The organism is Bradyrhizobium sp. 187 (assembly GCF_023101005.1).
Classification (GTDB): domain Bacteria; phylum Pseudomonadota; class Alphaproteobacteria; order Rhizobiales; family Xanthobacteraceae; genus Bradyrhizobium; species Bradyrhizobium canariense_D.
Window position 1 is genome coordinate 3,253,972 of sequence record NZ_CP064693.1, and the last position, 53,105, is coordinate 3,307,076.

At 63.9% G+C, this 53,105-nt stretch carries 63 protein-coding genes and 5 pseudogenes (2 of these 68 only partly in view); 42 read left to right on the forward strand and 26 right to left on the reverse strand.

Translation table 11 applies throughout. From position 1 onward, the window contains the following. Positions 1-63, forward strand: partial view of an NADPH-dependent curcumin/dihydrocurcumin reductase gene (curA, locus tag IVB19_RS15320; protein ID WP_085395926.1) — the final stretch only. Its footprint begins 960 nt before the window's first position; the window shows 63 of its 1,023 coding nt (coding positions 961-1,023); the start codon falls outside the window, past its left edge; the stop codon is at positions 61-63. Positions 64-213: 150 nt separating this feature from the next. Next, positions 214-504: a hypothetical protein gene (locus tag IVB19_RS15325; RefSeq protein WP_026233756.1), complete on the forward strand. Its 291-nt coding sequence runs from the start codon at positions 214-216 to the stop codon at positions 502-504. A 55-nt stretch (positions 505-559) separates the two neighbouring features. Here the strand turns inward: IVB19_RS15325 and IVB19_RS15330 are convergent, their stop codons facing one another. Further along, a complete protein-coding gene (locus IVB19_RS15330; protein WP_018459197.1) occupies positions 560-1,219 on the reverse strand; it encodes a hypothetical protein in 660 nt (219 codons plus the stop codon). A gap of 168 nt (positions 1,220-1,387) precedes the next feature. Here IVB19_RS15330 and IVB19_RS15335 point away from each other — a divergent pair, with 168 nt between their 5' ends. Together IVB19_RS15335 and IVB19_RS15340 are read left to right on the forward strand one after the other, a co-directional pair. Beyond that, positions 1,388-1,810 carry an MAPEG family protein gene (locus tag IVB19_RS15335; RefSeq protein WP_026233755.1) on the forward strand — a complete coding sequence of 141 codons (423 nt, stop codon included), beginning with the start codon at positions 1,388-1,390 and terminating at the stop codon, positions 1,808-1,810. A gap of 34 nt (positions 1,811-1,844) precedes the next feature. Next, complete coding sequence (locus IVB19_RS15340) at positions 1,845-3,143, forward strand: RsmB/NOP family class I SAM-dependent RNA methyltransferase (RefSeq protein ID WP_247821566.1); 1,299 nt, start codon at positions 1,845-1,847, stop codon at positions 3,141-3,143. 133 nt (positions 3,144-3,276) lie between these two features. On the opposite strand, the gene IVB19_RS15345 is transcribed toward IVB19_RS15340, so the two are convergent. From IVB19_RS15345 to IVB19_RS15355, 3 genes are all read right to left on the reverse strand, one after another. Beyond that, positions 3,277-3,486 (reverse strand): cold-shock protein, encoded by a 210-nt coding sequence (locus tag IVB19_RS15345; protein ID WP_007592195.1) that lies wholly within the window; start codon positions 3,484-3,486, stop codon positions 3,277-3,279. 259 nt (positions 3,487-3,745) lie between these two features. Then, positions 3,746-4,078, reverse strand: coding sequence for a DHCW motif cupin fold protein (locus IVB19_RS15350; RefSeq protein WP_018459194.1), 333 nt, complete (start codon positions 4,076-4,078; stop codon positions 3,746-3,748). Positions 4,079-4,170: 92 nt separating this feature from the next. Further along, positions 4,171-5,442, reverse strand: coding sequence for an MFS transporter (locus IVB19_RS15355; RefSeq protein ID WP_018459193.1), 1,272 nt, complete (start codon positions 5,440-5,442; stop codon positions 4,171-4,173). 95 nt (positions 5,443-5,537) lie between these two features. Here IVB19_RS15355 and IVB19_RS15360 point away from each other — a divergent pair, with 95 nt between their 5' ends. Continuing rightward, positions 5,538-5,990 (forward strand): winged helix-turn-helix transcriptional regulator, encoded by a 453-nt coding sequence (locus IVB19_RS15360; RefSeq protein WP_018459192.1) that lies wholly within the window; start codon positions 5,538-5,540, stop codon positions 5,988-5,990. Between the two features lie 41 nt (positions 5,991-6,031). Here the strand turns inward: IVB19_RS15360 and IVB19_RS15365 are convergent, their stop codons facing one another. Next, the gene (locus tag IVB19_RS15365) at positions 6,032-6,403 is read right to left on the reverse strand and encodes a nuclear transport factor 2 family protein (protein ID WP_018459191.1); all 372 of its coding nucleotides are present in this window, start codon (positions 6,401-6,403) and stop codon (positions 6,032-6,034) included. Between the two features lie 131 nt (positions 6,404-6,534). Here IVB19_RS15365 and guaA point away from each other — a divergent pair, with 131 nt between their 5' ends. Together guaA and IVB19_RS15375 are read left to right on the forward strand one after the other, a co-directional pair. Continuing rightward, complete coding sequence (gene guaA / locus IVB19_RS15370) at positions 6,535-8,133, forward strand: glutamine-hydrolyzing GMP synthase (protein WP_018459190.1); 1,599 nt, start codon at positions 6,535-6,537, stop codon at positions 8,131-8,133. A gap of 17 nt (positions 8,134-8,150) precedes the next feature. Further along, positions 8,151-8,540: a hypothetical protein gene (locus tag IVB19_RS15375; protein WP_018459189.1), complete on the forward strand. Its 390-nt coding sequence runs from the start codon at positions 8,151-8,153 to the stop codon at positions 8,538-8,540. Positions 8,541-8,680: 140 nt separating this feature from the next. On the opposite strand, the gene IVB19_RS15380 is transcribed toward IVB19_RS15375, so the two are convergent. The 5 genes and pseudogenes from IVB19_RS15380 to IVB19_RS15400 form a co-directional block, all read right to left on the reverse strand. Beyond that, entirely contained in the window at positions 8,681-9,313 is a 633-nt protein-coding gene (locus IVB19_RS15380; RefSeq protein ID WP_018459188.1) for a class I SAM-dependent methyltransferase, read from the reverse strand. A gap of 11 nt (positions 9,314-9,324) precedes the next feature. Next, positions 9,325-9,735: a nuclear transport factor 2 family protein gene (locus IVB19_RS15385; RefSeq protein WP_018459187.1), complete on the reverse strand. Its 411-nt coding sequence runs from the start codon at positions 9,733-9,735 to the stop codon at positions 9,325-9,327. Positions 9,736-9,805: 70 nt separating this feature from the next. Beyond that, positions 9,806-10,406: pseudogene (locus IVB19_RS15390) on the reverse strand (NADPH-dependent F420 reductase). Between the two features lie 32 nt (positions 10,407-10,438). Then, complete coding sequence (locus IVB19_RS15395) at positions 10,439-11,191, reverse strand: SDR family NAD(P)-dependent oxidoreductase (protein ID WP_018459186.1); 753 nt, start codon at positions 11,189-11,191, stop codon at positions 10,439-10,441. Between the two features lie 49 nt (positions 11,192-11,240). Further along, on the reverse strand, positions 11,241-11,975 hold the full coding sequence (locus IVB19_RS15400) for an SDR family NAD(P)-dependent oxidoreductase (protein ID WP_018459185.1): 735 nt from the start codon (positions 11,973-11,975) through the stop codon (positions 11,241-11,243). Positions 11,976-12,240: 265 nt separating this feature from the next. Between IVB19_RS15400 and IVB19_RS15405 the strand changes: the two genes are divergently transcribed. Both IVB19_RS15405 and IVB19_RS15410 read left to right on the forward strand, forming a co-directional pair. Further along, positions 12,241-13,137, forward strand: coding sequence for a LysR family transcriptional regulator (locus tag IVB19_RS15405; RefSeq protein ID WP_018459184.1), 897 nt, complete (start codon positions 12,241-12,243; stop codon positions 13,135-13,137). A gap of 149 nt (positions 13,138-13,286) precedes the next feature. After that, positions 13,287-14,181 (forward strand): annotated as a pseudogene (locus IVB19_RS15410) (HNH endonuclease). A 15-nt stretch (positions 14,182-14,196) separates the two neighbouring features. Here IVB19_RS15410 and IVB19_RS15415 read toward each other — a convergent pair. Beyond that, positions 14,197-15,096 carry a LysR family transcriptional regulator gene (locus IVB19_RS15415; protein ID WP_018459181.1) on the reverse strand — a complete coding sequence of 300 codons (900 nt, stop codon included), beginning with the start codon at positions 15,094-15,096 and terminating at the stop codon, positions 14,197-14,199. 110 nt (positions 15,097-15,206) lie between these two features. On the opposite strand from IVB19_RS15415, the gene IVB19_RS15420 reads away from it, so the two are divergent. From IVB19_RS15420 to IVB19_RS15440, 5 genes are all read left to right on the forward strand, one after another. Continuing rightward, positions 15,207-15,851, forward strand: a complete 645-nt coding sequence (locus IVB19_RS15420) for a DsbA family protein (RefSeq protein WP_039800702.1) — start codon at positions 15,207-15,209, stop codon at positions 15,849-15,851. Between the two features lie 70 nt (positions 15,852-15,921). Continuing rightward, positions 15,922-16,818 carry an MBL fold metallo-hydrolase gene (locus IVB19_RS15425; protein ID WP_026233752.1) on the forward strand — a complete coding sequence of 299 codons (897 nt, stop codon included), beginning with the start codon at positions 15,922-15,924 and terminating at the stop codon, positions 16,816-16,818. Position 16,819: 1 nt separating this feature from the next. After that, on the forward strand, positions 16,820-17,224 hold the full coding sequence (locus tag IVB19_RS15430; protein ID WP_085352867.1) for a nuclear transport factor 2 family protein: 405 nt from the start codon (positions 16,820-16,822) through the stop codon (positions 17,222-17,224). A 511-nt stretch (positions 17,225-17,735) separates the two neighbouring features. Then, a complete protein-coding gene (locus IVB19_RS15435) occupies positions 17,736-18,398 on the forward strand; it encodes an SRPBCC family protein (RefSeq protein WP_018459177.1) in 663 nt (220 codons plus the stop codon). After that, complete coding sequence (locus IVB19_RS15440; protein ID WP_018459176.1) at positions 18,398-18,760, forward strand: ArsR/SmtB family transcription factor; 363 nt, start codon at positions 18,398-18,400, stop codon at positions 18,758-18,760. Before IVB19_RS15435 ends, IVB19_RS15440 begins: the two co-directional genes overlap by 1 nt. Before the next feature lie 340 nt (positions 18,761-19,100). On the opposite strand, the pseudogene IVB19_RS15445 reads toward IVB19_RS15440, so the two are convergent. Together IVB19_RS15445 and IVB19_RS15450 are read right to left on the reverse strand one after the other, a co-directional pair. Next, positions 19,101-19,382, reverse strand: a pseudogene (locus IVB19_RS15445) (GFA family protein); the annotation flags it as partial. Positions 19,383-19,441: 59 nt separating this feature from the next. Continuing rightward, a complete protein-coding gene (locus IVB19_RS15450) occupies positions 19,442-19,939 on the reverse strand; it encodes a peptide deformylase (protein WP_018459174.1) in 498 nt (165 codons plus the stop codon). Between the two features lie 76 nt (positions 19,940-20,015). Here IVB19_RS15450 and IVB19_RS15455 point away from each other — a divergent pair, with 76 nt between their 5' ends. After that, positions 20,016-20,600: a TetR/AcrR family transcriptional regulator gene (locus tag IVB19_RS15455; RefSeq protein ID WP_085352877.1), complete on the forward strand. Its 585-nt coding sequence runs from the start codon at positions 20,016-20,018 to the stop codon at positions 20,598-20,600. A 103-nt stretch (positions 20,601-20,703) separates the two neighbouring features. Further along, the gene (locus tag IVB19_RS15460; RefSeq protein ID WP_247821567.1) at positions 20,704-21,282 is read left to right on the forward strand and encodes a DUF308 domain-containing protein; all 579 of its coding nucleotides are present in this window, start codon (positions 20,704-20,706) and stop codon (positions 21,280-21,282) included. 31 nt (positions 21,283-21,313) lie between these two features. Here IVB19_RS15460 and IVB19_RS15465 read toward each other — a convergent pair whose 3' ends face one another. Then, on the reverse strand, positions 21,314-21,775 hold the full coding sequence (locus tag IVB19_RS15465; RefSeq protein WP_018459171.1) for a cupin domain-containing protein: 462 nt from the start codon (positions 21,773-21,775) through the stop codon (positions 21,314-21,316). Between the two features lie 420 nt (positions 21,776-22,195). Here IVB19_RS15465 and IVB19_RS15470 point away from each other — a divergent pair, with 420 nt between their 5' ends. Beyond that, positions 22,196-23,416, forward strand: coding sequence for an MFS transporter (locus IVB19_RS15470; RefSeq protein ID WP_018459170.1), 1,221 nt, complete (start codon positions 22,196-22,198; stop codon positions 23,414-23,416). 22 nt (positions 23,417-23,438) lie between these two features. On the opposite strand, the gene IVB19_RS15475 is transcribed toward IVB19_RS15470, so the two are convergent. From IVB19_RS15475 to IVB19_RS15485, 3 genes are all read right to left on the reverse strand, one after another. Beyond that, positions 23,439-23,825 carry an ester cyclase gene (locus IVB19_RS15475; RefSeq protein WP_026233750.1) on the reverse strand — a complete coding sequence of 129 codons (387 nt, stop codon included), beginning with the start codon at positions 23,823-23,825 and terminating at the stop codon, positions 23,439-23,441. A gap of 56 nt (positions 23,826-23,881) precedes the next feature. After that, positions 23,882-24,754, reverse strand: a complete 873-nt coding sequence (locus IVB19_RS15480; protein WP_018459168.1) for a bifunctional helix-turn-helix transcriptional regulator/GNAT family N-acetyltransferase — start codon at positions 24,752-24,754, stop codon at positions 23,882-23,884. A gap of 75 nt (positions 24,755-24,829) precedes the next feature. Further along, positions 24,830-25,183, reverse strand: coding sequence for an MmcQ/YjbR family DNA-binding protein (locus tag IVB19_RS15485; RefSeq protein ID WP_018459167.1), 354 nt, complete (start codon positions 25,181-25,183; stop codon positions 24,830-24,832). Positions 25,184-25,344: 161 nt separating this feature from the next. Between IVB19_RS15485 and IVB19_RS15490 the strand changes: the two genes are divergently transcribed. From IVB19_RS15490 to IVB19_RS15535, 9 genes and pseudogenes are all read left to right on the forward strand, one after another. Next, positions 25,345-25,692 carry a Lin0512 family protein gene (locus IVB19_RS15490; protein ID WP_026233749.1) on the forward strand — a complete coding sequence of 116 codons (348 nt, stop codon included), beginning with the start codon at positions 25,345-25,347 and terminating at the stop codon, positions 25,690-25,692. A 4-nt stretch (positions 25,693-25,696) separates the two neighbouring features. Further along, positions 25,697-26,389, forward strand: a complete 693-nt coding sequence (locus IVB19_RS15495) for a GNAT family N-acetyltransferase (RefSeq protein WP_018459165.1) — start codon at positions 25,697-25,699, stop codon at positions 26,387-26,389. A gap of 74 nt (positions 26,390-26,463) precedes the next feature. Further along, positions 26,464-27,648, forward strand: a complete 1,185-nt coding sequence (locus IVB19_RS15500) for a serine hydrolase domain-containing protein (RefSeq protein ID WP_026233748.1) — start codon at positions 26,464-26,466, stop codon at positions 27,646-27,648. A gap of 98 nt (positions 27,649-27,746) precedes the next feature. Then, the gene (locus IVB19_RS15505; protein ID WP_026233747.1) at positions 27,747-27,956 is read left to right on the forward strand and encodes a YgaP family membrane protein; all 210 of its coding nucleotides are present in this window, start codon (positions 27,747-27,749) and stop codon (positions 27,954-27,956) included. Then, positions 27,953-28,474, forward strand: a pseudogene (locus tag IVB19_RS40425) (RNA polymerase sigma factor). Before IVB19_RS15505 ends, IVB19_RS40425 begins: the two are co-directional and overlap by 4 nt. Positions 28,475-28,477: 3 nt before the next feature. Further along, complete coding sequence (locus IVB19_RS15520; protein WP_018459162.1) at positions 28,478-28,822, forward strand: alkylhydroperoxidase AhpD-related protein; 345 nt, start codon at positions 28,478-28,480, stop codon at positions 28,820-28,822. Positions 28,823-28,856: 34 nt separating this feature from the next. Next, positions 28,857-29,522: a DUF429 domain-containing protein gene (locus tag IVB19_RS15525; RefSeq protein ID WP_018459161.1), complete on the forward strand. Its 666-nt coding sequence runs from the start codon at positions 28,857-28,859 to the stop codon at positions 29,520-29,522. 114 nt (positions 29,523-29,636) lie between these two features. Further along, a complete protein-coding gene (locus tag IVB19_RS15530; protein WP_162847292.1) occupies positions 29,637-29,780 on the forward strand; it encodes a hypothetical protein in 144 nt (47 codons plus the stop codon). Between the two features lie 93 nt (positions 29,781-29,873). Then, positions 29,874-30,578, forward strand: a complete 705-nt coding sequence (locus IVB19_RS15535; RefSeq protein WP_026233746.1) for a glutathione S-transferase family protein — start codon at positions 29,874-29,876, stop codon at positions 30,576-30,578. 2 nt (positions 30,579-30,580) lie between these two features. On the opposite strand, the pseudogene IVB19_RS15540 reads toward IVB19_RS15535, so the two are convergent. From IVB19_RS15540 to IVB19_RS15550, 3 genes and pseudogenes are all read right to left on the reverse strand, one after another. Then, a pseudogene (locus IVB19_RS15540) lies at positions 30,581-31,361 on the reverse strand (sulfite exporter TauE/SafE family protein). Positions 31,362-31,364: 3 nt separating this feature from the next. Next, a complete protein-coding gene (locus tag IVB19_RS15545) occupies positions 31,365-31,997 on the reverse strand; it encodes a TetR/AcrR family transcriptional regulator (RefSeq protein ID WP_018459157.1) in 633 nt (210 codons plus the stop codon). Between the two features lie 212 nt (positions 31,998-32,209). After that, positions 32,210-32,581, reverse strand: a complete 372-nt coding sequence (locus IVB19_RS15550) for a tRNA-binding protein (protein WP_018459156.1) — start codon at positions 32,579-32,581, stop codon at positions 32,210-32,212. Between the two features lie 107 nt (positions 32,582-32,688). On the opposite strand from IVB19_RS15550, the gene IVB19_RS15555 reads away from it, so the two are divergent. Further along, a complete protein-coding gene (locus tag IVB19_RS15555; protein WP_018459155.1) occupies positions 32,689-33,063 on the forward strand; it encodes an ArsC family reductase in 375 nt (124 codons plus the stop codon). Between the two features lie 3 nt (positions 33,064-33,066). On the opposite strand, the gene IVB19_RS15560 is transcribed toward IVB19_RS15555, so the two are convergent. Beyond that, on the reverse strand, positions 33,067-33,750 hold the full coding sequence (locus IVB19_RS15560) for a PAS domain-containing protein (protein WP_018459154.1): 684 nt from the start codon (positions 33,748-33,750) through the stop codon (positions 33,067-33,069). 336 nt (positions 33,751-34,086) lie between these two features. Between IVB19_RS15560 and IVB19_RS15565 the strand changes: the two genes are divergently transcribed. The 7 genes from IVB19_RS15565 to IVB19_RS15595 all read left to right on the forward strand — a co-directional run bounded on the left by IVB19_RS15565 (position 34,087) and on the right by IVB19_RS15595 (position 40,570). Further along, entirely contained in the window at positions 34,087-34,842 is a 756-nt protein-coding gene (locus IVB19_RS15565) for an ABC transporter ATP-binding protein (RefSeq protein WP_018459153.1), read from the forward strand. Further along, positions 34,835-35,581: an ABC transporter ATP-binding protein gene (locus tag IVB19_RS15570; RefSeq protein WP_007609233.1), complete on the forward strand. Its 747-nt coding sequence runs from the start codon at positions 34,835-34,837 to the stop codon at positions 35,579-35,581. The genes IVB19_RS15565 and IVB19_RS15570 overlap by 8 nt, the downstream gene beginning before the upstream one ends. Before the next feature lie 33 nt (positions 35,582-35,614). Continuing rightward, entirely contained in the window at positions 35,615-36,838 is a 1,224-nt protein-coding gene (locus IVB19_RS15575; protein ID WP_018459152.1) for an ABC transporter substrate-binding protein, read from the forward strand. Positions 36,839-36,910: 72 nt separating this feature from the next. Further along, positions 36,911-37,774, forward strand: coding sequence for a branched-chain amino acid ABC transporter permease (locus IVB19_RS15580; protein ID WP_018459151.1), 864 nt, complete (start codon positions 36,911-36,913; stop codon positions 37,772-37,774). 1 nt (position 37,775) lies between these two features. Then, a complete protein-coding gene (locus IVB19_RS15585) occupies positions 37,776-38,744 on the forward strand; it encodes a branched-chain amino acid ABC transporter permease (protein ID WP_007592084.1) in 969 nt (322 codons plus the stop codon). 158 nt (positions 38,745-38,902) lie between these two features. Beyond that, the gene (locus tag IVB19_RS15590) at positions 38,903-39,547 is read left to right on the forward strand and encodes a DUF47 domain-containing protein (RefSeq protein WP_018459150.1); all 645 of its coding nucleotides are present in this window, start codon (positions 38,903-38,905) and stop codon (positions 39,545-39,547) included. A gap of 15 nt (positions 39,548-39,562) precedes the next feature. Next, positions 39,563-40,570: an inorganic phosphate transporter gene (locus IVB19_RS15595; protein ID WP_085395960.1), complete on the forward strand. Its 1,008-nt coding sequence runs from the start codon at positions 39,563-39,565 to the stop codon at positions 40,568-40,570. Here IVB19_RS15595 and sugE read toward each other — a convergent pair. Beyond that, a complete protein-coding gene (gene sugE / locus IVB19_RS15600) occupies positions 40,563-40,877 on the reverse strand; it encodes a quaternary ammonium compound efflux SMR transporter SugE (RefSeq protein WP_085395961.1) in 315 nt (104 codons plus the stop codon). The two genes, IVB19_RS15595 and sugE, sit on opposite strands and share 8 nt — an antisense overlap. 163 nt (positions 40,878-41,040) lie before the next feature. On the opposite strand from sugE, the gene IVB19_RS15605 reads away from it, so the two are divergent. After that, positions 41,041-42,660, forward strand: a complete 1,620-nt coding sequence (locus tag IVB19_RS15605; protein WP_247409759.1) for a peptide chain release factor 3 — start codon at positions 41,041-41,043, stop codon at positions 42,658-42,660. A gap of 20 nt (positions 42,661-42,680) precedes the next feature. On the opposite strand, the gene IVB19_RS15610 is transcribed toward IVB19_RS15605, so the two are convergent. Then, a complete protein-coding gene (locus IVB19_RS15610) occupies positions 42,681-42,902 on the reverse strand; it encodes a hypothetical protein (RefSeq protein ID WP_157643098.1) in 222 nt (73 codons plus the stop codon). Between IVB19_RS15610 and IVB19_RS15615 the strand changes: the two genes are divergently transcribed. From IVB19_RS15615 to IVB19_RS15645, 7 genes are all read left to right on the forward strand, one after another. Continuing rightward, the gene (locus tag IVB19_RS15615) at positions 42,889-43,467 is read left to right on the forward strand and encodes a UCP034077 family protein (protein WP_026233744.1); all 579 of its coding nucleotides are present in this window, start codon (positions 42,889-42,891) and stop codon (positions 43,465-43,467) included. The genes IVB19_RS15610 and IVB19_RS15615 overlap by 14 nt on opposite strands. A gap of 71 nt (positions 43,468-43,538) precedes the next feature. After that, positions 43,539-44,123 carry an NnrU family protein gene (locus IVB19_RS15620; protein ID WP_026233743.1) on the forward strand — a complete coding sequence of 195 codons (585 nt, stop codon included), beginning with the start codon at positions 43,539-43,541 and terminating at the stop codon, positions 44,121-44,123. 72 nt (positions 44,124-44,195) lie between these two features. Continuing rightward, entirely contained in the window at positions 44,196-45,788 is a 1,593-nt protein-coding gene (locus tag IVB19_RS15625) for a class I adenylate-forming enzyme family protein (protein WP_247297483.1), read from the forward strand. A 167-nt stretch (positions 45,789-45,955) separates the two neighbouring features. Next, entirely contained in the window at positions 45,956-46,609 is a 654-nt protein-coding gene (locus IVB19_RS15630; protein WP_018459142.1) for a tetratricopeptide repeat protein, read from the forward strand. A 26-nt stretch (positions 46,610-46,635) separates the two neighbouring features. Then, complete coding sequence (locus IVB19_RS15635) at positions 46,636-47,184, forward strand: hypothetical protein (protein ID WP_026233742.1); 549 nt, start codon at positions 46,636-46,638, stop codon at positions 47,182-47,184. Between the two features lie 49 nt (positions 47,185-47,233). Then, the gene (gene der / locus IVB19_RS15640) at positions 47,234-48,616 is read left to right on the forward strand and encodes a ribosome biogenesis GTPase Der (RefSeq protein WP_018459140.1); all 1,383 of its coding nucleotides are present in this window, start codon (positions 47,234-47,236) and stop codon (positions 48,614-48,616) included. Continuing rightward, positions 48,613-49,866, forward strand: coding sequence for a TCR/Tet family MFS transporter (locus IVB19_RS15645; RefSeq protein WP_018459139.1), 1,254 nt, complete (start codon positions 48,613-48,615; stop codon positions 49,864-49,866). The genes der and IVB19_RS15645 overlap by 4 nt, the downstream gene beginning before the upstream one ends. Positions 49,867-49,987: 121 nt before the next feature. Here the strand turns inward: IVB19_RS15645 and IVB19_RS15650 are convergent, their stop codons facing one another. The 3 genes from IVB19_RS15650 to IVB19_RS15660 all read right to left on the reverse strand — a co-directional run. Then, positions 49,988-51,214: an ABC transporter substrate-binding protein gene (locus tag IVB19_RS15650; RefSeq protein ID WP_018459138.1), complete on the reverse strand. Its 1,227-nt coding sequence runs from the start codon at positions 51,212-51,214 to the stop codon at positions 49,988-49,990. Between the two features lie 169 nt (positions 51,215-51,383). Next, positions 51,384-52,532, reverse strand: coding sequence for an NHL repeat-containing protein (locus tag IVB19_RS15655; RefSeq protein ID WP_247297480.1), 1,149 nt, complete (start codon positions 52,530-52,532; stop codon positions 51,384-51,386). Positions 52,533-52,610: 78 nt separating this feature from the next. After that, positions 52,611-53,105 carry the 3' portion of an SDR family NAD(P)-dependent oxidoreductase gene (locus IVB19_RS15660; RefSeq protein ID WP_018459136.1) on the reverse strand. 246 nt of this gene lie beyond the right edge of the window, so the window shows 495 of its 741 coding nt (coding positions 247-741); its start codon lies beyond the right edge, outside the window; its stop codon occupies positions 52,611-52,613.

Genomic DNA, 53,105 nt, shown 5'->3' on the forward strand with positions numbered 1-53,105 from the left:
GGGCTTCTCAAGGGGGCCAATTTCGGCAAGCAGCTGGTGCGGGTCGGGCCGGACAAAGCTTGATCGGCCGCTCTCGCCCCCTCGGGGGCCGGGTATGGTTAACAAAGAGTGACTGATCGGCCACACCCGCCCGTAAAAGCCGCAGGTGTGACCGTCGGTTCATTGACGGGCTCGCGAAGGCATTGAATCATTGCGCATATTTCAGGTGCGATGATGTTAGAGCTTGTTGTTTTCTGCGTAATCCTGCTGGCTGCCGGTTATTGGGCGACCATGTTTGTCATGGGCCGTCGCGACGACGTCATCCATGGCAAGTTCGTCCATACCGAGGACGTGTTCGCGCAATCCGCGATGCCCACACCCACGCCGCCATTCCCCAAGCGCCCGGTCAATGCCGCGCGGCCTGCCAATGTTCTGCCCGCCAATACCGGGGCCAAACCGGTGAACAGCGACGCGCTGCAGTCCTTGCTTGCCGCGATCCAGCAGGATCTCAAAAGCGTCGCTTGAGCAGCGATGGGCAGCGCTCATGCTCGCCGCCCATCTTGGGGCGATCGAACAAAGTTTAAAGCACGCGATAGCGGATTGTGTAGGCGTCTTGCGGGGCGACCGGGCTTGCCAGCGGCGAGGCGATGCGGTCGGCGAGGTGCCAAGGGCCGAACTGAGGGCCGAACTGAGCGCCGGACTGTTCGGAGCGATGCGGCTCGGCCGGCAGGCGGAGGCGGAATTCGAAGGTGCCCTTGCCGGGCAGGTTCACGACCAGCACGCGGTCCGCAGTGCGGTGGTTGAGCGGTACCGCGCCACGCAGCACGGAGCGGCCATCACCGAGCTCCCGCACGCCCTCGACCAGTGCCAGCGTCTGGTTGCGGTCGGTATGCAGCTCGATCTGGGTGTCGGACGCCGCCGCCAAGGTCTCCTTGGGCATGCGGATCTCGAACTCGACCGCGGGTTTCGAGGGATTGAGGCCGAGATAGGCCAGCGCGGCATGGCGCATGTCGTAGGCGGCAAACGCAAACAGAGCGAGGGCGGCGAGCGCAGCGAGGCCATGCCTGAGGACATCGCGCCAGGTCCGATAGCTCATTCGGAAGTAGACCGTCATTGCCAGCGCCACCGCGAGCGCCGTCGCGATGCCTGCCAGCGCCGACATCAGGATGCCGAACTGGCCGTCGGCGGACTCGGTCAAAGCGCCGGTCAGGCTGCCGAACTGGCTGAAGAGGGTGTTCATGGCGGTCTCTCGCCTTGCGCGCCCCAAAGGGGGAAATCGCTTTAACTGTCGACAGTGGGTCGCCTCATCGGGAACGCCGGTTCAACTCGTTGATTGTCAGGACCAGCGGTGACCGCTAATGGACGCTAGCTGTGGTCTCCGCCGGATGGGAAATCCCGGGAAATTCCGATGTCCATTCAAATGGTTTTGCTGCCGGTCTTCGTGCAGGTCGGTCTCACCTTCGCGCTCCTGATCGCCATGGCGCTGGGACGCCGGCGCGCGCTCGTCTCCGGCGAGACCAAGAGCCGTGACATTGCGCTCGGCGAGCCCAACTGGCCCAAGGGCGCCACACAAATCGCCAATTGCTACCGCAACCAGTTCGAATTGCCGGTGCTGTTCTACGCCCTGATCGCGCTGGCGCTCCCGTTGCGCCATGCCGATCTCTTCATCGTGCTGATGTCCTGGGTGTTCGTGGTGACGCGCTTCGTCCATGCCGGAATCTTCGTCTCCTCCAACAATCTCGGGCGCCGCTCCACGATCTGGCTCGCCGGCGTGCTCGTGCTGCTCGCGATGTGGATCTACTTCGCACTGAAGATGCTCTTGTTGATCTGACGGTTAGCCGTCGGATTTGATCTGAAAGATTCAAATGACTCCCGCTGCCCGGCTGTCCGCAGCCATCGAACTGATCGACACCATCGAGAAGGACCGCGTGCCCGCGGCCAAGGCGCTGAAGGAGTGGGGCACCGCGCACCGCTTCGCCGGATCCGGCGACCGCGCCGCCATTGCCGGCCTCGTCTGGGACGTGCTGCGCCGCTATGCCTCGAGCGCCTACCTGATGGATTCGGATACCGCGCGTGCGCGGCTGATCGGCATGCTTCGCCTCGAGCGCAACATGGATACGGCGACGATGGCCGCGCTGTTCGACGGCAGCCGCTTTGCCCCCGCGCCGTTGACCGAGCCCGAGCAGGCCGCGCTCGCCTCGCGGTCGCTTGAAGGTGCCCCGGCCGCGATCGCCGGTGACTATCCGGAATGGCTGGATCCGTATTTGGCAAAAGCGTTCGGCGACGAACGCGTCGCGGAGGCGGCCGCGATGGCGGGCCGGGCGCCGCTCGACCTGCGCGTCAACACGTTAAAATCCAATCGCGACAAGACGCTGGGGGCGCTTGCTCACCTTCATGCGAAACCGACGCGTTGGTCCGCAACCGGCCTGCGCATCGAGCTTTCGGCCGATGCGCGCAACCCCGGTATCCAGGCCGAAGAGGATTTTATCAAGGGTGCCATTGAAGTGCAGGATGAGGGGTCACAGCTTGCGGCTGCCTTGACCGCGGCAAAACCCGGCGAGCAGGTGATCGATCTCTGTGCGGGGGCCGGCGGCAAGACGCTGGCGCTCGCCGCGATGATGCAGGGCAAGGGCCGGCTGATCGCGACCGACAGCGACAAGCGGCAACTTGCGCCCATTCACGAACGCCTGTCGCGCGCCGGCGTCCACAATGCCGATGTGCGCACGCCCAAGGGCGAGGCCGATCCGCTGGCGGAGATCAGCGCGACCGCCGACCTCGTCGTGATCGACGCGCCCTGCACGGGAACCGGAACCTGGCGCCGCAATCCCGATGCCAAATGGCGCATGCGTCCGGGCGCGCTGGAGATCCGCTTGCGGGACCAGACCGCGGTGCTCGATCGCGCGGTTCCGCTGCTCAAGGCCGGCGGCCGCATTGCCTACATCACCTGCTCGGTGCTCTCAGAGGAGAACGGCGACCAGGTGAGGGCGTTCACCGCCCGCCATCCCGAGTTCGCTGTGGTGCCGCCCGAGCAGACCGCGAGCGTGCTCTGGGACAAGGCCGAGGAGTTTGCGCAAGCCGCGCTGCAATCGCCGGAAGGCTGGCTGATGACACCGCGGCGGACGGGAACGGACGGGTTCTTCGTCTCGGTCTTGAAGAAGGCATAGCCCACCCCACGACATCGCGGATGACGCGACGCCTGTCTCACCAAACAAGAACCCCGCGAACCGGAACCCGGTCGCGGGGTTTTCTAACTCGACGTTCTGCCGGTACGTCCGTGGTCAGAACGGTGCGCGGGCTTTAGCCGACGCGGAGATTGTCAGCCGAGGACTTGCCGCTGCGACGATCGGCGACGATGTCGAACGAGACCTTCTGACCTTCGTTGAGGGTCGAGAGGCCAGCGCGCTCGACGGCGCTGATGTGCACGAACACGTCCTTGTCGCCGTCATCCGGCTGAATGAAACCAAAGCCCTTTTGATTGTTGAACCACTTCACGGTGCCCATAGCCATGGGAATTTCCTTTGCTTAAGAAGTTAACACGCGGACCGGTACGCACTATTGCGCCCATAGTCCTGATCAGTCGATGTTGGAGAAATCATCTGAAGCGTGCGCGCCCGTCAGCAACGAAGCGAAGCGGCCCAGTCGTTCGGCCAAGTATCGATGATCACAATATAGCGAGATTTTGGGGCCACTTCAAGGCACCACCCGCCGCTCGGGATGTCGCCGAATTTTGCTATTTTGCGGTGCAAATTAACCCTTCCGGGGCGCCTCAATCGACGATAAACAGCGTCGCCCCCGTCGCCGTCGAGGACCGGTGCGCTGCATCGCCGAAATCCGAGACCTGGTAGCTCATCCCCGCCGTGAGCTTGAACTTGCGGCCGTCGCGCAGCTCGCTGTCGAGCTCGCCCTGCAGCACGTACAGCACGTGGCCGCGGTCGCACCAATGGTCGGCGAGATAGCCCGGCGAATATTCGACCATCCGCACCCGGAGATCGCCGATGTCGAGCGTGCGCCACTGGGCTTGCCCGGTCTCGCCGGGATGGACGGTCGGCTCGACCTTGCTCCAGTCGGTGACGGTGAAGGGGGAGGTGGGCAGCTTCATGATGGTGATCCTGGGGCGGCGACGGCAGTGCCGTTACTATCGGATGCTTTCGCGGTAGTCCTCATTTTTACAGTTCTTATTGTTTTCGGCCCTTATTTTTGCCCATGCATCAGCGCGCAATCTGCCGTCACCGGCATCCTGCTTGCGATGATGACCCAGACCAGCAGCGCGGCGGCACTGATTCCCGCGCCGAGCACGCAGACGCCGGACCAGCCGGCCATCGCGTACACCATCGTCGACGCGATCGCGCCAATCGCGCTTCCGACCGAGTAGAACACCATGTAACCGCCCACCAGTCGGCTCGCCGCATCGGGCCGCACGGCGATGATCAGGCTCTGGCTCGTCACGTGCACGGCCTGGAGTCCCAGATCCAGCACGATCACGCCGGCGACGACCAGCCAGAGCGAGCTTTGCAGGCAGGCGATCGGAGCCCAGGCACCCAGCATCAGCAGCAGTGACAGCCCGGTGGTCCGCTGGGCCCATCCGAGATCGGCAAGCCGCCCGGCATTGCGCGCCGCGAGCGCTCCGGCGAACCCGGCGACGCCGAGCAATCCGATCGTGGTATGCGACAGCGCGAAGGGAGGCGCCGAGAGCGGCAGCACGATCGACGTCCAGAACACGTTGAGATTGGCGAAGATCAGAAACGCAAACAACGCGCGCTCGCGCAGTATCGGCTCCTCGACAAACAGCGAGGCGGTTGAGCGCAACAGCGACAGATAAGAGGATCGGGCCAGCGCCGACTGCCGGCCGCGCGGCAGCACGCGCAGGAGCAGCGCCGCCATGGCCAGCATGAGGCCGGCCGAGACCAGGTAGACCATTCGCCAGCCGCCGAAATCGGCCAGGGCGCCCGAGGCGAACCGCGCCAGCAGGATGCCGGCGACGACGCCGCTCGTGACGGTGCCGATCGCGCGGCCGCGCCCGTCCGGTCTGGCCAGCGTCGCGGCAAAGGCGACGAGGACCTGGACGACGACGGCGAGCATGCCGACTAGCGCCATTCCCACAAGCAGCACGGCGGCATGCGCCGCCGTGCCGACGATGACGAGGCCGATCGCCGACAGCACGGTCTGGCCGACGATCAGGCGGCGGCGATCCCAGAGGTCGCCGAGCGGCACGATTAGGATCAAGCCGAACGCGTAGCCGATCTGGGTAAAGGTCACCACCATCCCGATCGCGGCGGGGTCGATGCCGAGATCGCGCGCCATGGCATCGAGCAGCGGCTGCGCGAAGTAGATATTGGCGACGCTCAGGCCGCAGGTCAGCGCCAGCAGCATCGCCATCCCGCGCGAGAGCCCGCGCCCGGCGGTGTCGTCGGCCTTTTCGTCGGCGTTGGTCGGTCCGGCTGTGGCGGCATCGTGGATTGTCATTGTCGTCTCCGGCACGTTCTATCTAGTCTTAAAATAAGACCAGTTGCACACCGCGCTGTCCAGTCCTATTTTAAGACCAATTTGGAGGGCGGCGAATGAAGCGGACCGGTTTTGCCGAGGCTGACTGCCCGGTGGCGCGTGCACTGGACGCAGTTGGGGACATTTGGTCGCTTCTGATCGTGCGCGATGCCTTCGACGGGCTGCGTCGATTTGGCGATTTCCAGAAGAACCTCGGCATCGCCAAGGGCATGCTCACTGCGCGGCTGCACAGGCTGGTGGAGCTTGGCGTGCTCGAACTGATTCCGGCCTCCGACGGCAGCGCCTATCGGGAATATGCGCTGACCAAGAGGGGGCGCGAGCTGTTTCCAGTCGTGGTCAGCTTGCGCCAATGGGGCGAAGCGAATCTCTACGCGCGCGGCGAAGTCCATTCGGACCTGGTGGACGAGACGGGCCAGCCGGTCGGGAAGCTCGTGCTTCCGTCGCGGGCCGGCCGTCCGCTGGCATGGTCCGATACCAGGGTGAGAAAGGCCGGTCTGCGCAAGCGCTGATTCGCGTCGGCCTTGGTGCGTCCTCGAGCTAGAAGCGCGACTCAGGGCACCGGATGATTCGCCGATCCCTGCACGATCTTTCCGGCCGCGTTCACCCGCAGATATTCGCAGATCCGCTTTCCCCGCTCGTTCTCGTAGAACACCACCACGCTATCAGGGCTGACGAACAATTCGATCAGCGAGAAATGCAGGTTCGGCAACAGCGCGAGCGCCTTGCCCCAATAGGCGCGTAACGCATCCTTGCCGCGCACGGTGCCGCTTTCATCGAACCCCAACATGGGGATGCGGTCCGAGGTCATCACGGCGTCCTCGTCATAGAGCGTGAGCACGCGTTCGAGGTCGCGCGCGTTCCAGGCCTCGACCCAGGTGCGGCCGAGCTCTGCAAGCGATGACGGCTGATGATGGTTTGGCATGGCGTTCTCCCTGATCGGGCCATATAGGTCAATAATACTTACCTATATCGATTTGTCCATACCCCAAAGAAGAATGTGGGCGCGCGGCCCGCGCGGTTGCGGGAAAAGCCCCCGTCGCGTATCTGCTTGCCATGACAGCAGCACAGACCGACCGCTCCGCGTCGACGCCCTCCGTGGCCTCGGCGCATGACAAGATTCTCATCGTCGACTTCGGCAGCCAGGTGACGCAGCTCATTGCGCGTCGCGTGCGCGAGGACGGCGTCTATTGCGAGATCGTCCCGTTCAACAAGGCCGAACAAGCCTTCAACGAGATGAAGCCGAAGGCGGTGATTCTCTCCGGCGGCCCTGAATCGGTGCATGAGGCGGGCTCGCCCCGCGCGCCGCAAGCGATCTTCGATTCCGGCGTGCCCGTGATGGGCATCTGCTACGGCCAGATGGCGATGGCAGAGCAGCTCGGCGGCACTGTCGAGGGTGGCCATCACCGCGAATTCGGCCGCGCCGATGTCGAGGTGAAGGCGCCGAGCAAGCTGTTCGAGGACGTCTGGTTACCAGGCGGCAAGAACCAGGTCTGGATGAGCCATGGCGACCGCATCACCAAGATGCCGCCGGGCTTCTCGGTGGCCGGCACCTCGCCGAACGCGCCGTTCGCCATCATCCAGGACGAGACGCGCAAATATTACGGCCTGATGTTCCACCCGGAAGTGGTGCACACGCCCGACGGCGCCAAACTGATCCGCAATTTCGTTCGCAAGATCGCGGGCCTTTCCGGCGACTGGACCATGCGCGCCTTCCGCGAGGAGGAGATCGCGAAGATCCGCACCCAGGTCGGCAAGGGCAGGGTGCTCTGCGGCCTGTCCGGCGGAGTCGATTCCGCCGTCGCGGCCGTGCTGATCCACGAAGCCATCGGCGAGCAGCTCACCTGCGTGTTCGTCGATCACGGCATGCTGCGCCTTGACGAAGCCAAGACCGTGGTCGACCTGTTCCGCCACCACTACAACATCCCGCTCGTGCACGTGGATGCCTCGAAGCAGTTTTTGGGCGAGCTCGAAGGCGTCACCGACCCGGAAGTGAAGCGCAAGACCATCGGTCGCCTCTTCATCGAGGTGTTCGAGGCGGAGGCCAAGAAGATCGGCGGCGCTGACTTCCTGGCGCAAGGCACGCTCTATCCTGACGTGATCGAGAGCGTCTCCTTCACCGGCGGCCCGTCGGTGACGATCAAGTCGCACCACAATGTCGGCGGTCTCCCCGAGCGCATGAACATGAAGCTGGTCGAGCCCCTGCGCGAGCTGTTCAAGGACGAGGTGCGCAAGCTCGGCCGCGAGCTCGGCCTGCCCGAAATCTTCGTCGGCCGCCACCCGTTCCCGGGCCCCGGTCTCGCCATCCGCTGCCCCGGCGAGATCACCCGCGACAAGCTCGAGATCCTGCGCAAGGCGGACGCGGTCTACATCGACCAGATCAGGAAGCACGGTCTCTACGACGACATCTGGCAGGCCTTTGCCGTGCTGCTTCCTGTGAAGACCGTGGGCGTCATGGGCGACGGCCGCACCTACGACTTCGTCGTCGGCCTGCGCGCCGTCACCTCCACCGACGGCATGACCGCGGACTTCTACCAGTTCGACATGAAGTTCTTGGGCGAGACCGCGACGCGCATCATCAACGAGGTGAAGGGCGTGAACCGGGTGGTGTATGACGTGACCAGCAAGCCGCCTGGGACGATTGAGTGGGAGTAGTTTTTAGAGACCGAGGCATGCTGATGCGCGCCGCGTTGAAAGTGGTGATGGCCGCAATATTTGCCATGCCGGCTGCGGTGGCTCTGGCGAAGTCTCCGGACTGCGCGAGTTGGCCCAATAACATGGCCCTCGTGCACCTCAAGAACGCCGGCCTGATTGATATCCCATCAGTGATCGAGGCGCAGACCAAGGCCGTTCGTCTCGCATCCGAAAAGATCGGCAAAGACCTCTACCAGCAGGTTTACGACATCACGTTTCACACCAAGGATGGCAAGACGATCGAGGTCATCACGAAAAGCCAAGCATCAAGCGAGGAATGCTCGATGAGCGGCGTCGACATCTACGTGGTCTCGAACAAAATCGGCGGGTCGGCGGAGCTGCCATCTGACGGCAGGACTAAAAAGTGATCCGGTTGCATCGAAAGCTCAAGAACCGAAATTGACCTGCAGCGGATGCGTAGGGCGGATTAGCCGCAAATCCGGCCTCTCTCGCCGAGTCGCGCGCAAGATGGCAGATTACGCTTCGCTAATCCGCCCTACGATCTCTGTCACGGCTTCACGAACCGATAGGCGAAGCGATCGGTCTTTCCCTTGATCGCGGGATCGAACACCTTGATCGTGTGCGGATCGTCCTTGTTCGCGAGCAGGGTGCTTTCCGCGTCCAGCACGAAGCCGGCCGCCTCCACCTCCTTGCGAACGGATGCAGGCTCAATCCGATGCAGCGATTGGGCCTCGGTCGTGCCCGCCCCGAGCGCGGCGGCGTGGTCGACGATGACGTAGCACCCGCCGGGCTTCAGCCGCTCGTAGACAGCGCGATTGAAGTCGGCCGCCCTCGCGCCCCGGGCCTGGATCAGCGCGGTGTGGAGATCGTGGTAGAACAGGTGCAGCCACAGCACATCCGCTGCCTGCGTGGCCTGCGGCATCGCCAGGAGGTCCGCCGAGACGGCTTCGACGTTCTCTCGGCCCGGCTCCTTCGCAAGCGTCCGCATGCGGCCGACCGGATCGTTCTTGAAGTGGGCGACTTCAGCCGGCACGAAGCTGTCAACCCGTCCTTCGCTTCCCACGATGTCGGAAAAGAGACGGGTCCAGTCGCCGTCGCCTGGGTAAACGTCGATCACGGTGGCGCCCGCATCGATACGTGCGAACCGGATCAACTCGGACAGCTTGGATTGGTCGTACATCTGGATTTCCTTTAGGCTTGGGCATTCGACACGCGCGCGGCTCGTGCCAGTGCCTGCGTGTCGACGTACTCCCGGATGTTCGTCAGTTTGCCGTTGCGAACGGTGATGGCGAAGACCCAGTCGTCCCTAAACGTCTTGTTCGTGGCTTTGATCTTTCCCTTTGCGAATCCGACGACCAGGACCCGGTCTCCTTGCGCCACGAACTCGCGGGGTTCGGTGGACGTTTCGATCGACTTGGATGCCGTCTCGAGCAAATCCGCCACCCCGTCGTGCCCGCGATGCGTTCCGGCCAGCGGCCAGTCCTCACCGGGGATGATCCACTCGATGTCGTCGGCGATCAGCGCCAGCAGAGTTTCCCTGTCGCCTCGGCCGATCGCGGCGAAGAAGTCCTTCACGGTCTGGATGTTTGTCTCGATACTCATGGGAATTTCTCCATTTCGCTCCGATCGGATCGCGCTCGATCCGATCGCATGCTTCGTGTCCTCGTGTTCATCAGTCGAACTTGACCAAATCCTTGAAGATCAGATGGCCCCAGCTGTTTCCGCGCGCCTGCACAAGCAGCCCGCCTTCCGAAAGCCCGCCGAGCTTGATCGGCGCGAAGCCGAGAGTTTCCGCAAGCGTGCCAATCGCCGCTGCGGCAGCGTCATCGTCGCTCGCCAGGAACGACGACTCTCCTGCCACCATGGACGGCCGGATCCTGGGCAAGGACGGCAGCACCCAAATGGTTGAAGCCCTTGACCAGTCGACCGCCGGTGAAGGCTTGCGCGAGGGCCTTGGACGAAGGTTGTCCCCCCAGTTTCTCAGGCGGCACGCCGTAGGCGTTGGTCACATCGACGATCGTCTTGCCCTGCCAGGTGGGCAGCGCTTTCGCGACATCCTGGTGCGACTCGAAACGGACCGCCAAAAAGACGATCTCCGCCTTGACGGCGTCCGCCAGCTTTTTGGGAATGATCCAGGGTCCGATCACGGCCGCGGCGGATGTAAAGCTTTCCGGGTCGCGCGTGGTTGCAACGGAGACTTCGATGCCGTTGCGGGCAAACGCGCTGGCCAGGGCTTGGCCGATAGGGCCGAAGCCGATGATTGCGTAGCTCATGATGTTTCTCCGAACTTGTGTCGATGGCGCGGTCAGACCTGGGCCATGCCGCCATCGACGGCGAGATCCACGCCGGTGATGTAAGAACTTTCATCGGAGGCGAGGAACGTGACGGCAGCCGCGATTTCCTCCGGCTTGCCCCTGCGACCCATCGGGACCTGTGAAGCAAATTGGCTGGCCGCTTGCTCGGCTTGCTCGCGGGTCAAGCCCGTCGTCGTCTCCAGGGCGGGGGTCTCCGTTGGCCCGGGGCTCATCGTATTGACGCGGATTTTGCGGTCCTTCAGCTCCAGCGTCCAAGCGCGCGAGAAGCTGCGCACCGCCGCCTTGCTCGCGGCGTAGACGCTGAACCCCGGCAGCCCCTTCACGTTCGACACCGAAGAGTTCAGGATGATCGAACCGCCGTCCTTAAAGAGGGGGAGGGCTTTCTGCACCGTAAAGAACAGGCCCTTCACGTTCACATCGAAGGTCTGGTCGAAATGGGCCTTGGTCGCTAGCGCGAGCGGCGCGATTGTCCCCGCGCCTGCGTTCGCGAAGAGAATGTCGATGTGACCATGTTTCTCCTTCACGACGGCATAGAGCCGCTCCAGATCTTCCAGGCGCGACACGTCGCTCACGACCGTCGTCACGTTTCTCTCGATGAAGGCTGCGGCCTCCTTCAGCTCTTTCTCGCGTCGCCCGGTGATCACGACGTGCGCACCTTCGTCCACGAAGCGCTTGGCCGTGGCCAATCCAATGCCGCTGCTGCCGCCGGTGATGACGGCGATCTTGCCTTCTAGTTTTTTCATGATGTTTATCTTTCATTGTGTGTGGGCCAGGCGCGGGACCGCGCCGGGATCAGAGTTGCGCCAGGCCGCCGTCGACGGCGACTTCGCTGGCGGTCATGAAGCTGCTGTCCGAGGAGGCGAGAAAGGCAGCCACCGCCCCGATCTCCGCCGGATCGGCCATGCGCTGCAGCGGAGTCATCGCGGCGAACACCTTCTGTCCCTCTTCGCCCAGCGCTTCCTTCGCGAGTTCGGTCGCGGTCGCTCCGGGCGACAGCACGTTGACCCGGATGCCGCTGCCTTTCAGGTCCTCCGCCCAGGTCCGCGCGAGGTTGCGCACGGCCGCCTTGCTCGCGCTGTAGGCGCTCATGGCCGGGGCGCCCGTGGTGCCGGCGCTCGATCCCGTCAGGATGATCGAACCGCCCCGGCGCATCAGCGGCAGCGCCTTCTGCACCGTGAAAATCGTACCCTTCACATTGGTGTCGAAGGTTTCGTCGATGTGCGCGGCGGTGATCTTGCCGAGCGCAAGCTGACTTCCCGCGCCGGCATTGGCGAAGACGATGTCGAGGGTTCCGCGCTCGGCCTTCACCGCCGCGTAGAGCCGGTCGAGGTCGGCCTCATCCGAGACCGAGCCCTTCACCGCGCGTGCATTAGGCCCGAGGGCGGCGACAGCAGCGTCGAGGGCTTGCTGTCGGCGGCCGAAGATGAAGACGAAAGCGCCATCCTCGATGAAGCGCTTTGCCGCGGCGCGGCCGATGCCGGTCGCGCCACCCGTGATGACTGCAACCTTGCCGTCAAGCTTTCCCATAATGTCTCCTGTCGCGGTGTCGGGGCAGCATCTGCCCCCGAGGACCCCGACATAGGTCCGCCGGCCCTAGGCGTTGAGTGCGGAAGCGCGCACATCGGTGGTGCGAAATCGATCCGGCCGGACGACTAACGCCGACGGCGACGATCGGTGTCCGTCGCTCAGAATGGGCCCTGCTGGCCGGAACCGGCTATGATCACCGCCCATACTGCTGTAGGAGGCATCAGATACGGCTTGAAAGGCGCACCGCGCGGTGCGGGATTGCACCATGATCGACTGGGACGATGTTCGCTATTTTCTAGCCGTCGCGCGGGGAGGCTCGGTGCGGGCGGCCGCCGAGCACCTCGGCGTGAACCACGCGACCGTGCTGCGACGCATCGCCCAGCTCGAGGAACGCCTTGGGGTCCAGATGTTCGAAAAGCTGCCTTCGGGCTACCGGCTGACGGCTGCGGGCGAGGAGGTCCTCGAATTCGCCGACCAGATGGAAGCCTCGTCACACCAGCTGGAGACGCGCGTGTTCGGGCGCGATCAGAGCGTGCGCGGGCGTCTGCGGGTGACGCTGGCGCCGCCGATGGCGACACATTTGCTGATGCCTGATTTCGCCGATTTCGCGCGTCTGCATCCCGATATCGAGATGGATGTCCTGTCGTTCGGCGAACTGGCAAATCTGACCAACCGTGAGGCCGACGTCGCGATCCGCGTCGTCTACGAGCGCAAAACCCTGCCGCAAAATCTTCATGGCATGAAGGGACCGGAGCTGTTCGGCGCCGTCTACATGTCCAGGGATCGACTGGCCGCGTGGCGTGCGGGCGCGCCGGATCCCTTCCGCTGGATCGTCATCAGCATGCACGGCATCCCGGATTGGGCCAGCGCGGGCGAGGTTCGCACCACGGACGTTCCATTCAGGACCAGTGACGCCGGAGCGCAGATCGCTGCTGTCCGGCAAGGGCTGGGGATCACGACACTGCCGTGCTTCGTCGGCGATGCCGACCCGCTGCTGGTGCGGGTGCCGGGGACCGACCTGCACATGTACGGAACGGTCTGGCTCCTCACGCAGGGAGAGACGCGCAAGACCAAGCGCGTGCGGCTGTTCACGGAGTTCGTATCACGCAGGCTCGCCGCGTACGCGCCGCTGCTGGCGGGGCTGTCGGTGGCGCGCGAGTGACGCGGGGCGGGTCGTGGGCGGAAAGCTTGGCCTCGACAGATCAATGCGTTATCGTGCTTCCGAAACAATCGAGTGGGAGTAGGGTTGTGACTGCTATTGATCCAGCATCGCTGGGTGTTGTTTCCTGGAGAGGCAGCGCCGCTTAGGTCATGGGGTTTGGGGTATTCATCCATCGATTGGACTCGATCTACGACGACAGCCCCGCTGAGCAGTACCAATTTCCCAGTCAATATCTTCATCGCGTTGAAGCCTGCATCGGCGATTGGATAGTATATTACGAACCGAGCAAGGTTGCTGAAACGCGCGGTTACTTTGCAATTGCTCGGGTTCAGCAGGTTCTTCCCGATCCCGGTACTTCCGGGATGTATCTCGCTTTAATGGAACCGGGAAGCTATCTCGATTTTGCTCCCATTCAACGGACCGACGGGTCCAGTAGAGCGCGGTGTTCTTAACGAACAGGGGCGGATTTCAGGACGCGCTCAGTCCGCAGTCCGCCCAATCTCTCCCGACGATTTCAATAGAATATGCGAGCTTGGCTTCGCGGAGAACGCGCCGCTGCTGCCGCGGCGCGACGGCGACCTTCCATCGCTCGATCTTAACGACCAGCCGCAGGTGCCATTCGCGGTTGAGCAGCAGCGCGACCGTGTTAGCGTAACGATCTCGAAAGTCCTGCGTGATCGAGTTTTCCGTCGCATCGTGCTGCGTGCCTATGAAGAGCGTTGCGCCGTCACCGGCCTCAAGCTCATCAATGGAATGGGGCGCGCGGAGGTCGCGGCGGCTCACATACGCTCCGTCGAGGCAAACGGGCCGGACATCATCAGCAATGGCGTTGCTCTTTCGGGCACCGCACATTGGATGTTTGATCGTGGTCTCATCAGCTTCGCGGACGATCTGGAGATATTGATCTCGCGCCAGACAAACGATCTGGAGGGAGTGCAATCGATCATCAACAAGACGGGGCGCGCTCTTGCGCCGCGTCGTGCGTCAGATCGGCCACATCCGCACTTCTTAAAGTGGCACCGCGAGCATTGTTTCAAGCAATAAGCAAAACCATACGGCTCATGCGCTCGTACCCGCCCGCCGCTGAGCCGCAATCAGCATCTCCACAAACGCCGTCACTTTGGGCGGACGGAAGCGAGCCGCTGGGTAGACCGTGTGGATGCCGCCGGAGGGCAGTTGCCATTGCGGCAGGATGTGGATGAGGCGGCCCGCCGCGAGATCGTCGGCCACCAGGAAATCCGGCAGCACCGAAAGGCCGCCGCCGGCGAGCACCGCTGCGAGCACCCCCGGCGTCGTGTCGATGGCGATGCTCGCCTGCAGGCGCACGGCGCGTCGGTCGAGATCACCGCGCGAGAACTGCCACAGCAACGGCTCGCGCAGCGCCATGTTGGCGATGAACGGTAGCGTCACCAATTCGTCGGGATCGCGCGCGGCGGCGATCCGATCCGCGAATGCGGGAGCGCCGACCAGACATTGCCGGAACGATCCGATCTTGCGCGCCTGCAGGCTGGAATCGACCAGCCACCCCACACGGATCGCCATGTCGATCTGGCCTGAGGCGAGGTCGACCGTCTGATCTTCGAGCGTCAACTCCACGCGGCAGTGGGGATAGCGTGCCGCGTAGGCCGTGACGACGGCGACGACGACGGCGGTGCCGTAGTCGTTGGGCGCCGTGATCCGCAAGGTGCCGGTCGGCGCGGCGGCTGCCTGAGCGAGCTCGTCGAAGGCATCCTCCGCTTCGCGCAGGATCATGACGCAGCGCGCATGAAACATGCGGCCCGCCTCGGTCGGATGAACCCGGCGCGTCGTGCGCACGAGCAGGCTGGTGCCGAGATCGCGCTCCAGCTGCGCCACCTGCTGGCTCACCACGGCCTTGGTGATGCCGAGCCGTTCGGAGGCCCGCGTGAACGATCCGCTGTCCACGACGGCTGCGAAATAGGCCAGTCGGTTCAGGTTCATGGGTTCTGCCCGGTCAGATTTATTGTCAGTCAATACAATACATTATGTCTGTTTTGTTGATATTTATCTACCAATGTGCGCGTGCCACATTGCGGTTCAAGGAGATCGCCATGTCCGCGCCCATTCAAATCACCTACCTGTTCGATCCGCTCTGCGGCTGGTGCTACGGCGCCGCCACGCTGCTCGAACAGCTCGTGACCCGTCCGGATTTCGCTGTCGAACTTGCGCCGACAGGTCTGTTCGCCGGCGAGGGCGCCCGTCCGATGGACGACGGCTTTGCCGCTTATGCCTGGAGCAACGACCAGCGGATTTCGCGCTTGAGCGGCCAGCCCTTCAGCGAAGCCTATCGCCGCGATGTGCTGGGCGACCGTACGCGCCTGTTCGATTCCGGTCCGGCGACACTGGCGCTCACGGCTGTCGCGCTCACGGCGCCTGATCGGGAGTTCGCGGCGCTGAAGGCCTTCCAGCTCGTCCGCTATGTCGAGGGCCGCGACAGCACGGACATCTCCGTTCTGTCGGATGTGCTGCGCGCGATGAATTTGCCGGAGGTTGCCGCGCGCCTGGCGAGCCCCGACGCCGCGTTGATCGCCGCGTATCGCGCACGCCTCGAGGCCGCGCGTGCCGAGATGCGCCGGTTCGGCGTCAGCGGCGTCCCGGCCCTGATCGTAGGGGCCGGCGATGACCGCCGCCTCGTGCAGGCAAGCGCCCTGTTCGGCGGCCTGAACGTCCTGATCGACGGACTGAAGGCGGCCTGAGCGCAGCGGTCAACACGACCCGACGATCAGTGTGAATTTCCCAATCGCAGACTAGCACCAGGAGACCAACATGCCGACAAGGAGAACCATCATGAAAACCACTCTCGCCGCGGGCGCCGCCGCCGTCTTCGCACCCGCAGGCCTCGGCCATGCCGCGGGCGGGCTCGCCTGGAAGCATTTTCCGGCCGGACAGAACGGCTTCTTCCGGGCGCCCGTTCTGGTGTCCGGACCAAGCGAAGCCGTGCTGATCGATGGCGGCTTCACGCTGTCCGATGGCAAGGCTGTCGCCGACGCCATCAAGGCCACCGGCAAGAAGCTCACCACCATCTATATCAGCCAGTCGGACCCGGATTATTATTTCAGCCTCGGCGCGATCAAGGCTGTCTTCCCCGAGGCCCGCGTGCTCGCGTCGCCAGCGACATTGGCGGCCATTCACGCCAGCGTCGAAAAGAAGCTTGCCGTCTGGGGCCCGCAGCTCAAGGCGAACGGCCCGCAGGTGCTGGCCGATGTGGTCATCCCCGAAGCGTTCGACGGCAAGACGCTCAGCGTCGACGGCGAGACCATCGAGATCGTCAGCGCCGACGGCCTGGCCAACCGGCGCTATCTGTTCGTACCCTCGCTCAACGCGGTGTTCGGCGGCGTCCTGATCTTCTCCGGCGTCCATGTCTGGACCGCCGACACGCCGACCAGGGAGCAGCGTGCCGCCTGGATCGCCAATCTCGAAAAGATCGCGGCGCGCAAGCCGGCGATCGTCGTGCCCGGCCATTTGTCGGCGGATGCGAAGACCGACCTGTCCGGTGTCGAGCACACCATCGCCTACCTCAAGGCGTTCGACGAAGAGTTGGCCAAAACCAAGGATTCGGCGGCGCTCAAGGCGGCGATGGAAGCGCGCTTCCCCGGCCTCGGCATGGGCGTTGCGCTCGACATCGGCGCCAAGGTCGCCACCGGCGAGATGAAGTGGGGTTGAGATGGGGGCGAACCTCGACCTGATCCGCGCCACCTATGAGGGATCATCGTCGGAAGAGAACGGCCGCAACTTGCTGGCCGCTCTCGCTCCCGATGCCGCATGGACCGAAGCGGAAGGGTTTCCATACGCGGGCACCTATGTCGGGGCGGACGCGATCATATCAGGCGTGTTCCGGCGTCTCGCCACCGAATGGACCGGCTACCGCGCCGACGTTCACACCTATCTCGAAGACGGCGACCGCGTCGCCGCCTTCGGCGTCTACTCCGGGACCTACAAGGCGACGGGCAAGTCCATGCGCGCCAATTTCGCGCATCTCTATCTGGTGAAGGACGGCAAGATCGCCAGCATGACCCAATATGTCGACACCGCGATGGTGCAAAAGGCATTGGAGCCTGCCGGCCGGTAACAGCCGCATCACGTCGGAATGCAGGAGGGGGTGCCCGCGACATGCGGGCTCCCCTTTTTCGTTCCGGCGTCTGCTAGATCTTGATGGAATTGTGCCTGGCCGAGGAAGTCCACCGCGCGCCAGAACGTGGTCATGGATATGACCGCCGGCCCCGTCTATACCGAGGTCCCACGACAGGCCAGAGCGGCGATCGTATGCTCGCAGTCATGGTGTTGAAGATATGCCTGCCGACGACCTTGGATTTTTGACGTGAGGAGCCATGGCGGTTTCGGAAGACAACAAATCTCTCGCCCGCTATCTGAGAGATGTTACGCAGAGTTCACCGACGGTTACGAAATATTGGGATGACGCCCACGTCAGTGATCACGCCGCTTGCATCGCGCGGGCCGCCACGCACGGCCCCCGCTTGCGTGCGGACCACGCGTTGCAGCCCGGCTGCTGTCGTACTCGTGAAACCATGCATAGCTTCGACCGATATTAATCCTGGCACGAAACGACAAGGAGGAGCGCCATGGAGATCGACGTCGTCAGGGTATTAGGGCTGGTTACGCGTTCGGTGAGGAATTTCGAGAAGGACGGGAAGGCAGCCAGTGCGGTGACACTGACGCGGCTTTACGAGACCAGCGTCGACGATCTCTGGGACGCAGTGACCAGCGAGCAACGCATTCCGCGCTGGTTCTTGCCGGTCGAGGGAGATCTCCGGCTCGGCGGAAAATACCAGCTCAAGGGGAATGCAGGCGGGACCATCACGGCATGTACGCCGCCGACCCATTTTGCGGCGACCTGGGAATTCGGCGGCGCGATGAGCTGGATCGACGTCAAGCTGACGGCAGAACGAAGCCAGGCGCGGCTGACGCTCGAGCACACCGCGATGATCGAGGATCATTGGAATCAGTTCGGTCCAGGGGCAGTCGGGATCGGCTGGGATCTCGCCATTGCCGGGCTGGAGCGATATGTTGCGACCGGGGCATCGGTCGACCATGAGACGGCCGAGGCATGGATGGGCTCTCCCGCGGGCAAGGAATTCATGACGAGCAGCGGCGAGTATTGGCGCGCAGCGCATGTCGCAAGCGGCGTGGATCCTGCGTCCGCGAAACAGCGGTCGGACCGTACCATCGCTTTCTATCGCGGCGAGACGCCGCCCGACGTGGCGCATCCGGGCACAGGAAGCTGATGCAAATCTTCGAGGTCCTTGCCGACCCCGTCCGCCGTCGCATCCTCGAGCTGCTTGCGCCCGGCGAGATGGCGTCCGGCGAGGTCGTCGAAGTGATCGGAGCGGAGTTCGGGATCACGCAGGCCGCCGTGTCGCAGCACCTCAAGGTGCTGCGCGAGAGCGGCTTCGCGACGGTTCGGGCGGAGGCGCAAAGACGGCTCTATTCGGTCGATGCTGCGGGCCTCCAAGCGGTGGATGCATGGATCGGTCAGTTCCGCAATTTCTGGGAGCCGAAGCTGGATGCGCTGGCGACGGAAATCGCGCGCGGCAAACGCGAGCGTCGTAACGCGCCAATGAGCAAGCGGAGCGGGAAGCGGGCGTGAAGGCATCGCGGCCACGCCTCATGGAGACGTTTCCGTTCTTTGCCCGGCGGGGGATGGGCTTAAGCGGCGGCATCTCGGTGTCGCCCGGGCTGGCGGCCCATCTGAGGCCGTACTGCAGGTTCGCGGCCTGCGCGGCGGCGACAAGCTGTACAAAGCCCCAGACGATTGCGGCGGGCAGCATCGATAGCTCGAAGCTCATCGCCATTGGCTGTCCCCCAATCTGCAAGAAATCAGCGCGATCCCGGGTGCCATCCGGGAGTTTGGGAATCTCATATCCGCGCGAGCAGAACAGCACGACGGACGGTTTGAACGTGCTGGCATCGTCCAGCGTGCCGACATAGATGCCGATTAAGTCCGGCTTCTCGTCCGGCTTGTTGTAGATGGGCGAGCCGCAGTTCGGACAGAACCCTTTGCGCTTGACCGCGCCGCTGACGGCAGTGCGCTCGATTTCGCGCACCTCGCCTGTCACCGCGACTGCGCTGCGCGCGAACACGAAGATGGAGCTGTGGCCGCTGCCGGTATCGCGCTGACAGTCGCTGCACTGGCATTGGAAGCCGCGGATCGGCGCGGACGCAATGGTGTAACAAACCGCGCCGCAGGCACAACGACCTGAATATGTCATTCGTCTCCCTCCCAACGGGCCGGCGCGATTTCACACAAGCCGGATATTTGCCGGCCCGCTCACTCGCGCGACATCTTCTCGAACCTCTTCACCAGCCGCTCCCGCTTCAGCCGCGACAGGCGCTGGATCCAGAACATGCCGTCGAGCTGGTCGATCTCGTGCTGGTGGCAGACAGCACGCAAGGCTTCCGACTCCTCTTTGTGCATGCTGCCGTCGAGATCCCGATAGCTGATCCGCACGCGGGCGTGGCGCTGGACCTCGTCGTTGACGCCGGGCATCGAGACGCTGCCTTCGCGATGCAGGATCATCTCGGGTGAGGCCCATTCGATCTCCGGATTGACATAGGTCTGTGCACCGTCCCTGGCGTCGAGCTCGAGCACGACGACGCGCAAGGGCACGCCGAAATGCGGCGCCGTGATGCCGATGCCGGGCGCGGCGCGCATGGTCTCGAGCAGATCATTTGCAAGCTCGCGGAGCGCATCGTCGAACGCGGTGACGGGGTGAGCCGGCATCGCGAGCCGGCGGTCGGGATAGCGGACGATCGGGCGAATGGTCATGCAAGCTCCTAGCACTCACGGATGGTTGAAGCATCCCGTTCTTGACGCCCTACCAACTGGAAGGTAGCTAGGGACCATGACCCACGTTTCCTCGACAGCCGACGACATCCTGGCCTGCGCGCGCAGCTTGATCATCGCGGGCGGCTACAATGGTTTCAGCTACGCCGACGTGGCCGAGGTGGTCGGTATCCGCAAGCCGAGCATCCACCATCATTTCGCCAGCAAGGTCGATCTGGTCCGCACCCTCGTGTCGCGCTACCGCGCCGAAGCCGAGGCGGGACTGTCCGCGCTCGAGCGCAATGTCCCTGATCCGCGCGACCAGCTCGAAAACTATGTCGCGTACTGGAAGGCGTGCATCAATGATGCGACAGCGCCGTTCTGTGTGTGCGCGCTGCTGGCCAGCGAGCTTCCGATCCTGCCGGAGGAGGTTGCGCTCGAAGTCCGTGCGCACTTCCGCTCCTTGGCTTCCTGGCTGACGGCCGTCATGGAGCGTGGCAAGCGGAAAGGGCAACTCAAACTCTCCGGCACAGCCCGCGTCGAGGCCGAAGGATTCATGGCGACCATTCACGGCGCCATGCTGTCGGCGCGTGCCTATGGCGATCCAAAGATGTTCGGTGTGATTACCACCCCGCTGCTGGACCGGCTGTCCAACAAGCACTGAGAGACATCGGCGAGACGATGACGATAGCCAGCAAGTGGGCTGGATCGAAGACGGTTTCGTTGTGTAAGAAAACTACCAACTAGTAGGTATAGGAGAGACTGCGATGGCGCGATATCAATTGAATCCGGTTCATTGCGACCGCGAGCGATGGCTGAAGCAATATTACTTCGTGCGAGCGGCGTTCTCGGTTGCCTGGGTCGCTGCTGCGTTTGCCGCCGGGGCTTCTTCTCCAGTGATCGCCGGCGCCTTGCTCGTCCTCTATCCCGCATGGGACGCCGCTGCCAACTTCGCGGACGCGGTTCGCAGCGGCGAACTCGCTCAAAGCCGCCCGCAGGCTCTGAACGTTGTGGTCAGCCTGGCGACCACCGTCGCGGTGCTTGTGACCTTGCAGATGAGCATGAACCGGGTGCTCGGAATCTTCGGGGCATGGGCGGTCCTGTCGGGATTGCTCCAACTCGGAACGGCCATCCAGCGCTGGCGGAGTTTTGGCGCGCAATGGGCCATGGTGCTCAGCGGGGGCCAGTCGGCTCTCGCAGGCGGCTTCTTCATCTTTCAGGCCACGATGCCCGCGATTCCCTCGATCGCGAATGTCGCGGGCTATGCTGCAGTCGGTGCGCTCTACTTCCTGGTCTCGGCGGTCTGGCTCACGGTCGGCGAGTGGCGGCGTAGCGCGGCTGTTTGAAGCCTTGCCATTCAAGCCTTGTCGCGGACGCTCACCCGTCCGGATAGGGCGTGCCGTCCTTGTGCACGAATCGGCCGTCGGAGTTGGCGCTCATCATGTCGATGTCGGAGCAAATCGTGAGATCGTCGGGCGAGCGAGAGCCGACTTCGAGATAGAGGGCGATGGCGCTCGAACGGTTGATCAAGTGATGGCCGTTGCCGCTGTTTTTCGCGAAGGCGGCGCAGTCACCGGCGCGGAGCACGATCTCGCATTTGTCCTCGATCAGCGTCACTTCGCCTTCGAGGACATAGACGAATTCGTCCTCATGCGAGTGCCAATGCCGCTGGCTCGACCAGTTGCCGGGCGGCAAGCGCATCAGGTTGACGCCGAAATCGGACAAGCCTCCGGCATTGCCGAGCCGCTGCCGGACCCGATCGGCGCAAGGTGCATCGAAGGGCGCGGGGTAGCCGGCGCCCTTGCGGGCGGGTACGGCAGCGATGTCGATTTTCGGCATAAGCATTTCCCTGCAGTTCTCTAGCGTTGCGTGGCCTGGCACATCGCGGAGCGCCAGGCGCGTCGTCGAACCCGGTCACGGATTTCGCCGCATCCGCACGGCCAGTTCCGCACGGCAAGGCCGGATGGCGCGCGAGAAGGCGGACGATCGCGTTCGCGACGGGACGAATTCAATAGCGGCGGGATGATGCCATCATGCAGGTGTTTTGCCCGACGAGTCAAACGGCGGGTCTTCCTTCGCACTGCAAAGAGCTGCGCTGTAAGTCCTTGATCCCAAAGCGCCCGGCTACTGTGCATGGGGTTGTTTTCGCATTTTTTGTTTGGCAGGTCACAAAAGCGTGCCGCAAAAACTTGCGTCGGCCTGTCGGCCCACCATGTTCCCATTCGTCTTCCACCCAGACAGATCTGACGGGAGACCAAAATGAACGCTTCCTCCTATCGCTGGGTGATCGTCGCCGCGGGCGGCTTGCTCGGGTGCGTCGCCATCGGCGGCATGTTTTCGCTGCCGGTGTTCCTGCAGCCGATCGCAAAGGATACCGGCTGGTCCGTAACCGGCATCTCCAGCGCGATGACGATCGGCTTTCTGGCGATGGCCTTCACCAGCATGGCCTGGGGCACGTTGACGGACCGGTTCGGGCCGCGGCCGGTGGTGCTGACGGGATCGACGGTGCTGACCGTGAGCCTGTTCGCGGCGAGCCACGCCACCTCGCTGCTGGCGTTTCAATTCGTCTTCGGGCTTCTGGTCGGGGCTTCCTGTGCGGCGATCTTCGCGCCGATGATGGCGACCGTGACCGGCTGGTTCGACACCCATCGCAGCCTCGCGGTCTCGCTGGTGTCGGCCGGCATGGGCATGGCGCCGATGACGATGGCGCCGCTCGCGGCCTGGCTCGTCTCCGGCCATGACTGGCGCACCTCGATGCAGATCGTGGCGCTGGTGGTCGGCGCCATCATGATTCCGGTGTCGTTCCTGGTGCGCCGCCCGCCGGCGCTCGCGCACGCCTTGGCCGCGCCTGCGGGCGAGGGGGCCGTGCAAGGTGAGATGTCGATGGGAGAGGCGCTGCGCTCGCCGCAATTCCTGATCCTGCTCGCGACCAATTTCTTCTGCTGCGCCACGCATTCCGGTCCGATCATTCACACCGTCTCCTATGCCGTGAGCTGCGGCATCCCGCTGGTCGCGGCGGTGACGATCTACAGTATCGAAGGCTTTGCCGGCCTCGGCGGACGCATCGCCTTCGGCCTGATGGGTGACCGCTTCGGCGCCAAGCGCGTGCTCGTCTCGGGCCTGCTGTTGCAGGCCTTCGGCGCACTCGCCTATGTCTTCGCGCATCAGCTCGCGACGTTCTACGCCGTCGGGGCCGTCTTCGGCTTCATCTATGCCGGCACCATGCCGCTCTACGCGGTGCTGATCCGCGAAAATTTCCCGCTCAAGATGATGGGCACCGTGATCGGCGGCACCGCCATGGCCGGCAGTCTCGGCATGGCCACGGGCCCGCTCGCCGGCGGCCTGATCTACGATGCGTTCTCGAGCTACGCCTGGCTCTATATCGCCTCCTGGGCGATGGGCCTCGGCGCCTTCCTGATGGCGATGAATTTCAAGCCGTTCCCGAAGCCGCGAGCGGAGTTGGCGCCGGCGGCGGCGTAAGCAAGTTCATCGAGGCGCAGCACTAGAGCTGCGCCTCGATCGCGGGCTTGTCGATGATGGACCACACTTGCCGTATTTTTCCGTCGCGAAATCGATAGAACACGTTTTCGCAGAAGGACACGCGCCTGCCGTTCACATCCAGCCCCAGAAACGTTCCAGCCGGTGTGCAATCGAACTTCAGCCGGGCGGCGATGTGGGGCGGATCGCAGACCAGCAGCTCGATGTTGAAATGCAGATCCGGAATTGTGCGAAAATCCTGCTCCAGCATGGCACGATAGCCGGACAGTCCGAATGGTCGCGCATTGTGGGCGACATCATCGTGGACGAACTGTCCGAGCGCGGGCCAATCCTGCCGGTTCAGGCAGGCGATGTAATTGCGGTAGATGTCGGCGAGGTCGGACCTGGTCATGGCGTGCTCCTGCGGCTTCGGCCATAACGCAGCAACAGGGCAATCGGCGCAGGCGCTCACAGACGTTTTTCGAAGAACAGGTCCGGGTAGGGATCGTCATTGAAGCGGGGGATCTCGCTCCAGCCGCTTCGTCGGTAGAGCTGGCTGGCCTCCGCCAGGGCGCTGTTGGTGTCGAGCCGCAATAGCTTGATGCCGAGCCCGCGCGCAGCATCCTCGGTCATGTCCATCAGACGCCGGCCAAGCCGCAATCCGCGCGCCGCCGGTGCGACCCACAGCCGCTTGATCTCGGCATAGCCGTGATCGGTGCCCTTGAGCCCGACGCAGCCGACCGGTAGCGTGTCCGACATCGCGACGATGAACGTGCCGCGCGGGCGGCGCATATCCTTGGCGTCAGGATCGCGCGACAGCGAGACGTCAAACCCCTGCTTGAAGCGGCGGCCGAGCTCGCCATAATATTCGCCGAGGCAATAACGGGCCTGTTCGCTCCGCGGATCCATCTCGTCCAGCGTGACCCGCTCGCGCGTCAACGCGGAAGCAATCAAATCCATCGCCGCCAGCAGCGCCTCGCGTTGCGAATGCTGGGCGAGGAAGCCCTTGGCCTGCGTATTCGACAGCGCCTCGTAGGCCGCGAACTCGCGCCGGCCCGCAGGTGTCAACGTCGCGACGCGGCGGCGCGCATCGTCCTCATGCGCATTGGTCTCGACCAGCCCTTCGTCCTCGAGGCTGCGCAGGAGGCGGCTCATCAGGCCGGAATCGAGGCCGAGATAGTCGCGAATCTCGGCCACGTCCGAACGTCCATGCCCGATCGCGTTGAGCACGCGCGCCGCCCCCAGTGGCCGCCCGCGTCCCAGGAATGACGTGTCGAGCGCGCCGACAGCGGACGTGACGGCACGATTGAAGCGGCGGACGCGGGAAACAGGGTCGAGCATGATATATCTGACTTTAGTCAGACATATCATCGAAGTCAATCAGTGCACGTTTTCGCTTCACCAGCGAACTGCGCTTCAATCCAGGCCCAGGACCTTGCGGGATTTCCGCGTGAGTTTCGCCGCGATCAGCGCGTGCGCCTGCGCCAGATAGGCCGCGAGCTCGGCGTCCGGCAGCGCGTTGTTGCCGACGAGCTGCACCCATTTGGCGCGCGCCAGATACGGCGCCGGCCGCGCAAGCCCGTGCTCGATCAGCAGCGCATAGGCCATGTTCGAGACCTTGAACATGTAGCCGCCGGAGCGCGCGGCAAAGCCGCCGCCGAGTGCGAACATCTTGCCGCCGACCTTGAACACGGAGGTGCCCTCCCACTGCACCACCTTGGTGACGGCGGGCAGGCGCAGGCAGCGGGTTTCGAAAGTTTTGGGAGTCATGGCCCGAGCGATAGCACAGCGCACGCGGCTTGCAACGCCGCAACGATGGAGCGCCTCTGCGTGCCGCACGCGTCCGGGATACGAGAGGAACGACTCCACTTGTATCGTGCCGTCCGATCCCCCACACTCCACATCACTCAATCAGTCACAGGAATAAGGTCATGGCTCGCATTCGCTGTATCACCGAGATGGGGATGGGCGTCGACGTTCACGGCAGGGACGCCACCAAGGCGGCGAAGCGTGCCGTTTCTGATGCCATCAGGCATTCGAGCCTCGGCTTCTTCCGGATGATCGACAAGACTGCGAACGACATGTTCGTCGACGTCACGATCGCGGTGCCGAATCCCGAAGCCGTCGACAAGGACGCGGTCGCGAAGGAGCTGCCTTACGGCACCGTCACCGTCAACGCGGTGAAGGGCGGGCTGGAGATTCCCTCGGCTGCGGAGCAGGGTAACGACCCCATCCTCATCGCCAATGCCGCCGTCATCGTCAGCTTCGATAAGGACTAGGCCGGTGTCCGACGGTGACGTGACCCTACTGGATCGCCCGATCTGGAGCGCGCTGACGACCAGCCACAAACATCTGGCCGAGGGTGGCCCGGGAGCGCTGCGCTATCCGGTGGACGTGACGCCTTTTGCCGACATAGTCGACATGTCCGAGACGAGCTTTGCCGAGCTCGGCAATCTCCTGTCGGGCTCGCAGGTCGCCGCGCTGTTCACACCCGAGGCCGTCGACGTTCCCGCCGGTTTCAAGGTCGTGCTGGCCGGACCCTGCGAGCAGATGATCGGCTCCCCGGCCGATAGCCCGCTTCGCGATGCCGAGATCGTCCGGCTGGGTGCAGCCGACGTTCCCGCCATGATGGCATTGACGGAGCTGACGAAGCCCGGTCCATTCGCGCGGCGCACGCACGAACTCGGGACGTTTCTCGGCATCCGCGCCGGCCGCGAATTGGTCGCGATGGCCGGCGAGCGCATGAAGCCGGGCAATTTCGTCGAGATGACGGCCGTCTGCGTCCACCCTGATCATCGGGGGCGGGGCTACGCGCAGGCGCTGCTGGCGGCGGTCGCGCGGCAGATCGAGGCGCGCAGCGAAATTCCGTTCCTGCACGTGTTCTCGAGCAACTCGTCGGCCATCGCGCTGTACCAGCGGCAGGGGATGCGGACTCGGCGCCGCCTGCACGTGACTGCGTTCATGAAGCAGAGATGAGCCGCGCCGTCCGGTCAGGCTTCATATCTGGCGAATTCACGCTATATCGATCCCATCCATCATTGGGGAAACACATGGACGCCAGAACACCTGATTTTTCCGCCACACGGACAGCAATGCAGCGTTACGTCGATCAGGAGATCATTCCGGGTGCATCCTGGGCGGTGCTGCGGGGCCGCGAGGTCGTCGATCAGCAATGCGTCGGTTTCGCCGATCGCGAGACCAGCACCGCGCTGCGGCCCGATCACATTTTTCGCGCCTTCTCCAATACCAAGATCTTCGTCACCTGCGCGATCATGCTGCTGGTCGAGGAAGGCCGCATCGGGCTCGATGACGTTGTCGAGAAATTCCTGCCGCAACTCGGCAATCGCAAGGTTCTGAAGCCGGGCGCGTTGAGCCTTGCCGACGTCGAACCGGCGAAGAGCCCGATCACGATCCGGCAGCTTCTGACCCATACCTCCGGCCTCAGCTACGGCATCTTCGATCCCGGCACGGTGCTGTTCAAAGGCTATAACGAGGCGCGCGTTCTCAATCCGTTGACGCCGCTGACCGACATGATCGACCAGCTCGCCGATCTGCCGCTGTCCTTTCATCCCGGCGCGTCCTGGGAATATTCGGTTGCGACCGACGTGCTCGGGCGTGTCGTGGAGGTCGTCTCCGGCAAGCCGCTCGACGCCGTGCTCAAGGCGCGCATTTTCGAGCCGCTCGGCATGACCGACACCGGCTTCCACGTGCCGGACGCGCAGCAGGGCAGGCTGGTCGCGCTCTACAACGGCACGGATGTCCTCGATCCCATGAAGCCCGGCCTCACCCGGGCCGACGACCTGCCTTATCCGCAGGCTTATCGGCGGCAATTCCCGCGGCTGTCGGGCGGCGGCGGACTGGTCTCGACCTTGCCCGACATGCTCGCTTTGATACGGGCGCTGCTCCCCGGCTCGGATGCTCTGCTGAAGCCGGAGACGCTGCGGCAGATGATGACGAACCAGTTGCCCGCCGGCGAGAACATCCGCTTCGCCAATCTCGGCCCGATCCCCGGCAAGGGCTTTGGCCTCGGCGGCGCGGTCACCTTCGCGCCGATGCCGTTCGATCCCCCGAATTCGACCGGCGAATTCCAGTGGGGCGGCCTTGCCGGCACCCATTGGTGGATCTGCCCGCAGGCAAATACCGCCGGTGTGCTGATGACGCAACGCTACATGGGCTTCTGGAATCCGTTCTTCTTCGAGTTCAAGCGTCTGGCCTATCAGGCCGTCGGAGGCTGATCGCGAAAAAAATTGCAGGTTGCCGCGAATCCTTTCCGGTCGTCGCGCCCTCTCTTGACGGTCGAGGCATTTTGCTTCGGCTCATCTCGGAGAATGTGATGGCATTTTACAGAAAGAACATCGGCGGCCTGCATCAGGCCGTGCGGATCGCCTTTGGCGTCGCGGTGGCGGTCGCGGCGGTCGTGTATCTCACCGGCGCTGCGGCGTGGCTGGTTGCACTTGGCGGTGCCGGCTTCGCGCTGACCGGCCTCGTCGGCTATTGTCCGATGTGTGCGATGGCCGGCATCGGAAGGGGAGGCATGTCGTGAGCGCCGCTGTGATCTCGCCGGACCTGTTCGAGGCCGCCGCGCCTCGGCGATCCCCAGGCGATCGCGTCTCTGCTCGAGACGGCGCAACCGAACATCCGCCGCTACGCCCGCGCCACCTGTCGCAGCTCGGCGGACGCCGAGGATGCGACGCAGGAGGCGCTGTGGATCCTGTTTCGCCGTGTCGGCACGATCCGCTCGTGGCTGGCGGTTTCGGCTTGGCTGTTCAGTGTGGTCCGCCGCGAATGCTTGCGACTTGCCCGCAAGGAGGCCTCGCGCCGGCGATCGACGACGGAGAGGCGGAGGCGCTGCTGCTGTCGCGTTCTGAGGCCGATTTGCGGATCGACATCGCGGCGGCCTTCGAGGCGCTGCCGCCGCACTACCGCGACGTCGCGCTGATGCGCGACGTCAAGGAAATGACCATCGATGAGATCGCCGTCGCGCTCGGCGCGACCCGGCAGACCGTGAAGGCACGTCTGCATCGCGCCCGCGCCCTGATGCGCGAATATCTGACGAGATGAGCCATGACCGATTATCAAAGCCGTGACGACCTGAAATCTATCCCGGCGTTCGTGGCGCTCGCGCCGGTCGAGGCCAACGCGTTCCTTGCGTTCAACCACGCGGTCGAGCGCAAGGACGGATTGGTTCCGCCAAAATATCGCGAGCTGATCTCGCTCGCGGTCGCGCTCACCACGCAATGCGCCTATTGCCTCGACGTGCACACGCCGCAGGCGGCGAAGGCCGGCGCGCGCGAAGAAATCGCGGAAGCCGCGTTGATTGCGGCCGCGGTTCGCGCCGGCGGCACGCTCGGCCACGCGTTGCTGGCGCAGCGCCTGCTCGAGCGACATCGGGGCGAGGAACTGGGATAGAGGAGCGGGCGGATGTCCCGCAGAGATCAGGAACTTGCCAAACTATCTCGGCCTCGACGGATTTCGCTTCGGCTGGGTCGTCGCCTGGATCGACCAGCGCGGCGATCACGGCTTTGATTATTCGCCGGGTCTTGAGCGGCTGCTCGCGCTGCCGCATGCCCGGGCGATGATCGACATGCCGATCGGATTGAAATGGAGTGGTTATCGCATCTGCGATTTGCGCGCACGCGAGCTGGTCGGTCCCGCCGTGTTTCTCGGCGCCCGCCGCGATCTCTGGACGTTCGCCGATATGGCGGCAGCCAATCGCCACTACTGGGAGCGCGAACGCAAGGGCAGGGGCGTATCGGCGCAGCTCTGGAACATCAGGGACAAGATCAGGGACGTCGACGCGATCATGACGCCGGCGCGGCAGACGACCATCGGCGAAGCCCATCCGCAATTGATTTTTTGGAATTTGGCTGGGCGGGTACGGCTTGCAAAGAAGACATCGGCGGAGGGCCGCGGGCAGCGCATCGCACTCCTGCAGCAGCACGGCTTCGGGCGCTTGCCGACATGGCTGACGCAACGACATGGCACCGGCATCGGCCGTGACGATCTGATCGACGCCTGTGCCTGCGCGATCGCGGCACGCGACAGCACGCAGCGATTCGGCGGGGAGGAGCCCGATCCGCGAGGCTTGCGGATGGAGATCAATTATTGAGGTCGTCGGGGTGCGAGGGTCCGGGAAAAAGCTGCAATTTATTTGAAGCTTGCAGGAACAGACGCCGGCTGGCCCGCGTTCCTCGTGCGAACCGAACACGGAGAAGCTCGTCCGATGAGGGATGTCAGTCAGTTCGCGACCGCGATGCTTGCGCTCGTCTTCACCGGAGCACTGCTCGTCACCGGCCAGCTCTTCATCGAGCAACGCGCACAGCGCGATGTGATGCACGCCACCAACCATTTGCTGCGGCCGTTGTGACCTGTACGGGAAAATGACCTGACTACTCGACCTTGCGTCGTTCGTCCGCTCGCCTAGACTAGGCGGCATCTCATGAACGAAGCCGGGGTCCTGATGTCCGATCTGTCCGCCTTTCCCATCACCAAGCGCTGGCCGGCCAAGCACCCGGAGCTGCTCCAGCTTTATTCGCTACCGACGCCGAACGGCGTCAAGGTCTCGATCATGCTGGAAGAGATCGGGCTTCCCTACGAAGTCCATCTCGTCGATTTCGGCAAGGATGACCAGAAGACGCCGGAATTCCTCTCGCTCAATCCGAACGGCAAGATCCCGGCGATCCTCGATCCCGATGGTCGCGGCGGCAGGCCGCTGCCGCTGTTCGAGTCCGGAGCGATCCTGCAATACCTCGCGGAGAAGACCGGCAAGCTGCTGCCGCCGGACGCCGCGCGCCGTTATCAGACCATCCAGTGGCTGCATTTCCAGATGGGCGGCATCGGGCCGATGTTCGGCCAGGTCGGCTTTTTCCACAAATTCGCCGGCAAGGACTTCGAGGACAAGCGGCCGCTCGAGCGCTACGTGGGCGAAGCCAAGCGGCTGCTCGGGGTGATGGAGATGCATCTTGCCGGCCGGCAATGGTTCATGGACGACGATTACACCATCGCGGACATCTCCATGCTCGGCTGGGTGCGCAACCTCATCGGGTTCTACGGCGCCCGCGATCTCGTCGAGTTCAGCCAGTTCAAATCCGTCGCCGCCTGGCTCGACCGCGGGCTGGCGCGTCCGGCGGTCGAGCGCGGGCTGAACATTCCGAAGCGGCCGTGAGATCAGGTTAGCGCCTTGTGGGTCATGTAGAGCGCCATCAGCAAGATGAGGGCGATCATGACCCGGCGCAGCACCGATTTGCTGACGCCATTAGCCGCGCGTGCGCCGAGATCGGTGCCGACCCAGAGGCCGGCAAGGATGCCGATGATGGCAGGCCAGCCGACCATGAGGCCCTTGCTCCAGTAGATCCAGGCCGCCGGAATATTGGTCGGGATGACCGAGAAGACGAGGCTGACGAGCTGGGCCTGATGCTGCGGCACCCGCAGGCCCGCCGCGAGCCCGACGGTGATCGCGAGCCCACCGCCGATGCCCATGAAGCCGGAGGAAAATCCGGCAAGCATGCCGATGAGGAGCAGCGGCAGCCAAGGCAGCTTGTCTCGGTCGCAGGTCTCATTGCTTTTCTCCTCGCGGTCGCTGCGCAGGATCAGGAGAGCGATCAGCGCGACGAGATAGACGACGTAGGTCCATTGCAACACCGAGTCGGAGACTGCGGCCGCAGCGTAGCCGCCGCCGGCACCGCCGAAGAGAAACCCGATGCCGATCCAGACGATCCACAGCAACGGGCTGCGATTGCCGCTCTGCCAGTAGCGGCGAACGCCCGCGAGTCCCGTCGGTGGAACCTGCGTGATCAGCGATGTCCCCTGGGCGACGTGTTGCTCGGCGCCCAGTAGCAGTACGCTGAAAATCACGAGGCCGCCTCCGGGACTCGTGCCCATGAAGCCCGATGTCAGCCGCCGATGAGGCCGACCCCAATCCTGCGAGCAGGTCATGGACCCACGACATCGCTCAGCTCCTGGTCCGTCGCTTGACGTCGGCCTTTGTGGTGCGAAATCCATCGATCACGCTGGTCACGGCCGCCATGCAGGCCTCGATGTCAAAATCCTGGCCCCAGCATTTTTGCAGCACAAAACCCTGGAAGATCGCGATCAGCACGCGCGCGATCGCTTCCGCACCGAGATCGCGTTTGATGAGGCCGCCATGCTGGCCCCGCTCGACCAGGGCGACGATCAGGGCGCGGGGTATGTCGATGCCTTCCACGACGCTGGTGCGGACGCGGCGGTTGCGTAGGGCTTCGGCCCAGCCATGGATGCCGACACGGCGGCGCGCTTCGCCGGCGGAGTCGGTGAGCCATTGCGCGTAGACGCCGACCAGCGCGTGAAGTCCTTCGATCGGATCGCCGGATCCTTGCGCGACCGAATTGAGCACGGCCTCGCGCCGATGCCGGTCGTCGGCGAGTGCCTCGATCAGATCGTCCTTGCTCTGGAAGTAGAGATAGACCGCACCGTGGCTCAGCCCCGACCGTTTGACGATGTCGGCCATCCCGGTCTGGTGAAAACCGTCCTCGGCGAAGCAGGCAAGGGCGGCTTCGAGAATCTGCTGCCGCCGGCCTTCACGTTGCTTGTCGCTGATTTTCGGCATTCGGCCATCCACAAAAAACTGACAGATCAATCGTTTAGTCGTTCTGCAGGACAAGCGGTTCCGTAGCACTGGATAAGATAAAAAACGATCAGTCAGTCATTTTAGCTCAAAGAGTATCGTGGTCAAGCCCGAGGAACCGGGGGCCGGGAACGAGGAGGTGAACCTTAAAGGGCGCCCCCGGCGGCCAGGAACCGCCCCTTGAGCGCGCGGTGCTAGAACAGCCGTCCGCCGTTCGGCACGGGCTTGCTCGGCTGCACCAGCACGACCTTGCCGTCGGCATCGGGGAAACCGAGGGTCAGCACCTCCGAGACAACGGGGCCGATCTGGCGCGGCGGGAAATTCACGACCGCAGCCACCTGTTGGCCCACTAGCGTTTCAAGCGGATGATTTTCGGTGATCTGCGCCGAGCTCTTGCGCACGCCGATCGCGGGACCGAAGTCGATCCACAGCCGCCAGGCCGGCTTGCGCGCCTCGGGGAACGGCTTTGCATCGACGATGGTGCCGACGCGGATATCGACCGCGAGAAAAGTGTCGAAGTCGATGGTCGGCGATGCGGTCGCGGCTGGATCGTGGGTGACGTGCATGGAGTGTCCGTTCGAAGAGCTGGCATCGTTTTCGCAATATTGTCGCGCGAACCGGAGTTGCGTACAACGCCTTGGGATCACGATACGACGCATGCGCGAGGAACGCTTTGCCCAACATCATCTACGGCATCAAGAACTGCGACACCATGAAGAAGGCGCGCGCCTGGCTCGACAGCCATGGCGTCGCCTACGCGTTTCACGACTACAAGACGGCGGGCGTGGAGAAGGACAAGCTCAAGCAGTGGAGCGAGAAGGTCGGTTGGGAGACGCTGCTCAACCGCGCCGGCACGACTTTCAAGAAGCTGCCCGATGCCGACAAGGAAGGCCTCTCCGAGAAAAAGGCGCTGGCGTTGATGCTAGCGCAACCATCGATGATCAAGCGGCCGGTGCTTGAAGTCGGCGGCAAGCTGCTGGTCGGCTTCAAGCCGGAGATCTATGCCAAGGAAGTCACGACCAAGGAAGCCGCCGCCAAATCGCGCTGACCGCTAGTTCAGCTCGATGATCTCGGTGGGAACACCTGAGCCCTGCTGGTCCGCGAACTCGACCAGTTCGGCCGGCGCGATGCGGCCCGGGGTGCGATGGAACAGGTCGTGGTCGATCACCGCGCGCAATCTCGGGCGCGGCAGCGCGTCATTTCCGCGCATCAGATTCTTGATCTCGAAGCCGCCGTCCTCGCAGAAGGTCTTGAGCGACGCGATGATGTGACAGACCTTGCCGTCGCTCTGGAACGGCAGCAGCAGGCGCTCATAGGCGACGATACGGCCGTAGATGTCATCGACGTCGGCAACGCTGTAGACAGGCAGCCCACGCGCCACGCATTCATGATAGACCGGCATCACCAGGGGCGCGAGACGCGGCCCGATATAGTCGTCGAGCAGAACGCCCTTGCCGGTGTGTCCATAGGCGCGCGAGATGCGCGTGCCTTCGCTCTGGATGGTCAGACGCGGTGTCGGCATCGACGCATCCACCGTATAATAGATCAGATCGGAGAGCTCTTCCTCGAGCCGCGCAGGTTGGTACTCCCAGATCGCCGGGGCCGTCTGCTCGCGCGCATAGAGCCGCAGCCACGTGTTCAGGAGATCACGCTGCCTGATCGACTTGACCACGGAAGGAGCCGCGCTTGCAAAATCCAAGACAATATTCCCGGCGAATAGAAATTCCGGACGCATGAAACCCGCGCATGATCCTCGCTGCGGGAAAATTTTCTATGAAGGCTGGCGCATGGAACGAAAGACCGTTAACGACGGCTTGATGACCGGCGCTTTGCGAACCGGGAAGCCGGGCAGGCGCGACATCAAAACATGTCCGACTAAGGGAGCATAAGTCTCCCGGCCGGAGGCCTGACCTGCTCAGCTTTCCGCCTTGCCTAACCCCCGTCACCTCCGGCATATTCCGCGCCCGGAGGCGGCGTTCCGGATGGGCTCCAGGGAGTGGCTCCAAGGGCCTCCGGAAAGCCGAAGCAACAAGGATAGCCACGCGCGTTGTGCGGGCAGGGGGAAAACTGTTTGGCCGATGAGTTCATTCTCGAAACGGAAGGCTTGACCAAGGAGTTCGCGGGCTTCTTCGCCGTCCGCGACGTTGCGCTCAAGGTTCGCCGTGGGAGCATTCACGCGTTGATCGGCCCGAACGGCGCCGGCAAGACGACGTGCTTCAATCTTTTGACCAAGTTCCTCAAACCGTCTGCCGGAAAAATCCTGTACAAGGGGCAGGACATCACCGCGATGGCGCCCGCCGACGTGGCTCGCCTGGGGCTGGTTCGCTCGTTCCAGATCTCGGCGGTATTTCCCCATCTCACCGCGCTGGAAAACGTGCGCGTCGCGCTTCAGCGCCAGCACGGCAGCTCCTTCGATTTCTGGCGCTCCAAGTCCGTCCTCAACCAATTCAACGATCGCGCGCGCGAGCTGTTGAACGATGTCGGCCTCAGCGAGTTTTCCAATACGCCCGCGGTCGAGATGCCCTACGGGCGCAAGCGCGCACTGGAGATCGCAACCACGCTCGCGCTCGACCCGGAGATGATGCTGCTGGACGAGCCGATGGCCGGCATGGGCCACGAGGACATCGACAAGATCGCGGCGTTGATCAAGCGCATCTCCGCGAAATACACCATCCTGATGGTCGAGCATAATCTGAGCGTCGTTGCCAATCTCTCCGACATCATCACCGTGTTGACGCGCGGCCAGGTGCTGGCGCAAGGCCATTACAGCGAGCTCACCAAGGACGAACGCGTCAAGGAAGCCTATCTGGGAGCCGGTCATGGCTGAGACTGCAACGGCGGAAGCTCCCGCAAAGGCCGCGAGTGGGGGCAACCTCCTCCAGGTCCGCAACCTCGAAGCTTGGTACGGCGAGTCCCACATCCTGCACGGGATCAACTTCGACGTGAACGCGGGCGAGGTCGTCACCCTGCTCGGGCGCAACGGCGCCGGCAAGACCACCACGCTGAAGTCGATCATGGGCATCATCGGCAAGCGCACCGGCTCGGTGAAGTTCAATAACCAGGACATCATCCGCACGACCTCGGACAAGATCGCGCGGATGGGAATCGCGTTCTGCCCGGAAGAGCGGGGAATTTTCGCCAGCCTCGATGTCCGCGAGAACCTGCTGCTGCCACCGGTGGTGCGTCCCGGCGGATTGCCGCTCGAGCAGATCTTCGATCTGTTTCCGAACCTGAAGGAACGGCTCAACAGCCAGGGAACCAAACTCTCCGGCGGCGAGCAGCAGATGCTCGCGATCGCGCGCATCCTGCGCACCGGCGCGAACTTCCTGATGCTGGACGAGCCGACGGAGGGTCTCGCGCCCGTCATCATCCAGCAGATCGGCCACACCATTGCGCGGCTCAAGAAGGAGGGCTTTACGATCCTCCTGGTCGAGCAGAACTTCCGGTTCGCATCCACTGTCGCTGACCGCTATTACGTGGTCGAGCACGGCAAGATCATTGACGGATTTTCCAATGCGGAGCTCGCCGCCAACATGGACAAGCTCCACACCTATCTCGGTGTCTAGAACTGCCAACAAGAAGATTCATAGGGAAGTAGCATGATGACAAAGTCGATTGCGTCGTTTCTGCTCGGCACGGCGCTGGCCGTGACCACCGCGGGCGTAGCCTTCGCGCAGGACAAGACCGTCAAGATCGGCGCGCTGTCCGATCAGTCCGGGCTCTATGCCGATCTTGGCGGGCCGGGCTCGACGCTCGCCGCGCAGATGGCCATTGAAGATTCGGGTCTGGCTGCGAAGGGCTGGAAGATCGACATCATCTCGGGTGATCACCAGAACAAGCCCGACATCGGCACCGCGATCGCGCGGCAATGGTTCGACGTCGACAAGGTCGACCTCATCGTCGACGTGCCGAATTCCGGCGTGGCGCTCGCGGTCAACAACGTCATCAAGGAAAAGAACGGCGTCTATATCAACTCGGGCGCGGCGACCTCGGATTTGACCAACGCGCAGTGCTCGCCCAACACGGTGCACTGGACCTACGACACCTACATGCTTGCCCACACCACCGGCCAGGCGCTGGTGAAGGCCGGCGGCGACACGTGGTTCTTCCTGACCGCGGACTACGCCTTTGGCGCGGCGCTGGAGCGCGACACCACCGCTGTCGTTACCGCAAATGGCGGCAAGGTGGTCGGCGGCGTCAAGCACCCGCTGAACACGCCGGACTTCTCGTCCTTCCTGCTGCAGGCGCAGGCTTCCAAGGCCAAGATCATCGGCCTTGCCAATGCCGGCGGCGATACCACCAACACGATCAAGCAGGCGGCCGAGTTCGGCATCGTCAAGGGCGGCCAGAAGCTCGCGGCGCTGCTGCTGTTCCTCACCGACGTCAAGGCGATCGGGCTCGAGACCGCACAGGGCCTCAACTTCACCGAGACCTTCTACTGGGACATGAACGACCAGACCCGGGCGTTCTCGAAGCGCTTCGCCGAGAAGATGAAGAACAACGCGCCGCCGACCATGGTGCAGGCCGGCGTCTATGCGGGCGTGCGTCACTATTTCAAGGCGCTGGAAGCGCTCGGCGGCAACCCGCATGACGGCGTCAAGGTCGTCGAGAAGATGAAGTCGATGCCGACGGAAGACGATCTGTTCGGCAAGGGCGAGATCCAGCCCAACGGCCGCACCATCCACAATGCCTATCTGTTCGAGGTGAAGAAGCCCTCCGAGTCCAAGGGACCGTGGGACTTCTACAAGCTGGTCGGCACGGTGCCGGGCGACCAGGCCTTCACGCCGCTGTCCGAGAGCAAGTGCGCGCTCTTGAAGAAGTAAGCTAACCGCCCGCAGGCCATCAGGCCTGCGGGCGACTTTCAGGGAACGCCGAAGGGACCAGGTGCGGGATCGATGCAGGCTCTTTACGCTCAGCTACTGGTAGGACTGATCAACGGCTCGTTCTACGCGCTGCTCAGTCTCGGGCTTGCCGTGATCTTCGGCATGCTCAACATCATCAATTTCGCCCATGGCGCGCTCTACATGATGGGCGCGTTCGTCGCCTACTTCCTGCTGAACCTCGGCGGCATCAACTACTGGTGGGCGTTGCTGCTTGCGCCTGTTATCGTCGGCATCTTCGGCATGATCCTGGAACGGACCATGCTGCAATGGCTGACCGGGCTGGATCATCTCTACGGCCTGCTGCTGACCTTCGGCATTGCGCTGATCGTGCAGGGCGTGTTTCAGAACTACTTCGGCTCCTCCGGCCTGCCTTACGCCATTCCGGACCAGCTCAAGGGCGGCATGAATCTCGGCTTCATGTTCCTGCCGGTCTATCGCGGCTGGGTCGTCATCTTCTCGCTGGTGGTCTGCATCGCGACCTGGTTCCTGATCGAGAAGACGCGGCTCGGCGCCTATTTGCGCGCCGCCACCGAAAACCCGACGCTCGTGCGCGCCTTCGGCGTCAACGTGCCGCGCATGATCACGCTGACCTACGGCCTCGGTGTCGGCCTTGCAGCGCTCGCCGGCGTGCTGTCGGCGCCGATCAACCAGGTGCGGCCGTTGATGGGCGCCGACCTCATCATCGTGGTGTTCGCGGTGGTCGTGATCGGCGGCATGGGATCGATCATGGGCTCCATCATCACCGGCTTCGCGCTCGGTGTGATCGAAGGCCTGACCAAATATTTCTACCCCGAGGCCTCCAACACCGTCGTGTTCGTGCTGATGGTGCTGGTGCTCTTGGTGAAGCCAACGGGATTGACGGGAAGGGCGGCCTGATATGACAGCCTTGACGGACGACACGCTGCCGGTAACCCCGCGCGCGATCCGCGACGAGATGATCGTGTTCGTGGTGATGGCGCTGCTGCTGGCTTCGGTGCCATTCACGGGGGTCTACCCGTTCTTCGTGATGCAGGCGCTGTGCTTCGCGCTGCTCGCCTGCGCCTTCAACCTGCTGATCGGCTACGGCGGTTTGCTGTCCTTCGGCCATGCGATGTTCCTGGGCACGGCCGGCTATTGCAGCGCGCATGCGCTGAAAGTATGGGCGCTGCCGCCGGAACTCGGCATCCTCGTCGGGGTCGCCGGTGCCTTCGTGCTCTCGCTCATCACGGGCTATATCTCGATCCGCCGCCAGGGCATCTATTTCTCGATGATCACGCTGGCGCTGTCGCAGCTCTTGTACTTCATCTACCTCCAGGCGCCGTTCACCCATGGCGAAGACGGCATCCAGGGCATTCCGCAGGGACGCATGTTCGGCGTCTTCGATCTGACCAAGCCCACCGTGCTCTACTACGTGGTGCTGGTCGGTTTCCTCGCCGGCTTCCTGCTGATCTTCCGCATCATCAACTCGCCGTTCGGCGAAGTCCTCAAGGCGATCCGCGAGAACGAGCCGCGCGCGATCTCGCTGGGTTACCGCACCGATCAGTACAAGTTCCTGGCTTTCGTCCTGTCGGGCACGCTGGCCGGCTTTGCCGGTGCGCTGAAAGTCTTCGTGGCGCAGAATGCCTCGCTCACCGACGTGCACTGGTCGATGTCGGGCGAAGTCGTGCTGATGACGCTGGTCGGCGGACTCGGAACCGTCTTCGGTCCCGTGGTCGGTGCCTTCGTGATCATCGCCATGCAGCAATATTTGGCGGGGTTCGGCCAATGGGTGACCGTGATCCAGGGCTCGATCTTCGTGATCTGCGTGCTCACCTTCCGCCGTGGCGTCATCGGCGAAATCGCGCATTACTTCCGGCGGTCGCTGTAAGTCATTGATATAATAGAAGATGTGTTGACGCGCGAAAGCGGTGGATGATCCGGCTCCACGGGCGTGAGGTGGCACGCGCGTGGATCGAAAATGGTCTATGACAGTTTCATGACGGCCCGCTTGGGCCAGGCCATCATCCAACCGGTAGTCTCTCCCCCATGATGCGATTGTTTCGCGCTTTCCTGCCGAAGGAAGAACGGTTCTTCGACCTGTTCGACCGCCACGCCCAGACCGTGATCCAGGGCTCGATCGCGCTCCAGAGCATGCTCAACGGGGGCGAGGAGACGCCGGTCTATTGCCAGCGCGTCAACCAGTTCGAGAACGATGCCGACAACATCACCCGTGAGGTGCTGACCGCGGTGCGCCGCACCTTCATCACCCCGTTCGACCGCGGCGACATCAAGAACCTGATCACCTCGATGGACGACGCCATCGACCAGATGCAGCAGACCGCCAAGGCCGTGATGCTGTTCGAGGTCCGCAGCTTCGAGCCGCCGATGCGGGAGATCGGCGGGCTTCTGATCGAATGCGCCAATCTGGTCGGCCGCGCGCTGCCGCTGATGCAGAAGATCGGTCAGAACGTGGCCATGCTGACCGCGATCACGGAAGAGCTTGGCAAGCTGGAAGGCCGCGTCGACGATCTCCATGATATCGGGCTGAAGGAACTGTTCCTCAAGCATCGCGGCGGCAACGCGATGGACTTCATCGTCGGCGCAGAGATCTACGACCATCTCGAGAAAGTCGCCGACCGCTTCGACGACGTCGCGAACGAGATCAACAGCATCGTCATCGAGCAAGTTTAGGGCAGGGGCCACGCCGTGGATGTTGCGCTGGGTCTTCCCGTCCTGGTCGGATTGATCGCCGTCGCGCTGCTGTTCGACTTCCTGAACGGCCTGCACGACGCCGCCAATTCGATCGCGACCATCGTCTCGACCCGCGTGCTGCGGCCGCAATACGCGGTGTTCTGGGCCGCGTTCTTCAACTTCGTCGCCTTCATGGTGTTCGGGCTGCACGTTGCCCAGACTATCGGCACCGGCATCATCGATCCCGCGATCGTGGATGCTCAGGTGATCTTCGCCGCGCTGGTCGGCGCCATCGTCTGGAACCTGGTGACATGGGCGCTCGGCATCCCATCGTCCTCGTCTCATGCATTGATCGGCGGCTTGTTTGGTGCCGGCGTGGCCAAAGCCGGCCTTTCAGCGGCGGTCTGGAGCGGGTTGTCCAAGACGGTGATCGCCATCGTGCTGTCTCCGCTGGTCGGCTTCCTGCTCGCGATGGTGCTGGTCGCGATCGTCTCCTGGGCCTCGGTGCGCTCCACGCCCTTTGCCGTGGATCGCGCCTTCCGCATCCTGCAATTCGCCTCCGCCTCGCTCTATTCGCTCGGCCATGGTGGTAACGACGCTCAGAAGACCATGGGCATCATCGCCGTGCTGCTCTATTCGCAGGGCCAGCTCGGCGGCGAATTCTTCGTACCCTTCTGGGTGGTGCTCTCGTGCCAGGCCGCGATGGCGATGGGGACGCTGATGGGCGGCTGGCGCATCGTCCGCACCATGGGCCTGCGCATCACCAAGCTGACCCCGATGCAGGGCTTTTGCGCCGAGACCGGCGGTGCCGCGACCCTGTTCATGGCGACCTTTCTCGGTGTTCCGGTCTCGACCACCCACACCATCACCGGCGCCATCGTCGGCGTCGGCGCGGCCCGCCGCCTCTCGGCGGTGCGCTGGAACGTCGCCAGCTCGATCGTCTATGCCTGGGTGATCACGATGCCGGCCTCGGCCATCGTCGCCGCACTGAGCTGGTGGGCGGTCAAGATCTTCGTCAGGTAACCAGCTTCAGTCCGACAATGCCGGCGACGATCAGCCCGATGCTGGCGAGGCGGAACGCGGTGGCCGGCTCGCCGAACAGGATGATGCCGAGCGTCGCGGTGCCGACCGCACCGATGCCGGTCCAGACCGCATAAGCGGTTCCAATCGGCAGCGATTTGAGAGCGAGCCCGAGCAGGATGATGCTGCCGGCCATGGCGCCGAGCGTGAGGATTGACGGAACGAGCCTGGTGAACCCCTCGGTATATTTGAGGCCGATCGCCCAGGAGATCTCCAGCAGACCGGCGACGAACAGGATGCTCCAGGCCATGACGACCCTCCATTCAAGGCAGGGTCGTCCCCGCGACTGGTGTGCTGATAGCAAGGGAAGGCCGTCCCTCCCAACCCAAGCCCGATATGGGGCTGGCCGGAAGCCTCCGCAATCACCAGATCAGGCTTGATCAGGCTCATTTTCCCTGCCAAACGCTGCCGCAATGTCCGACATCGCCACCACAGCCGAATCGACGGCCCGTTCCTCGCTTGCCGCTGAAGTGTCGCGGCGGCGTACCTTTGCCATCATCTCGCATCCGGACGCCGGCAAGACCACGCTGACCGAAAAGCTGCTGCTGTTCGGTGGCGCCATCAATCTGGCCGGCCAGGTCAAGGCCAAGGGCGAGCGGCGCAACACGCGTTCGGACTGGATGAAGATCGAGCGCGAGCGCGGCATCTCGGTCGTGACATCGGTCATGACTTTCGAGTTCGAGGGCCTCGTGTTCAACCTGCTGGACACACCGGGCCACGAGGACTTTTCGGAAGACACCTATCGCACGCTTACGGCGGTCGATTCCGCCGTCATGGTGATCGACGCCGCCAAGGGCATCGAGGCGCGCACCCGAAAGCTGTTCGAGGTATGTCGTCTTCGGGATATCCCGATCATCACCTTCATCAACAAGATGGACCGCGAGAGCCGCGACGTCTTCGAGCTCCTCGACGAGATCGAGAAGACGCTGGCGCTCGATACCACGCCGATGACCTGGCCTGTCGGCCGCGGCCGCGAGTTCCTCGGCACCTATGACGTCGTCAATGGCGGCGTGCGCCTGCTCGAAGGCGGTGGCGCCAAGACCGGCGCGGCGCAGCAGATCGAGATCGCCGAGCTCGCCAAGCTCAATGCCAATCTCGACGTGTCGGCGGTCAAGGACGAGCTCGAGCTCGTCACCGCGGCTTCAAAACCGTTCGAGCTCGAAGCGTTTCGCGAGGGCCATCTGACGCCGGTTTATTTCGGCAGCGCGCTGCGCAATTTCGGCGTCGGTGACCTGCTGCAAGGACTCGGCAAGTTCGCGCCCGAGCCGCGCGCGCAGGAGAGCGACCAGCGCAAGGTCGAAGCCACCGACCCGCGCATGAGCGCCTTCGTGTTCAAGATCCAGGCCAACATGGATCCCAACCACCGCGACCGCATCGCTTTCGCCCGCCTCTGCTCCGGCAAGCTGAGCCGCGGCATGAAGGCGAAGCTCGTGCGCACCGGCAAGAGCATGCCGCTGTCCAGCCCGCAATTCTTCTTCGCGCAGGACCGTTCGGTTGCGGACGAGGCTTATGCCGGCGACGTCGTCGGCATTCCCAATCACGGCACGCTGCGCATCGGCGACACGCTGACCGACGGTGAGGATTTCAACTTCGTGGGCGTGCCGAGCTTTGCGCCGGAAATCGTCCGCCGCGTGCGTCTCACCGATACCATGAAAGCGAAGAAGCTGAAGGAAGCGCTTCAGCAGATGTCGGAAGAGGGCGTGGTGCAGGTATTCCGCCCGCGCGACGGCGCACCGGCGTTGGTTGGCGTCGTTGGCGCACTCCAGCTCGACGTGCTGAAGGCCCGGCTGGATGCGGAATATTCCCTCCCAGTCGAATTCGAGGTCAGCGAGTTCCAGCTCGCGCGCTGGGTCTCTTCGGACGACCGCAAGAAGCTCGATACCTTCATCGCTGCCAACACCTCCAGCATCGCCGACGATGTCGACGGGGATCCCGTCTATCTGGCGCGGAACGAGTTCTATCTCGGCTACACAAGGGAACGTGCCGAGGGCATCGAGTTCACCAACGTCAAGGACGTCAAGAAGAAGGGCTAGGGCGTAGCTCCGTCCGCTCCTCACCCTCCGCTGTCATGCCCCGGCTTGACCGGGGCATCCAGTACGCCGCGGCTTCCCGGCTCAATCACAGACGTCCCGGAGTACTGGGTCGCCCGGTCAAGCCGGGCGACGACACCGAGGTTGAACGCGAGCACGTGAACGCCGGCGATCTTGACGTTGTCGGAGGTAATGCCACGTTTTACTCTTGCGGTATTGTGAGATCGCATGATGTGGCGCGGCATCCTTGTTTTTCTCCTGCTGGCGATCTCGATCGTTGCCGCCGACGCGCGGCCGCGACAGATCAACCCAATTCCGTTTTCGCACGAGCCATGCAGTGTGCTCGACGGCCGGCCCTGCACGCCGTCCTATTGCAGCCCGCTTGAGCCTGGTCCCTGTATTCCCGAGATCGACTATCCCTATGGGCAGAACCTCCAGCTCACGATCCAAAGCGTGCCAGCGGACGCCGATCGCGCCAAATATCAGAAGCCCGATCACGATCTCGATACGATCGGCGATCTCTTCGCCGAGCTGCGCACCTGCTGGTCACCGCCATCGGACAATGCGCGCGCGGGCATGCAGATCGCCGTGCGTTTCAGCTTCAACAAATCGGGCGGCCTGATCGGCCCGCCGCGCCTGACCTATGCGACCGCAGGCGTCCCCGCCGAGACGAGAACCTCCTACCTCAATGCGATCAATTCATCGTTGAACGCCTGCCTGCCGCTGAAATTCACCGGCGGCCTTGGCGGTGCCATCGCCGGGCGGCCGATCGCGATCCGGTATGTCGACAATCGCGAGATCGGCAAGTAGCGCATCAGTTGCGACCCGCGGCCAATCGATGATACGCCATGGGCTGGGGCGCTGGTTGAGGGGAGAATCTCGTGGGTCTGCTGGTTATGATCCTGGGGCTTGCGCTGTTTTTTGCGGCGCATGTGTTCACGACGAAACGCGATGCACGCGCGCAGGCCATCGCGAGAGTGGGCGAGGGGACCTACAAGATCCTCTATTCGCTTGCCTCGCTTGCGGGGCTCGCACTGATCATCTGGGGCTTCGCGCATTATCGCGCGACCGGCTGGATCGACGTCTGGTATCCGCCGAAGGCGCTGAAGCACATCACGCTCGCACTGATGCTGCCCGCGGTCATCCTGGTGGTTGCGTCCTATCTGCGCGGCCGCATTTACGCGACACTGAAGCATCCGATGCTGGCCGGCATCAAGCTGTGGGCGGCGGCGCATCTTCTGGCCAATGGCGATCTCGGCTCCATCATCCTGTTCGGGTCCTTTCTGGGCTGGGCGGTGTATGACCGCATCACGCTGAAGCGTCGCACCGATGGCGGCGGTCCGCCGATTCCGGTCGGCGGCGTCACCAACGATCTGATCGCGGTCGTGGTTGGAATCGTCGCTTATCTGGCGCTGGCTTTTGCGTTCCATCCCGTCGTCATCGGCGTTCCCGTGATGGGCGGCTAGCCGATCAGCACAAGACAGGACCGCATGCCCGTGCGCGGAAGATAACGAAAGTAACAAGCCAAGGGCAATCCGATGGACTGGCCGCATTCTCAGATCCCGCCAATGCGGTTCGAGGCGCGCTTCGGCGATCGGGTGGTACCGGCATTTTGCGATCGGCCGTCGAGCCTGTGGGCGATGATTGCGGACGCCTGCGCCCGCAATCCCGACGGCGAAGCGCTGATCTCAGGCGGTGTCCGGCTGAGCTGGCGGCAGGCCGTCGAGCAGGCTGCGCGGATCGCGGCGGGATTTCGCAAGCTCGGATTGCAGCGCGGCGATCGTGTCGCGATCCTGCTCGGCAACCGCGTCGAATTCCCGCTGCTGCTGTTTGCTGCCGCGCATGAGGGGCTTGTCACGGTGCTGCTCAGCACGCGGCAGCAGAAGCCGGAAATCGCCTATGTGCTCGCCGACTGCGGCGCCAAGATCCTGATCCACGAGGCGGCACTTGCGGAGCGGCTGCCGGACGCACTGGACGTGCCCGATGTGATCGACCGCATCGCCATCGACCACGATCCGGCTCTGTCGGATTTCGCGGTGCTCGTCGACAACGCCCCGGCCGCGGCGCCGGTCGAGACGAGCGAGGAGGACACCGCGATGATCCTCTACACCTCGGGCACGACAGGCAAGCCGAAGGGCGCGATGCTGGCCCATTGCAACATCGTCCATTCCTCGATGATCTTCATGTCCTGCCTGCAATTGACGGCGGCCGACCGTTCGATCGCGGCAGTGCCGCTCGGCCATGTCACCGGCGTGGTCGCCAACATCACGACGATGATCTGCTGCGGTGGCGCGTTGATCATCATGCCGGAGTTCAAAGCCGGCGAATATCTCAAGCTCGCCGCGCGCGAGCGCGTCACCTACACGGTGATGGTGCCGGCGATGTACAATCTGTGCCTGCTCCAGCCCGATATCGAGAGCTACGATCTGTCGAGCTGGCGCATCGGCGGCTTTGGCGGCGCACCGATGCCGGTTGCCACCATCGAGAAGCTCAAGGCGATCATTCCCGGCCTCGCGCTGGCGAATTGCTACGGTGCGACCGAGACCACGTCGCCGTCCACGATCATGCCGGGCGAGTTGACGGAAAGCCATATCGACAGCGTCGGACTGCCGTGTCCGGGTGCACGCATCCTGGCGATGGACGCGGACGGGCGTGAGCTGCCGCCTGGGGAAATCGGCGAGCTCTGGATCCAGAGTGCCTCCGTCATCAAGGGCTATTGGAACAATCCGAAAGCCACGGCCGAAAGCTTCACCAGCGGGTTCTGGCATTCCGGCGATCTCGGCTCGGTCGATGCGGAGGGATTTGTCCGGGTGTTCGACCGGCAGAAGGACATGATCAATCGGGGTGGCCTCAAGATCTATTCGGCCGAGGTCGAATCGGTGCTGGCCGGCCATCCCGCCGTGGTCGAGAGCGCGATCGTCGCCAAGGCCTGTCCGGTGCTGGGCGAACGCGTCCACGCCGTGGTGGTGGCGCGTGCGCCGGTGGACAGCGAGGCCTTGCGCGCCTGGTGCGCGGAACGGCTGTCCGACTACAAGGTCCCGGAGACCATGGTGATCACCGCGGAGCCGCTGCCGCGCAATGCCAATGGCAAGGTGCTGAAGCGACAGCTGCGGGAGCTGTTGGGAAATTGACCCGGGGAGGCGGTCTCTCGGGCTGTCCCGGGTGGTTAACACCTTGATCGGGCTCGCTTTGCCTTGCCACCGCCATATCGTTAGGGTACCCCGCCGCCACGTGGGGACGGGATTCCTGACGCGAACGCTTTGGCGCGCGCACCCGGACGGGCATGGGATTAGCATAAGTGTCTGAATTATTTGACGAAGTCGACGAGGAAGTACGTCGCGAACAGCTCAAGAAGCTGTGGGATAAATATTCGATCGTCTTTATCGCACTGATGGTGCTGATCGTCGCCGCCGTGGGTGGCTGGCGCGGTTACCAATATCTTGAAGCCAAGAAGGCTGCCGAGGCCGGTGCTGCCTTCGAGAAGGCCGCTGAGCTGTCCGAGCAGGACAAGCATGCGGAGGCCGAGGCGGCCTTCACCGAGCTCGCTGCCAAGGCTCCATCGGGCTATCGCACCCTGGCGCGGCTGCGTGCTGCGGCCGAGGCGGCGGCCCGCGATCCCAAGGCAGGCGCCAAGCTGTATGACGACATCGCCGCCGACCGCAGTGTAGGCGGCGAGTGGCAGGATCTGGCAAAGATCCGCGCCGCCGGTCTCCTGCTCGACAGCGCCGGCTATGCGGACATGCAGCAGCGGCTGGAAGCCTCGACCGCACCCAAATCGACCTTCCGTCACACCGCCCGCGAGATGCTGGCGCTGTCGGCCTGGCGCAACAACGATGTGACTGCGGCCCGCAAATGGCTCGACGCGATTGCCGAGGACGGCGAAACGCCGCCCGGCCTGCGCTCACGCGCCGAGGCGCTGCAGGCCCTGCTGCCGCCCGTAGCGAAGAGCTGAGCCGAGAGCTGAGACGAGATACCGACATGCGCCGCACGCCACGCTTGATCGCAACCGCCGTCCTGATCGCCTTCACGGGCGTGCTGGGCGGTTGCTCCAGCTTCGATCCGAGCGACATGCTCGACTTCCTCGACACCAAGAAGAAGCTGCCGGGCGACCGCAAGCCGGTGTTCCCGGAAGGCGTGCCCGGCCTCGAGCAAGGCGTTCCGAAGGATATGTACAAGGGCGCCCAGCAACAGCCCGATCCGAACGGACCCGCCGTTGCGGCTCTGCCCACCGAGCCTGCGCCCGAGCCGAAGCCGGCGAAGGGTGCCAAGGCGAAAAAGACCAGGCAGCCGGCCACCGCAGCCGTCGCGCCGGCTGAGGCGCCCGCCGGCGAAGTCGACGGCGAGGCCCAGCCCGAGGCCGCGCCGCCCGCGGCCACGCCGCCGCCCAGGCAGAAGATCGTGCGCAAGCGCACCACCGCGCCGCCGCCCGATCAATCCGTCCAGCAGGCGCAACCGACCCAGACCACCCAGCAGCAAACGCAGGGCGCCTTCCCGGCGCCCATGCCGAGCGGCAGCTTCTCGCGCTGATTTTTTCATTTCATTGACAGGCGCGGCTCCGGCAGCGCACGAATGACCCATGTCCTTTAAGATTGCCATTATCGGCCGACCCAATGTCGGCAAGTCGACGCTGTTCAACCGTCTGGTCGGGCAGAAGCTCGCGCTTGTCGATGACCTCCCCGGCGTCACCCGCGACCGCCGCGAGGGCGAGGCCAGGCTCGGCGATCTCGACTTCACGATCATCGACACCGCCGGCCTCGATGAGGGTGCCAAGGGCTCGCTGACCGCCCGCATGCAGGAGCAGACGGAGGCCGCGATCGCACAGGCCGACGCGCTGTTCTTCGTGATTGATGCCCGCATGGGCCTCACGCCCAACGATCGCGCCTTCGCCGATTTCGCCCGCAAGGCCAACAAGCCGGTGATGCTCGTCGCGAACAAGAGCGAAGGCAAGCACGGCGATGCCGGCGCGATGGAGGCTTTCGCGCTCGGCCTCGGCGATCCCATCCAGATCTCGGCCGAGCATGGCGAGGGCCTGGGTGAGCTCTATGACGCCTTGAGAGAGCTGATGCCGGAGCCCGTCGAGGAGGATGAGGTCGAGGACGACGAGCCGCTGACGGAGGAAGAGGCGGCCACGCGTCCGATCCGGGTCGCGATCGTCGGCCGGCCCAACGCCGGCAAGTCGACGATGATCAATCATCTGCTCGGCGAGGAGCGCCTGCTGACGAGCCCGGAGGCGGGTACCACGCGCGATTCCATCGCGGTCGAGATCAACTGGAAGGGGCGCGAGTTTCGGGTGTTCGACACCGCAGGTCTGCGCCGGCGCTCGCGGATCGAGGAGAAGCTCGAGAAGCTCTCGGTCGCCGACGCACTGCGCGCGGTGCGCTTTGCCGAAGTCGTCGTGATGATGATGGATGCGCAGAACCGCTTCGAGGAGCAGGATCTTCGCATTGCCGACCTGATCGAGCGCGAGGGTCGGGCCGTCGTGCTCGCCGTCAACAAATGGGACCTGATGGAAAGCAAGGGCGGCGGCGCGATCTCGAACCTGCGCCGCGATGCCGATCACTTGCTGCCGCAGATCAAGGGCGTGCCGATCGTCGCCGTCTCCGGCTTGATGGGCGAGGGCATCGATCGATTGATGCAGGCGATCCAGGATGCCTATGCGCTTTGGAACAGGCGTGTGTCGACCGCGGCGCTGAACCGCTGGTTCGAGGAGGCGGTCCAAGCCAATCCGCCGCCGGCCGTGTCCGGACGACGACTCAAGCTGAACTACATCACGCAGACCAAGGCCCGCCCGCCAAGCTTCGTGTTGTTCTGCTCGCGTGCGGACGCGGTACCGCAGTCGTATCTGCGATATCTCACCAATTCGCTGCGTGAGGCCTTCGAGCTGCCGGGCACGCCGGTGCGCATCACCTTGCGCGAGAAGGCCAATCCGTTCGCCCACAAGCGCAAGCGGCCGTCGTGAGCAACGACGCCGGCGAGGCGATGGCGCAGGGCGCAGCGCCAGTCCGGCGCGGTGCGGTCGCCTTCATCTTCGTCACCATCCTGCTCGACATGCTCGCGCTCGGCGTGATCATGCCGATCCTGCCAAAACTGATCGAGAGCTTCGTCGACAACGACACGGCCCATGCGGCCCGCATCTTCGGCCTGTTCGGCACCGCCTGGGCGCTGATGCAGTTCGTATTCTCGCCGGTGCTCGGCGCGCTGTCGGACCGCTTCGGGCGGCGGCCGGTGGTGCTGCTGTCGAATTTCGGGCTCGCGGCAGACTATGTGCTGATGGCGCTGGCGCCGTCGCTGGTCTGGCTGTTCGTCGGCCGCGTCATCTCGGGCATCACCTCGGCCAGCATCTCGACCGCCTTTGCCTATATCGCCGACATCACGCCGCCGGAGCGGCGCGCAGCGGTGTTCGGCAGGATTGGCGCTGCATTCGGCGCCGGCTTCGTGCTGGGCCCGGCGCTGGGCGGCCTGCTCGGCGATATCGATCCGCGCCTGCCGTTCTGGGCCTCGGCGGCCTTGAGCTTCGCCAATGCGCTCTATGGGCTCTTCGTCCTGCCGGAATCGTTGGCGCCGGACAAGCGCGCGCCGTTCCGCTGGAGGAGCGCCAATCCGCTCGGAGCGCTCCGCCTGCTGCGTTCCAACGCGGTGCTCGCCGCGCTGTCCGTCGTCAATTTCATCGCGCAGGTCGCGCATGTCGTGTTGCCCTCGACCTTCGTGCTCTACGCCACTTATCGCTACGGCTGGGATTCGAAAACCGTGGGGCTGACGCTGGCGATGGTCGGCATCTGCGCGATGGTGGTGCAGGGGCTCGCGATCGGCCCGATCGTGCGTGTGCTCGGCGAGCGGAACGCCTTGTTGCTCGGCCTGTGCTGTGGCGCGATTGGCTTCGTGATCTTCGGCGCGGCGCCGACCGGGCCGCTGTTCTGGATCGGCATTCCCGTGATGTCGCTGTGGGGCATTTCGGGCGCCGCCATGCAATCGCTGATGACGCGGCTGGTCGCGCCGGATCAGCAGGGCCAGTTGCAGGGCGCGACCGCGAGCGTGCAGAGCGTGTCGCAGCTCGTCGGCCCGTTCCTGTTCACGCTGACGTTTTCATATTTCATCGGCGCCAGCGCGCCGTGGCAGCTGCCCGGCGCGCCGTTCCTGCTCGCGGCGGTGCTGATGGTGGCGTGCGCGGCGATCGCGGTGCGGGCGCTGGCTGTCGCCAAGGGGCCTTGAAGAGGGCCGTCATGGCCGGGCTTGTCCCGGCCATCCACGTTCTTCGTCCGGTCCAGAACGTAGATGTCCGGGACAAGCCCGGGCATGACGTCGTGGAGGCAGTTGCGCAATTGCTACGCCCTTACTTCTTCACCAGCGGGCACTCGCTGTCCTTGAGCGGCTTGGCCGCGTCTTCCGCCGCGATCGTGGCGATCTGCTTGTAGTAATCCCACGGTCCCTTCGATTCGTCGGGCTTCTTCACCTCGAACAGATAGGCCGGGATGAGACGACGCCCATCCTCGCGCAGCGGACCCTTGCCGAACAGCGGATCGTCGGTCGGAAGCTCCTTCATCTTGGCGACGACCTTGGCGCCGTCATGCGGATTGCTGCCGAGCGCGTCCATCGCCTTGAGATAATGCAGCACCATCGCGTAATTGCCGGCCTGCGTCATGGAGGGCATCGCATTCTTGTTGGCCAGCGCCGAGAATCGCTTCGACCAGGCGCGGGTCTGCTCGTTCATGTCCCAGTAGAAGGATTCCGTGAAGGTCAGGCCCTGGGCGGTCTTCAGACCCAGCGAATGCACGTCGTTGATGAACAGCAGCAGCGCCGCGAGCTTCTGCCCGCCCTGCACAATGCCGAACTCGGCGGCCTGCTTGATCGAGTTCGTGGTGTCGCCGCCGGCATTGGCAAGGCCCACCACCTTGGCCTTGGACGATTGCGCCTGCAGCAGGAAGGACGAGAAGTCCGCGGTATTGATCGGATGCTTGACGCTGCCGAGCACCTTGCCGCCGTTCGCAGTCACGACCGCGGTGGTGTCGCGTTCGAGCGCATGGCCGAAGGCATAATCTGCGGTCAGGAAAAACCAGCTGTCGCCGCCGGCCTTGGTCAGCGCCTTGCCGGTGCCGTTGGCCAACATGTAGGTGTCGTAGGTATAGGAGACCGTGTTCGGCGTGCAGGCCTTGCCGGTCAGGTCGGCGGAGGCCGCGCCGGAATTGAGCAGCACCGAGTTCTTTTCCTTGACCAGGTTGCTGACCGCCAGGGCGACACCGGAATTCGGCGTGTCGGCGATCGCATCGACCTTGTCGTTGTCGATCCATTGCCGGGCAATGTTGACGCCGACGTCCGGCTTGTTCTGATGGTCGCCGCTGATGACGTCGATCTTCCAGCCCTTCTTGAGCAGGCCGGAATCCTCAACGGCCATCTTGATTGCGACCACGGAGTTCGGGCCGCCGATGTCGGCATAGAGGCTCGACATGTCGTTGAGCACGCCGATCTTGACGGTCTTGTCTTGAGCGAAGGCGGATGTGGCAAAACCGAAGGCGGCACAGGCCAGAAGGGCCGCGGAGCGGCGCGCGAACGTCGTCGTCATAAAAGGTTTCCTCCATTGTCAAACATGCGGACGGCTCTCTTAAACGGAGCCTTGTTCCGGCTGATGGCTCTACCGTGTCCCACGGCCGGCGGCAATGCGCCTAAAGCCGGATGACGCTGCGTCGCAGCGTCCTCCCTCGGTTAACTTTTGGGCAAAATGCGTCGAGACGCTATTTCAGCGCGTCCGATGTCAGCTTGAATTTCTGGATCCGCTTTCCGGTGTCGACCTCGGCGGTATAGACGTTACCCTTGGCGTCGATCGCCATGGCATGCACCCAGTGGAATTGTCCGGCATTGCGGCCGTTGTGCCCGAAGCTGCCGACCACGCTGCCGTCCTCGCGCCTGATCACCCTGATCTCGTTGTTCTCACCGTCGGCGCTGAGCAGCCAGGTCTGCTTCGGATCGGGCCAGATCGCGATGTCCCACACCGCGCCGTTGCCGAGCGTGTTCTTCTCGAAGAAGAACTCCTTCACGAAGGTGCCGTCCGTCTTGAACACCTGGATGCGGTTGTTGATGCGATCGCAGACGTAGACAAGCCCGTCATTGGCGAGCTTCACGCAGTGGACGGGATTACCGAATTGCTGCGCAACCGGCGCTTTGGGATCGTAAGGAGCCTGCTTGGTATCGTCAGGCTTGTTGCCGTAGGCGCCCCAGTGCCGCTTGTAGGCGAGCGTGGTCGCATCGAACACGATGACGCGGCGATTGCCGTAGCCATCGGCAACGTAGATTTCGTTGGCGGCCTTGTCGATCGCGGTCTCGGCGGGCTTGCCGAGCTGGGTCGTGTCGCTGCTGCCGAGGCTCGGCGCGATCTTGCCGATCTGGGCGACGAACTTGCCGTCGAGCGTGAATTTCAGGATGGCGTTGTCATTGTCGGCATTGCCGCCGACCCAGACGAAGCCGCGCTCGTCGACCTCGATGCCGTGCTCGCGGCCGACCCATTCATAGCCTTCGCCCGCGCCGCCCCACGATCGCAGCAGATTGCCATCCGTGTCGAATTCGAGCACGGGCGGCGCCGACACGCAGCATTTCGAGCGGGGCGGGGTGAGGCTCGCGCCTTTCTCGTCGTCGGTGAGCGAGCGTGGGCGATGGATCACCCAGATGTGGCCCTGCCAGTCGACGGTGATGCCGCCGACCTGGCCGAGGATCCAGTTGTTCGGCAACGGCTTTGGCCAGGAAGCATCGACCGCGAAGGTCGGGACGTCGCCGGCGGTTGCCGCGCCCGGAAGCGCGAACGCGACGGCCGCGATCAGGACGGAGAGGACGCGAGAGACATTTGCGAGCGCATGCGTAGAGCCTGCGCGATTCCGCCATGGCGCCATGGCAACCTCCCTTTATTGGCCTGCAGCTTGCTGCCGCTTGAGCGCGGGCAGTCAATCGCGGGGAGGCGGTCAAGTCAATCAGGCCGGGGAGCGGAAGCTCATCAAGGTCCGGGTCTTGTAGTCGTAGAACTTGCCGGTCTCGGTCCAATCCGGCGCGCACATCGGCACGATGAATTCGGCGACCTGCTCGGCTGTATCGAGCGTCGCCGGATCCTCGCCCGGCATCAGCGTCGCGCGCATCCGGGTGCGGACGGGGCCCGGATTGAACAGATTGACGCGCAGCTTGGTGTTCGCGGTCTCCTGCGCCCAGGCGCGCGCCAGCGTTTCCAGCGCCGCCTTGGAGGCGGCGTAGGGGCTGACATAGGCGGTCGCCTTGTTGGCCGCGCCGGAAGTGACGAACACCGCGCGGCCGGCGTCCGACTGCTTGAGCAGCGGCTCCATGCAGCGGATCAACTGGAAATTCGCGGAGACATTGACCGCCATCACGTCGGTGAAGGCCTTCAGCTCGATATGGCCGATCGGCGAGGAGGGGCCGAGCACGCCGGCATTGCCGACCAGGATGTCGAGCTTGCC

Excerpts from the sequence above, each read along its gene's own strand:
- IVB19_RS15325 (WP_026233756.1), top strand. The coding sequence starts at position 214 with ATGTTAGAGCTTGTTGTTTTCTGCGTAATCCTGCTGGCTGCCGGTTAT.
- IVB19_RS15330 (WP_018459197.1), bottom strand. The coding sequence starts at position 1,219 with ATGAACACCCTCTTCAGCCAGTTCGGCAGCCTGACCGGCGCTTTGACC.
- IVB19_RS15335 (WP_026233755.1), top strand. The coding sequence starts at position 1,388 with ATGTCCATTCAAATGGTTTTGCTGCCGGTCTTCGTGCAGGTCGGTCTC.
- IVB19_RS15340 (WP_247821566.1), top strand. The coding sequence starts at position 1,845 with ATGACTCCCGCTGCCCGGCTGTCCGCAGCCATCGAACTGATCGACACC.
- IVB19_RS15345 (WP_007592195.1), bottom strand. The coding sequence starts at position 3,486 with ATGGCTATGGGCACCGTGAAGTGGTTCAACAATCAAAAGGGCTTTGGT.
- IVB19_RS15350 (WP_018459194.1), bottom strand. The coding sequence starts at position 4,078 with ATGAAGCTGCCCACCTCCCCCTTCACCGTCACCGACTGGAGCAAGGTC.
- IVB19_RS15355 (WP_018459193.1), bottom strand. The coding sequence starts at position 5,442 with ATGACAATCCACGATGCCGCCACAGCCGGACCGACCAACGCCGACGAA.
- IVB19_RS15360 (WP_018459192.1), top strand. The coding sequence starts at position 5,538 with ATGAAGCGGACCGGTTTTGCCGAGGCTGACTGCCCGGTGGCGCGTGCA.
- IVB19_RS15365 (WP_018459191.1), bottom strand. The coding sequence starts at position 6,403 with ATGCCAAACCATCATCAGCCGTCATCGCTTGCAGAGCTCGGCCGCACC.
- guaA (WP_018459190.1), top strand. The coding sequence starts at position 6,535 with ATGACAGCAGCACAGACCGACCGCTCCGCGTCGACGCCCTCCGTGGCC.
- IVB19_RS15375 (WP_018459189.1), top strand. The coding sequence starts at position 8,151 with ATGCTGATGCGCGCCGCGTTGAAAGTGGTGATGGCCGCAATATTTGCC.
- IVB19_RS15380 (WP_018459188.1), bottom strand. The coding sequence starts at position 9,313 with ATGTACGACCAATCCAAGCTGTCCGAGTTGATCCGGTTCGCACGTATC.
- IVB19_RS15385 (WP_018459187.1), bottom strand. The coding sequence starts at position 9,735 with ATGAGTATCGAGACAAACATCCAGACCGTGAAGGACTTCTTCGCCGCG.
- IVB19_RS15395 (WP_018459186.1), bottom strand. The coding sequence starts at position 11,191 with ATGAAAAAACTAGAAGGCAAGATCGCCGTCATCACCGGCGGCAGCAGC.
- IVB19_RS15400 (WP_018459185.1), bottom strand. The coding sequence starts at position 11,975 with ATGGGAAAGCTTGACGGCAAGGTTGCAGTCATCACGGGTGGCGCGACC.
- IVB19_RS15405 (WP_018459184.1), top strand. The coding sequence starts at position 12,241 with ATGATCGACTGGGACGATGTTCGCTATTTTCTAGCCGTCGCGCGGGGA.
- IVB19_RS15415 (WP_018459181.1), bottom strand. The coding sequence starts at position 15,096 with ATGAACCTGAACCGACTGGCCTATTTCGCAGCCGTCGTGGACAGCGGA.
- IVB19_RS15420 (WP_039800702.1), top strand. The coding sequence starts at position 15,207 with ATGTCCGCGCCCATTCAAATCACCTACCTGTTCGATCCGCTCTGCGGC.
- IVB19_RS15425 (WP_026233752.1), top strand. The coding sequence starts at position 15,922 with ATGCCGACAAGGAGAACCATCATGAAAACCACTCTCGCCGCGGGCGCC.
- IVB19_RS15430 (WP_085352867.1), top strand. The coding sequence starts at position 16,820 with ATGGGGGCGAACCTCGACCTGATCCGCGCCACCTATGAGGGATCATCG.
- IVB19_RS15435 (WP_018459177.1), top strand. The coding sequence starts at position 17,736 with ATGGAGATCGACGTCGTCAGGGTATTAGGGCTGGTTACGCGTTCGGTG.
- IVB19_RS15440 (WP_018459176.1), top strand. The coding sequence starts at position 18,398 with ATGCAAATCTTCGAGGTCCTTGCCGACCCCGTCCGCCGTCGCATCCTC.
- IVB19_RS15450 (WP_018459174.1), bottom strand. The coding sequence starts at position 19,939 with ATGACCATTCGCCCGATCGTCCGCTATCCCGACCGCCGGCTCGCGATG.
- IVB19_RS15455 (WP_085352877.1), top strand. The coding sequence starts at position 20,016 with ATGACCCACGTTTCCTCGACAGCCGACGACATCCTGGCCTGCGCGCGC.
- IVB19_RS15460 (WP_247821567.1), top strand. The coding sequence starts at position 20,704 with ATGGCGCGATATCAATTGAATCCGGTTCATTGCGACCGCGAGCGATGG.
- IVB19_RS15465 (WP_018459171.1), bottom strand. The coding sequence starts at position 21,775 with ATGCCGAAAATCGACATCGCTGCCGTACCCGCCCGCAAGGGCGCCGGC.
- IVB19_RS15470 (WP_018459170.1), top strand. The coding sequence starts at position 22,196 with ATGAACGCTTCCTCCTATCGCTGGGTGATCGTCGCCGCGGGCGGCTTG.
- IVB19_RS15475 (WP_026233750.1), bottom strand. The coding sequence starts at position 23,825 with ATGACCAGGTCCGACCTCGCCGACATCTACCGCAATTACATCGCCTGC.
- IVB19_RS15480 (WP_018459168.1), bottom strand. The coding sequence starts at position 24,754 with ATGCTCGACCCTGTTTCCCGCGTCCGCCGCTTCAATCGTGCCGTCACG.
- IVB19_RS15485 (WP_018459167.1), bottom strand. The coding sequence starts at position 25,183 with ATGACTCCCAAAACTTTCGAAACCCGCTGCCTGCGCCTGCCCGCCGTC.
- IVB19_RS15490 (WP_026233749.1), top strand. The coding sequence starts at position 25,345 with ATGGCTCGCATTCGCTGTATCACCGAGATGGGGATGGGCGTCGACGTT.
- IVB19_RS15500 (WP_026233748.1), top strand. The coding sequence starts at position 26,464 with ATGGACGCCAGAACACCTGATTTTTCCGCCACACGGACAGCAATGCAG.
- IVB19_RS15505 (WP_026233747.1), top strand. The coding sequence starts at position 27,747 with ATGGCATTTTACAGAAAGAACATCGGCGGCCTGCATCAGGCCGTGCGG.
- IVB19_RS15520 (WP_018459162.1), top strand. The coding sequence starts at position 28,478 with ATGACCGATTATCAAAGCCGTGACGACCTGAAATCTATCCCGGCGTTC.
- IVB19_RS15530 (WP_162847292.1), top strand. The coding sequence starts at position 29,637 with ATGAGGGATGTCAGTCAGTTCGCGACCGCGATGCTTGCGCTCGTCTTC.
- IVB19_RS15535 (WP_026233746.1), top strand. The coding sequence starts at position 29,874 with ATGTCCGATCTGTCCGCCTTTCCCATCACCAAGCGCTGGCCGGCCAAG.
- IVB19_RS15545 (WP_018459157.1), bottom strand. The coding sequence starts at position 31,997 with ATGCCGAAAATCAGCGACAAGCAACGTGAAGGCCGGCGGCAGCAGATT.
- IVB19_RS15550 (WP_018459156.1), bottom strand. The coding sequence starts at position 32,581 with ATGCACGTCACCCACGATCCAGCCGCGACCGCATCGCCGACCATCGAC.
- IVB19_RS15560 (WP_018459154.1), bottom strand. The coding sequence starts at position 33,750 with ATGCGTCCGGAATTTCTATTCGCCGGGAATATTGTCTTGGATTTTGCA.
- IVB19_RS15570 (WP_007609233.1), top strand. The coding sequence starts at position 34,835 with ATGGCTGAGACTGCAACGGCGGAAGCTCCCGCAAAGGCCGCGAGTGGG.
- IVB19_RS15575 (WP_018459152.1), top strand. The coding sequence starts at position 35,615 with ATGATGACAAAGTCGATTGCGTCGTTTCTGCTCGGCACGGCGCTGGCC.
- IVB19_RS15580 (WP_018459151.1), top strand. The coding sequence starts at position 36,911 with ATGCAGGCTCTTTACGCTCAGCTACTGGTAGGACTGATCAACGGCTCG.
- IVB19_RS15585 (WP_007592084.1), top strand. The coding sequence starts at position 37,776 with ATGACAGCCTTGACGGACGACACGCTGCCGGTAACCCCGCGCGCGATC.
- IVB19_RS15590 (WP_018459150.1), top strand. The coding sequence starts at position 38,903 with ATGATGCGATTGTTTCGCGCTTTCCTGCCGAAGGAAGAACGGTTCTTC.
- sugE (WP_085395961.1), bottom strand. The coding sequence starts at position 40,877 with ATGGCCTGGAGCATCCTGTTCGTCGCCGGTCTGCTGGAGATCTCCTGG.
- IVB19_RS15605 (WP_247409759.1), top strand. The coding sequence starts at position 41,041 with ATGTCCGACATCGCCACCACAGCCGAATCGACGGCCCGTTCCTCGCTT.
- IVB19_RS15615 (WP_026233744.1), top strand. The coding sequence starts at position 42,889 with ATGTGGCGCGGCATCCTTGTTTTTCTCCTGCTGGCGATCTCGATCGTT.
- IVB19_RS15610 (WP_157643098.1), bottom strand. The coding sequence starts at position 42,902 with ATGCCGCGCCACATCATGCGATCTCACAATACCGCAAGAGTAAAACGT.
- IVB19_RS15625 (WP_247297483.1), top strand. The coding sequence starts at position 44,196 with ATGGACTGGCCGCATTCTCAGATCCCGCCAATGCGGTTCGAGGCGCGC.
- IVB19_RS15635 (WP_026233742.1), top strand. The coding sequence starts at position 46,636 with ATGCGCCGCACGCCACGCTTGATCGCAACCGCCGTCCTGATCGCCTTC.
- der (WP_018459140.1), top strand. The coding sequence starts at position 47,234 with ATGTCCTTTAAGATTGCCATTATCGGCCGACCCAATGTCGGCAAGTCG.
- IVB19_RS15650 (WP_018459138.1), bottom strand. The coding sequence starts at position 51,214 with ATGACGACGACGTTCGCGCGCCGCTCCGCGGCCCTTCTGGCCTGTGCC.
- IVB19_RS15655 (WP_247297480.1), bottom strand. The coding sequence starts at position 52,532 with ATGGCGCCATGGCGGAATCGCGCAGGCTCTACGCATGCGCTCGCAAAT.